Here is a 57,331-nt window from a genome sequence, read left to right as displayed (position 1 = left end):
CCAAACGCTGCGGCACCAATTCTGCCCAGTGATCAATTTGCTGTAAAAGCATATACTCACCTCTTCATTTAATTACAAAATATTTCTTAAGGGGGCCAGAATATTTTCTATTAAAAGCCATCATAAATAAATGGTGGAGGAGTATGCTGCTTCTGGACAAAATAGAGAATAAAAAGCCCCATCAGTATCATGTAGTAATAAATTATGCGGGCAAACCACACAGTTTTAGGATTCTTGATGAACGAACTTATCCAGAGCTTCATCGAATTCAAGCCATCCTTTCTCACTGGGATGTGACGGATCGTCCATGAAATAGTTGTCATCTTCATGAGAGGAAAAATCAGCTAAAGAGAATCCGAAATGATCCGCCATCTCACGAACATGGCTATAATACATTTGGCGTTGTTTTTTTGGAAAACCGGTAAAATCGTACCATAGGCCGTTCACAGGCTGAATTAAAAAGATAGGATCGGCTCCTTCATCCTTTAAAACATTCATTAAGAGGTTCAGGTCTGAATATTCCGGAGAAGGATAGAAATGTGCTTTGGCTGCGGAATTTTTGAATTTTTGGGCGTTCTTAATTGTTTGGTTAAAGAACTTGTTGCCAATACCAAAAGGATTATTTGTTTCATTTTTTTGAACGTCGACAGTGGCTTTTTGCTGCATTACAGACCAAGACGGCAACGCTTTTTGGGAGGAATTCCGCGAATTATTGGCAACTTCCTTAGCTGGGAGATGTTTAAGAACTTGGATTGTTTTTAAGGCATCCTGAATTTGCAAAGCGGACATTTCTACTTTTGCTGCCGGCCAATAAACCATTTCCATAATGTTCGATCCTAAATCGCTTTGTCCGTAATATTTAAGCAGCCCGGCTAAAATTGGATAAGTCTTTTTGACGTCACCAAATTGAATTAGTCGTTGTGCAAGGTCGCGTTTTGTCTGTAACGACAAAGAAGGGTTGAATAACATAGTATAAGCCTGCAACGCTGAGAAATTGGCTGCAAAGGTATTGGAGTCAATTCCATTCCCGCTGAACCATTGGGCTGAAAGTGATAAAACGATTTTTTTGCCTTTAAGATTTTGGGCGCCTGCATAGAGCGCCTGAATTAAATCTTTAGAACCTGCATGTCCTACGAGATAGGGAGTCCATCCTGTGGGCCGTCCGGCGAAAAGTTTTGCCGGATTATAGGGGCCTCCATGACTAAATTCCGATGAGCCATACATTGGGACTACATGGGGATCCTTTAAAGCCATGCTTTGTAAAAGAGTTCCTCCGAAAAGAGAGGGTATCTGGCCTTCGCTTGCGGTTTCTATCACTCCGGCTTTGATATAACTGCTTACGTACCATTGAGCGATTGGTCCAACTGCAAGTATGCTCAGAAAGAACAGAACAAAGGCCATCCCTATTGGAAATAAACGTTTGCGGATCATTAACGTTTCTCCTCTAAATACTGAATAATCTTATTTGGGGTAGACCACATTTCTCGGTCAACTTCTGTTGGTGCTATTTCCATATCCAGCTGTTCATGAATCGCCAACATTAATTCAACTAAACCGAAGGAATCTAAAAGGCCGGTAACAAAAAGATCGAGATCAGGGCTGCTCATGACTTTATCAGTTCCGCAGATTTCTGAAAGAGCACTCAAAATTGTAGTTCTGACGATGGAATCATCATTCATGGAAATCGCTCCTTTTTGTGACTTAAATCTTGGCTAAAACTCATAGGAAAACTATAAGTTCGAGCAATCAGATCATAGGTGATATTAATTTAGCAGCCAAAGGAAAATGTGTATCTTTTTATAGATAGCTTAACAAGTTAAACTGAGAATTTCCTGAGAATGAACAAAGAAATTTAGCGAAAGGTGAGAATCTACAAACATAAAAGGATCTCAGGAGCTGGGCCGGATAATAAGATCGATTCAAATAAATGATCTCACGACTTGCTTGCAATATGTCCTCTAAGGTATAATTATGGAAAGTTCTACTCTTGGAGGGTTCAATGTTTGACTATTTTCGACCAACACTTCAAGCTCCTTCCTTAGACCGCATTGTTGTTGAGCAGCTGGTTCGTGATGGAATTAAAGGGCTCATTATTGATTTAGACAATACCATGACGCCCTGGAATGATCTTGAAGTGGGGCCAAAGGTTAGAGAGTGGTTTATTAAAGTTAAGGCAGCAGGTATCGCTGCTTGCGTCGTGTCGAATAATAAGAAACGACAACGTGTAGCAGTCGTTGCAGAACGCTTAGGGATTCCTTTTGTTTTTGGGGCAACTAAGCCGCGCAGGAGGGCCTTTCGTGCAGGAATGGAACTCTTAGGAACAGGTCAGGAGGATACTGCGGTTATTGGAGATCAATTGTTTACTGATATTCTGGGTGGAAATCGACTTGGCCTTTATACGATACTCGTGACCCCCATCAATGATCGTGAATTTATTGGGACACGGATTATGCGGCGGATGGAAAAAGTGCTAGTTTGGTTGATGAAACATTGTGCTCCCGCGAAACCGTTCAGTCCTAAAATACATTAAACGCAGCAACAAGGAATGGTCAGCCATTCCTTTTTCTCTATCGTATTGAGCCTAGGGTTTTTATTCCAACGATAGTTTAGTTATGGATAAAGGATGTTGGCTATGGAAAAGCATTTCGCAGTCATTGGCAACCCTATAGAGCATTCCTTTTCGCCTGCAATGCATAATGCAGGGTATAAACATTTAGGTATTGACGCGATCTACCATCGTTTCCAAGTATATCCGAACAGCTTAGCAGAGGCAGTTTATGGACTTTGTGCTTTAGGGTTTGCCGGATGGAATGTTACGCTGCCTCACAAAGAGACGATAATCCCCTACCTCGACACTCTTACTCCCCAGGCGAGACGAGCAGGTGCCGTGAATACGGTTAAAATCCTTGACGGAAAAAAAATAGGCCATAATACCGATGGAGACGGCTTTATCTGTTCAATAGAGGGAGAGCTGAAAGAATTTAGGGATAAAAAGGCTGTACTTCTCGGTGCCGGAGGTGCTTCCAAAGGAATTGCCTTAGCCCTTGCCGAAAAGGGCATGCATGTACATATTCTCAACAGAACTCTCCAAAAAGCTGAGGAGTTAGTTCAAACAATCCATCAGAAAGGCGGCACAGGAAGCTTTGGAGAGTTCAGACCCGGGGATTGGCTGGAAGACGTTGATCTGTTAGTCCAAACGACACCCTTGGGTTTAAAAGGAGAACCATTTCCCTTACGTTTAAATGGGGTTGCGAAAAAGACTTTGGCCGTCGATATTATCGTAAATGTTCAGGAAACTGCTTTTTTGCGGGAAGCAAAAAAACAGGGATGTCGTGTTTTAGACGGAACAGGGATGCTTCTTTATCAAGGGGCTTTAGCCTGGGAATTCTGGCTTGGCGGTAAAGCACCTCTTGAAGCTATGCGTAAAGGTTTGCAAGACCAGATGCTGCAGCGAATGGCTGATAAGAATTAAAGGAAGATAACCATGTCACAAATAGAGTCTAAAGAGTATGGTTTTACCCTTCTGGAAATGATGTTGGTTTTGACACTTTTGGCAGGTGCAGGCTTTGTTCTTTTAGTTAAACTCCCAAATCACTGGGAGAGGGATCGACTTTCGTTTGTGACAACTCAATTATTAGAAGAGATTCGAGATACTCGTCAAGCCGCCTTAGCTGAAAATGATTGGTATCAAATTAAATTTTATACTCAAGGCGAGCCGCATTATCAGATTTTCAAAGAAGGAACAAGAATCAAGGATATATCGCTGCTGAAAGGGATTAAGTTTCTAGGCCAGCCCAAGGATCTTTTATTGAATGCTTCAGGAAGAAGCGCAGGAACAACGATCCTTTTAACCAATTCCTTAGGTGAGCAGCGGAGCGTTATTGTTGCACCGGTAGGAATGAGAATTAGAGAAAAGTGAACTCGTTCAGCTAAAGCTGAACAGTGGGGCTTTGATGCCGAAAGTGTCCTATGGACAGTTTCGGCGAAAGCACCTCGCCAATTACAAAAGCTATCGCGCTGAAGGACGGACTCTACCCCCACAGAAGCAGAGAACGGGGACCACTCCCACTTACAAGAAGTGGGAGTCTCACGATTGGATGAATTATTTGCAATTAGTTTCAGTAAAGATTAAGTTTATTAAATAAGAATTTTGCATTAGCTGGAGGGAAGGGATAAGGATGCGGTTTTTAACAGCGGGGGAATCTCATGGCCAAAAATTGGTAGGAATTATTGAAGGACTTCCCTCAGGAATGAAGGTTTCCAAAGAAATTGTCGATCACGCTCTGAAAAAACGACAGCAAGGTCCGGGACGTGGCGGCAGGATGGCTATTGAACAGGATCAAGTTAATATTATATCGGGAGTACGGGGCGGTTTGACCACCGGTGCGCCCCTTGCACTGGAAATTTTAAATCGAGACTGGGAAAACTGGGAAAGAATCATGACTTGGGAAGCAGATGCGGATTTAGAAAGCCGAAAAGTGATGACCCCACGACCTGGACATGCTGATTTAACCGGGGCGCTTAAATATCGTACAGAGGTTAGGAACATTCTGGAGAGGGCAAGTGCTCGTGAGACGGCCATGCGAGTGGCCATTGGAAATATCCTTCGACAAAGCTTAACTGATCTTGGGGTGGAAATTCGGGGACGAGTCACTGCTGTTGGCGGCGTTCATGCCAAATTAGCAGAGGACCATGAGTATTGGCAGCGGGTTCAGCAATCAGAATGGTCAGTGGGAGACCCTGATGCTGAAAGAAGAATGGGGGAGCTTTTACAGGAATCTCGTGAGCAAGGTGAGTCCTTGGGTGGATTACTGGAAGTACAAGTTCTTCATCTTCCCGCGGGGCTGGGCTCTCACGTACAATGGGATCGGAAACTCGATGGGAGATTGGCTCAAGCCATCCTTTCTGTTCAAGCAATAAAAGGAGTTTCCTTTGGAATAGGGTTTGATGCCGGAGAAAAAATGGGCTCTCTGGTTCATGACTCGATAGAATATAGCCCAGGGCAAGGTTTCTGCAGGAGCTCAAATCGTGCGGGGGGAATTGAAGGAGGCATGAGCAACGGGGAAACAATTGTCCTTCAAGCTGTCATGAAACCGATTCCCACTCTTTACAAACCCCTTAATACGGTTCATCTGGAAACAAAGGAAATCGTAAAAGCCAGTGTGGAACGTTCCGACGTTTGTGCAGTTCCCGCTGCTTTGGTTGTTTTAGAACATGTTGTTGCTTGGGTCATCGCTGAAGCAGTTCTGGAAAAGTTCCCTGCGGACAGCTTTTCAGAGTTAGAGACCGCTTGGCAAGCCTATAAAGAGTATTTGAAATTATAGATTATTGGGAGAGAGGAAGAAGCTCCATGCGAAACATAGTTCTCATTGGCTTTATGGGAACCGGCAAAAGTACGGTTGGCAGGCGTTTAGCTCAGGCCTTATCCTGGAATTTTGTCGATACGGATGCAGAAATCGGAGACGTTACAGAATTGAGTGTTAGTGAAATTTTTCGGCGGTATGGCGAGACTCGCTTCCGGTCTGAAGAAAGTATTGTTGTCACCAGACTGGCTCAGACCGAGGAAATTGTCATTGCCACCGGTGGAGGGACAGTTCTCAATCCTATAAACTGGGAAGTGTTGGCCCAAAATGGGATCATTGTCAGCCTTTATGCTCCTTTAGAAGTGATTCTCCAACGAATTGGTCATAAAAATGACCGGCCGCTTCTTAGAAGCTCTCCTGAAGAAATTAAAACGCTTTTTTTAGAACGGCAACCGTTCTATGGCAAGGCGGATTTTACCATTGACACGACAATCAGATCCATTGATGAAGTTGTGAGCGAAATTCTTGCTCAATTGGGAAGGATGGCTATTCATGAGTTTACCAGAAAAGATTGAGGTCTCAGCGGACCGGAAATATCCCGTTTATTTAGGGGCAGCTCTCGAGGATTTGGGAGGTTATATTCACTCCCTGCCTGATAAAGTTGAGCAAATTCTTGTCATCTCGCACAAGAAAGTTGCAGACCTCTATCTGGAACGACTCATGACAGGGTTAGGGGATTATACTGTTGATTTAATGATCGTTCCTGCCGGAGAAGAGGAGAAATCTTTAGATCGGTTGAGCAGGCTGACAACCGATGCTCTTGGTTTTGGGGCAGATCGCAAGACGCTGGTAATTGCTCTGGGCGGCGGGGTTATCGGAGATCTGGCCGGTTTCTTTGCAAGCGTTTATATGCGGGGTATTCGTTTGATTCAAGTTCCTACCACGCTGTTGGCCCAGGTTGATAGCAGCATAGGCGGTAAAGTTGCTGTGAATCACCCTGCGGGAAAGAATATTCTGGGAGCTTTTCATCCTCCGGTGGCTGTTTGGACAGATTTCAGGACTTTAGACAGTCTGCCTTGGATTGAAGTTGAGAACGGTTTGGCGGAAAGTATTAAACATGCTTTAATTACGGATTCCGATTTCTTCAGCTTTTTCGAAACTCAAGCAGACAGCATTAAGCGGAGAGACCCTGTAATCTGGCGTGAGATGGTGGCGCGGTCCGCTTCTATTAAAGTTCGTGTTGTATCTCAGGATGAGCGGGAACAAGGAATTCGCCGGTTATTGAATCTGGGACATAGTTTCGGGCATGCTTTGGAAACAGAGATGAACTATCGGGGAGTGACTCATGGGCAAGGAGTTAGTATTGGTATTGTTGCTGCTGCCTTCTTGGCCAATGCTAAGGGCTTGATCACTCTAAATGAGGTGGAAAGGATCAAACAAGTACTCCGATGTTATGATTTACCTACGTCGATTTCCCGGCAAGATCCTCACGCATTATTGCAGCGCATGGAGACAGATAAGAAAAATCAAGGAGGCCGCAAAATTCTTATTTTACCTCAAGGGATTGGGAATGCAGTAGTTTCTAAAGAATGCAAGGATGAAGAGATTCTGGACGCTTGGCAGAAGGTCATCCTTGAAGATAATTAAAACCACCTGGAAATAAGTATCTAAAGCTTTTACTAAAATTAATCCCCAAAAACGTCGTTGTTTGGAAGATCTGGCTTGAATATTAAATTCTTGCCGGATCTTTTGTTAGTTATTGACGTAGTATGATGCAAAAGCAACTATACCGTAGGAAAATGAGAAAGAACAGTTAATAAACATACATACAATAAGGATATGTCGATGACAAAAGGAGTTTTGTAATGGATAGAGAAGATTAAGAGAAAAGATTAAGAGAAGTTTAAAGGAAAATAGAGGTAATCATCGATCTGAGGAGACGAAATTACGATGAATAGGATTCTAGGGCTAAAAAGAGTGAACGGCTCAGAAATGGGGTGTACCCTTTGGGAACTTATGCTGGTTCTTGGCTTGATGGGAATTCTTTTATCGGTGGTTGTTCCGCATTTTTCCTCCTCAGCAACATATGTAAGATCACAAATTGATTTAGCGAATATAGAAAAGATTGAAGGTGCCGTTCAGCTCTACCGGATTGACGTGGGAACTTTCCCAGTTAGTATCTCGGATTTAGTTCAATGGCCAAGGAGCATTAAGGGATGGCGGGGGCCTTACTTACAAGCGATTCCCATAAGTCCCTATTCCGAGTCGGGTTATCAACTTAACAGTTTAGGACAGGTCATAAAATAATAAAGGCAAGCCCCGGTGTTCAGCTTAGCTGAACGAATTCACTGCAACACAAATTATTGTCAAAATAAGTCTTCATCAGGCAATGACTGAGAAAATTAAAAAAGGAAAAGGAGGTTTTTAAAAAGATAACAATACGACACTATCGATTTTCTCCAGGTTATATCTTATTGGATGTATTATTGGCAGTCTTCCTTTTTTCCTTAGGTTTTGCAGTGCTTTATGGGTTATACGAAGAAGCCCTGGCTGAAACCCATCAGTCAGCATATCTGCTGGGAGCAGCAAATCTTGCTCAAAAAAGGTTGGACCAGTTAGCTGCTCGAAGCTGGAAGGATAATATCAATCAACGGGTTTGTTTGCCGGGGGAAACTGTAGAGGGCGATGAAGGAACCTTTCATTGGCTGATTTATTCGAACTGGGATCATGTGCCACAACTGTTGAGAGTTAAGGTTGAGGTGCGCTGGGTTGATCGGGGAAGCCCGGAAAACTATCAAATTGAAAGCTTATTTCAGGTGGAGTAACCCTCATTTATAGAAGTGGGGGCCTAAGATGGGGATAACTTGAAAATTATGAGGAGAGAAGATGGCTTCACTCTTTTGGAGGTTCTCACTGCCTTACTGATTGCCGGAATTTTTTTGATCAGCGCCTTGAATCTTTTGACAGAACTATGGGGGGGGAACTCGAGCCTTAACGAGTCAATTAGAGGCTCAATATGCTCTTATGACTGCCGGTAAAACAGTAACTGATGAGATTCGGCGGGCAAAAACTGTGCTGTGGGTCCAAGAGACTTGCGAGCTAAAAATCTTGCCAATCATTGATGAGGACAATCCTGAGCCGACTTTGGATGCATACTTTATTGCTGATTTAGATTATGACGGCACCCAGGATCTTTATTGGCAGCATCGAGGAGTAGCCCAGCCCATAGCAAGTTACTTGACAAGTTGGGAATGTTTGGAGGTAGGGCCGGGATTGTGGGAAATTTCGCTAAAGGCAAGTGTCGGAGGGCGAAACGGAACTTGGCAATCGATTGTTCGCCAGCGTGTTTACTCGAAGTTCTCTTCCCTAAGCGTCGTACCAAAGGTTATGTAAGCCTTCTTGTCCTTTTGTTGCTGTCTGCTTTTTCGGCTTGGGGAATGGAAGTTTATTTAAAGGCAACGATCGAGAAGAGAATGGTCAGGAGAGAGGTTCAGAGCCTGCAAGCCCTCTATGTCGCTGAAGGAGGAATTGAATGGGCGAAGGTACATTTACAGTCTGATTATGGGCTGAGTCAAGGAGAGGTACTATTCGATACGGGGCAGGCCAGGATTTCGATTCATCGTCTTGATGGTGGGTACAGAGTGACTTCCGAAGGCCATTCTGGTCTAGCCGTTCGCAAAGTTGAGGAGATACTTCAAAAAGAAACAGGAAAATGGATTATTCAGAGTTATCAGGAGTTACATCAGTAATGATGAACAATTCTTATTTAAGCTTTCAAGAGCTTACTGATGAATTAAAAATGCTATTGGCTGAGGATAGCGGCGGAGACGATCTTAGACGGAGCGGATTCTTAGCTCAAGAAGAGACGTTGGATGAGGTGCTGCGAAAGTTCTTGGGTATTCCTGAGGTTTCGCTGACTCAAGTCACATTTGACCCGGAGGTTGTTCGTTTAATTCCTGAAGAAACGGCACGTCGTTATACCCTTATACCCTATCAATGTCACGATGGAATCTTAAACGTTGCTATGTCAGACCCTACAAATGAACAGGCACTACGAACGATTCGGATCATGACCGGAATGGAAATTGTTCCGTTTTATGCACGGAAAGAGGATATACAAACCGCCATCCGCCAGCATTTGACGGTAGAACAATCTGTGGCTCAATTAACCCATCTTACGGATCAGTTCCATCGAGAAATGAACGCTGGGAAAGAAACTTCGGAATCTATTAGCTGGGAAGAAGATGCTCCGACCCTCAGATTAGTGTACTCCCTGCTTCAAGAGGCAGTGATTGAGGCAGTCAGTGATATTCACTGGGAACCGCATCAGAATGATTTTGTAGTTCGTTATCGCATTGACGGTAAACTCATCAAAAAACATACTCTCTCGAGCCAAATGGCTCGAACGGTTATTTCTTCCCTGAAGGTAATGTCTAATATGGATGTTGCTGAACGGAGGATTCCCCAGGACGGGCGAATGTCTTTTAGTGCCGGGTCCCGGCGTGTTGATTTGCGTATGTCTTCCTTGCCGACGGTTCATGGAGAGAAAATTGTCGTCCGTATTCTTGATCCTGAGATGGCACAGCGTTCTTTAGAAGAACTGGGGATGCGTTCGGAGGTTAAAGCAGGAGTTCAAGGGTTATTGAAGCATCCGAATGGTTTGATTTTAGTGGTCGGCCCTACCGGTAGCGGTAAAACGACAACCCTTTATGCACTTCTGCGCGAATTAAATGCTGAGGAGCAGAACATTATCTCAATTGAGGAGCCTGTTGAATATCAACTTCCGGGGATTAACCAGGTCCAGGTCAATCTCCCGGCGGGACTTAGTTTTGCAGTTGGCTTGAGGCATATTTTGCGGCAGGATCCCGATGTTATTATGATTGGCGAGATACGCGATGAAGAAACGGCTCGGATTGCAATTACCGCTTCTCTGACGGGCCACTTAGTACTGTCTACGCTGCATACCAATACGGCTGCTGAAGCTTTAGTTCGTCTCTTGGATATGGGTATCGAACCGTATCTCCTGGCTTCCGCTGTAACAGGTGTCCTCTCACAACGCCTGGTACGTCGCTTATGTGACGTTTGCAAGAAGAGTTCCAACGTTTCAGACATAGAAAAGAAAGCCCTTCGGTTACCGGCTGCAATCAAGCAGTTGTATCATTCGCAGGGATGTCCTAAATGCTTGGGAATCGGGTTTAGAGGAAGAATCGGTATTCATGAGTTTTTGCCTTATAATCAGGAAATTAGGGAACTTATTCTTGCCCGGCACAATTCTCAGGATATAGAACGACAAGCAACTCTATCTGGTATGTTGACGATTTATGAAGATGGTCTTTTGAAGGTTGCCCAAGGTTTAACAACCATTGAAGAAGTGCTTTTTACGACTTCTGAAACAGAAGGTTAAGAGGAGAGAATACCGTGCTTTTGTTGGAAGAACTTTGTCAAGTCGCTGCAGAAAAGAGGGCGTCCGATATCCATTTAACAGCAGAAAGCCCTCCGGTTCTTCGGGTCGATGGTTCTTTGATGCCGTTAGGAACGGATAAACTGTCTTCACTTGATTTAGAAACCTTTACCTATTCCCTAATGAACGAGACCCAAAGAAAACGCTTCCTGGAATTAGGAGAGTTAGATTTTTCATATAGTTTGCCGAGAGTAGGGCGATATCGGGTCAATGCTTATCGGCAAAGAGGCTCTATCGGATTTGTTATTCGCTTGATTCCTTATGTCATTCCTACTCCGGAAAGTCTCGGTCTCCCGGAAGTGAGCCTTGACTTAGCCCGCTTGACTAAAGGCTTAGTTCTGGTAACAGGTCCCACCGGGAGTGGAAAATCCACAACTCTTGCCTCCTTGATTGACTATATTAACCGGACGAGATCTTGTCACATTATGACGATTGAAGATCCCATTGAGTATTTACATAAGCATCAATTAAGTTTAGTTAATCAACGGGAGATTGGCTGCGATACAAATTCTTTTTCTCTGGCTTTGCGCTCAGTTCTGCGGCAGGATCCCGATGTGATTTTAGTAGGAGAAATGAGGGATCTAGAAACGATTTCCACTGCAGTGACAGCAGCTGAAACCGGCCACTTAGTCTTTAGTACTCTGCATACCAATGACGCCACTCAATCAGTAGATCGAATGATTGACGTTTTTCCGCCTTATCAGCAGCAACAAATTCGCGTTCAGCTGGCTGCGGTGCTGCAAGGTATTATATCTCAGCAGCTATTTCCAAGAGCTGATCATCAGGGGCGGGTTGCAGCCATTGAGGTCATGCTGGCAACTCCGGCAATTCGCAGTCTTATTCGCGAGGGCAAAACTCATCAACTCCCCACAGTGATTCAGACAAACAGTAAACTTGGTATGCAAACTATGGACAAGGCCATTCTTGACCTTGTTCACAAAGGATTGGTAGAGTATGACGTTGTTCAGGAAAAACTGCAAAGTGCTGATGGTTTTCGGAGATGAGTAAGCACTGGTTTCTATGGCGGGCTGTTAATGCTCAAGGAGCTTTAAAAACCGGTCGTTGGCTCGGAAACAACACCTTTGAAGTTCAAAAGCTGCTTAAGAAAGAAGGATATTTTCCGGTTATAATCAAACCGCAGAAGATATGCCTTAGAGGTTTATTGCAGCGCTCCGGGATAAAGTGGAGTCGTTTCGCACGTCACCTGTATTCTTTATTGGAAGCGGGGATTCCCTTGCTCCAGGCTCTGGAAATAATGACCTCGCCGAGAGGAAACGTATCCTTTGAACAAAAACAATGGTTAAACGTTAAGGATTCCGTATTGGCGGGGTGTGATTTATCAGAAGCCCTTCAACAGCTTAAATCCCCTCCCAGCTCTTATGTATTGGCAATGATAAAAGCAGGAGAGCATTCGGGAAGCTTGGCAAAGATTTTAAACGAAGTCGCGGTAGAATTAGAACAAGACGATGCTTTCCGACAGAAAATAAGAACCGCACTCACCTATCCTAGCCTCTTATTACTGGCTGTTCTCCTTGTGCTCTGCGGTCTTTCCCTAGGTGTACTTCCAATGTATGAGAGGCTTTTTGCAAGTATGGATGTTGAATTGCCGGTATTGACCAAAGTCATTTTTGTAGTTGGTCGAAAATTACCTGTAATTTTGCAAGTGACAGCTGCTCTACTCATAGCAGTGTTGCTTAGCAGTAAGGTTTGGAAACTAAACCGTTGGCAGCAATATCTTAAAGGTAAGGTGAGGTATCTTCCGTATCTCGGAAAAGTATATCTTCTCAAAGATTTAGTACAATTCACAAATATCTTAGGTCGTTTGTTAATGACGGGAATTCCCTTGTTAGAAGGACTGCGTTTGACATCGGGAACGCTGCAAACTTCGGAAATGTTGACTTTGACAGAACTGCTAATGCAAAGTGTCAAGCAAGGTAATCCCATAGTCGATGTTTTATCCGCAAGTAAGATTTTTCCCAAGGAAAAAACAGAGATGATCGCCATTGCCGAAGAAGCCGGACAACTCGATAAAATGTTCTCCCATATTTCGCAATTATTGCGAACGGATCTTGAATATCAGCTTAAACAATTTACCCAATTGCTTGGACCTGCCCTGATTCTCATTTTGGCAGGACTTATTGGATTAGTGGCAGGGGGAGTTATGGTCCCTATTTTTAATCTTAGTTCATATCTGGAGTAATCCAGAATGAACGAGCGTTGTTTTCTAATGATGGTTTACGAATATCCTGGTAGGAGGATGGAGCAATGAGAACGATGAATGATATTCCCCGCGAGAATGGATTTACACTCATCGAAGTTATGGCCGTCATCATTATTATGGGTATTATTGCCGCAGTGATTATTCCGAAAATAACATTAAGTACGGCATTAGCCAGGAAAAAGGCCGATGTGGCCACTGCTCATCAGGTTAAAGCAGCACTGGATCGTTATCAAGTGGAAAACGGAGCGTATCCGAAAATTAGTGAATTATCCGTAGATTCCAGTGGTGAAGTGGTTTGTTCAAAACTAATACCAAAATATATTGGAAAACTGGATAAAAAAACGACTCAACAAGCCGTTGCAGATGGAAACAAGGGGTTTGGTGTTGCTGAATTAACGATCGATGCTACCGATAAAACCCTTTATCGGATTTCGGAGCCAAAAGATAATGAAACCATTAAAACGGTGATGATCTATTTGTCCTCTGACGGCTTGGCGGCTGAAGTTCGCGCTTATGATGAGGATTTAAAAAATATACTTTGGACTTCGGCCGATTAAGAAAGCAGCCGCTGGCCATGTTTTCTTTAATTCAGAGAGTGAGTGAGAAAAGGGGTAACGTTTTTGATTAGTATTGCTTTGATGTTCGGTCTGGGAGGCATCATCATCGGCAGTTTTTTAAATGTTGTCATCTATCGTGTTCCTAAAGGTGAATCGATCATTTCACCGGGTTCTCACTGCCCAAAATGCGGACATGCTCTTCGGGCCTGGGAACTCATCCCTATTGTTAGTTTTATAATCCAAGGGGGACGATGCTTGAACTGCCGGACAAAAGTTTCTTGGCGCTATCCCGGGGTAGAACTTCTTACGGGTTTACTCTTCTCTTTGACGGGTACATTGGGCTTTTTAATGGGTTTTCATCCGGCGAGAATAGGATTAAATCTCGTGTTTACTGCATCCTTAATTGCTTTAACGTTTATTGATTTTGACACCTATCGTTTACCGGATGTTTTGACGCTTCCGCTCTGGGGGCTGGGTTTGATTGGGGGCTTTATTATACCCGGGTATCCATCAGGATGGGAGAGTATTCTTAGTTCCCTGGGAGCCGGCGGCTTTTTTTGGCTTATTACCCGAATTCATCCTCAAGGCATGGGGCTTGGAGATGTTAAATTGGTGGCAGCTTTAGGTGCCTTTTTAGGATTTCCGGGAATCTTCCTTGCTGTTTTTCTGGGAAGCCTAGTGGGGGCAATCGTTGGGTTAGTGATTCTTTGGCTGGGTCATAGGGGATTTCGCCAACAGATCCCTTTTGGCCCGTATCTTTCCTTAGGTGCTGTTCTGACTTTATGGTGGGGAACGAGGATCTTCGACTGGTATTGGGCATGGTTTAAATAGCCTTTCGGAGGTGACCGGTGGGTATGAAATCAGTCATATTTGAAATCACGGAACACGAACTTCACGTTTTTAAAGTATCCCTCCCCCTGTTTGCAAGTCTTAAACGGAGTCATTGTTCTTCATGGGTCAAGTTTGACCGTATACAAATACCAGGCATCCTTGAACAAGGGATTGTTCGTGATGAAGCTGCACTTTTACAGTATTTAATCGATTATCGGGCAGAAAACTCTTGCAAGGGTTACCAGGCCTTTTTAGCGATACCTTTACAATCAGGATTTGTTCGTTCTTATAAAATCCCTTGGCTTGCCAAACATCATAGGGAATCGGCAATAGCTCTCTTAGTTGCTGAAGAAGTGCCGAGCAGCTCTGGACTTCTGTACTATGATTATCTTATCCTTGAAGAGGAAAGACACGATAGCCTGACCATTTTATTAGGAGCATTGCGTCAAGAAATTCTTGCCCAGTACCTTGCAGTTTTTAAACAAGCAGGGATAAGAGTAGGCGGGGTTAATTTCTCTTGGGCAGTTTTAGGTCAAGGGTTAGGCTTTATCAGCGGCGAGGATGTACTATACTTACAAGAGGACTTGGGAGGGCTGCAAGTTGCATTGTTTCATGGGCAGGTTCCTGAAAGTGTACGATTTCTGTCTTCAGCAAAACCGGCAGTTGAGATTGATAACAATGAGGAAAATAATCCGGATATCTATAACTATTCAGAGGAGCAGGTCAAAGAGATTCGCCGCTTTCTCTTGTATTTTAATGCTCAGCCTCCTGGATTAAATTTGCGGCGGATTGTTTGGAGCGGCAATCCGGCTCTGGAGAGCTTGGCCAAAAGTATTTTGCAGGCAGATAACGCTGCATTGGTGGAACAGGCCAAGCTAACCTCTGTTCCTGAAGTCTGGTTAAGGATACTTGGAGAAAATAATGGTTTTGCAGAACCGGCCATAGCCTATGCAATTCGGATTTTCCAAAAATCTATGTTACTTAACCTAGGGAGACAACCCGAGAAGAGTTTAAAGGTACAACTTAGGTATCAACGCTTGGTAGTTATCCTCATGGCTTTTCTAATTATCGGGAACAGTTTTTGGCTGTCGTTTCATCAGAAGACCTCCGTCTTGCAACAAGAAAATCGTAGACTTTCCCAAAAGGGTTATAAAATTGAAGCTCAACTTAGACAACAGCAAGAATTGACCAGATCCTGGGGAATTGCCCGAAGCCATTCCGGAAGAATTGGCGGCTCTCTGCGGCAAATACAAGCGTTGTTAGAGCCGCGGCTGACAATCCAAACATTAGACTACCGACAAGGCAATCTTTCCTTAACCGGCAGAGCATCAGATATCGAGTGTATTCAATCCTTAATTCAGGGACTTCGAAAGTTAGATTGGAATCGGCCTGTTTTGAGAGGCTATACGTCAACGTCGCCTGAGCATATTGAATTTTCTTTGAGTGCAAGTCGAAAAAGTGCTGATAGCTGACCGGAGTGAGTTCAAGCAGGGAGGGGTATTCCTTGTCTTTTTTCTCAAATAGAAAACCTGCTGGGCATCTGATGACAACGTTTTTTCTTATGTTTAAGCAATCATTCCTGAAAACTATTAAGCCTTGCGTTGCTGTTCTATCTGCCATAATTCTTTTAGAGTTTAGTCTGTTTTGGCGCCCAGCCTATCAAAACTTCCAAAATCTGCAAGAGGAGAAGAAATACTGGGAGTCATTGCTTCAGATCAAGCCAAAAGATACCGCTCCGGTGATCCCATCCAGAGATCATTGTTTAGATATTGCAGAAGAATGTCGGAGCCGTTTGCTGAAGGCAGGAGTTGAAGTGAGTGCCCTTAATATAGAACGATTTGGATCGGACAATCGTGAAGTTTCTAAAGGAACCGCTCTGGATTATGCCCTCCTGCGCTTGCATCTGCAGGGAAATAGGGAAGTAATTATTTCTCAGCTCAAATATATTGAAGATACCTGTGAAGAGATTACTATTCAAGAAGTTAACTTAGAGCCGGATGGGGGAGTGGTGCTGCTGCAAATTTATTTTTTGCCCACGGAATGAACTTGTTTCGACTAAATCCGGACCTCAGGGCTGCGGTGACGAAAGTGTTCTGTGGACAGTTTCGGCGAAAGCGCCTAGCCAATAACAAATGCTATCGCGCTGAAGGCTGGAATCTACCCACACCAGAGCATGGTAGGGGAACTACTCCCACTTGTAGAAGAGGGAGTCTTATGAGTGGATAAATTATCAATTATGAATTATGTATCTCTGCAAAAATGGGATAATATGGAACTTGACATTCCCTCTCTAACATATGTTAGCAAGAGGAGGGATTTCTGTGGTTAAAGAATACATTCTTCGACCTGGAGATAATTTTTATGGTTTGTCACAGCGTATGGGGTGCACCTGTGACGATTTTATGCGGGCCAATCCGAACCTTGATCCCTTGAAACTTCAGATTGGGGAAAAAATTGTTCTTCCTGAGCTCAAAGGAAATATCAAAGGCAAAGAACAATATGCAGATATACGAGTTGGACATGGGCAGGAATTTGCAGGAGATTATCTTGATGATGTGGAAATGGAAGTTGAGGGAGTGCGTTTTCGTCTGAGACGAATCGGAGAACCGAATGTTCCCCATGAACTTCATTTCATTCTTCCCCGCACCGAGATTCGCAAAGTCCAACCTGCCGGTGAAGGAGGCCCGACTGAATTACAGATTATGATCAGCAATTTAGATATTGTACTATCACCGCGTTTAGTCAGCGGCGACAGCGCCGAACAGATTAAAGCTTCACCGCAAGCTACGGTGCAGACAAAGGTACAGCAGCAGGCTTCTCAGCCCTCTCAACCTTTTCAAACGCCCCCCCAGATTCCAACGCGCTAGAGTGAATCTCATAGTTTCAGAGCAACTTGTTAAAACAATATCGCAATGAGACCCTTGCCTCCGTATAGCGGAGGTTTTGGTTTGGAATAGTAACCTACAAGGAATAAATTAGTTTAACAACGGCTAGCGATTTAAATACTTTGCTATAGTCCTAAATTATGATAATATTTTGGTTGGGGAATGAGGAAGTGATGAAAATTGGCAAATATTTATGTTTTTCATGGACCTAACTTAAACTTGTTGGGAGTACGTGAGCCGCAGCATTACGGTATGCAAACTTTAGCAGAAATCAACCAGGAGCTGCTTGAAATGGCAAAGCAGGCAGGACTCAGGGCCGAATGCCGGCAAACAAATCATGAAGGAGATTTGCTTGATTGGATTCAAGCTTTAACTTCAGAAGATTTTCTAATTCTTAATCCTGGGGCTTGGACCCATACCAGTTATGCAATTCGAGATGCTATCAGCGGTGTAAAGGTTCCCGCTGTGGAGGTTCATCTTTCGAATATTCACGCTCGCGAATCCTTTCGAGAGACGTCTCTGATTGCACCGGTTTGTCTGGGTCAAATATCAGGATTGGGAGCAGCCAGTTATACCCTGGCTATGCGATATGCAATTAACTATCAAATTGGACGGTCACAATGATAAAGGAGGTTGCATCATTGACCAGACTAGAACGGATGCGCCAACGAATGCGGGAGGAAAGCATTGATACGTTTGTTGTCCTTCGTCCCGAAAACGGAAGATATTTAAGCGGTTTTTCCGGGGGCGAAGCATCATTGATCATTACGCTTGATAGGTCTTATTTGTTAACAGATTTCAGGTACATAGAACAAGCTAAAGAACAATCACCTGATTTTGAAATTGTCAAAACCGGTCATGATCACTTTATGATGATGGCGGAAATGGGACTTCAATCCCGGCGAGTGGGGTTTGAGGGAGACTTCATTACCTTTGCAGATTATGAAAAACTAAAACAGTCATTTACACAGGCTCAACTCATCTCCATGCCAGGCCTTGTCACCGATCTACGCTCCGTCAAGGATGATCAGGAGATTCCCTTAATTAGACAAGCTGTTCAAATTGCCGATAAGGCTTTTTCTGAAGTCTTAAAGAGCCTCGAAATCGGACAGACCGAAGAGGAAGTCGGCCTAAATTTAGAGTTTTCGATGCGCCGTTTGGGTGCTAGCGGAGGTTCCTTCGAGTTTATCGTGGCTTCAGGTATCCGAGGTGCCATGCCCCACGGCACAGCAAGTCCGAAGAAGATAAAAGACGGAGAGTTCCTTACCATGGACTTTGGAGCAATTTATCGAGGATACTGTTCAGATATCACGCGGACTATTTTTCTGGGTGACCCTTCGGAGAAGCAGCGGGAACTCTATGCGTTGGTATTGAACGCTCAGCGAGCCGGGATTGCTGCTGTGGCACCGGGACGGACCGGAAAAGAAGTCGACGCCGCAGCACGAAAAATCATTGAGGAAGCGGGCTACGGAGAAAACTTTGGGCATGGTTTGGGACATTCCGTGGGTTTGGCTATTCATGAAGGTCCAAATTTTAATCAGCGGGAAGAGCGCGTTTTAGAACCCGGGATGGTTCTTACCGTAGAGCCGGGAATTTATATTCCTGATTGGGGCGGTATTCGCATTGAAGATATGGTGTTAGTGACCGAAGATGGTTGTGAAGTCTTGACCCAGGCTCCAAAAGAATTAATTCTCTTAAATTGATTAAAGTATCCTTTTCGAGGTTTAATTTGCAAGAACCAGTTGCACTTGGGTTATCCGGAAGTTATACTTTCGTTTGTACAAAAGAATATTTAGGGGGAACGATTGATTTATGATTTCTTCGAACGATTTTAAGACAGGCATGACCATTGAAATTGATGGAGACGTTTTTTCGGTGGTTGAGTTCCAACATGTTAAGCCGGGTAAGGGAGCGGCATTTGTCCGGACAAAATTAAAAAATGTTAAAACCGGCGGGGTTGTTGAACGTAAGTTTAATGCCGGTGAAAAAGTCAATACGGCTCATGTGGAGCGACGTGACATGCAGTACCTTTATAAAGACTCGGACCATTATATCGCTATGGATAACGAGACTTATGAGCAAGTTTCCTTAACGGAAAGCCAAATTGGTGATGGTGTAAAATGGCTTAAGGAAAATATGAACTTGGGGGTTCTTTTCTTTGATACACAGGTTATCGGAGTTGATGTACCCAACACGGTTCAACTCCTTGTGACATTTACGGAACCGGGAGTTAAAGGAGACACGGCTACCGGGGGAACGAAACCTGCAACCTTGGAAACCGGCGCTGTTGTGCAAGTGCCTTTCTTTGTCAATGAAGGAGATGTACTCATCATTGACACAAGGACAGGAAACTACGTTCAACGGGCATAATTAAACATGTTATCACCTCCTGCGGGACAAACTAAATGTACTTAGTTGTCTTACAGGAGGTGTTTTTGTTTGTCTCTCAAAACTTCAAAACTTAGTGTAATTCCGCTGGGAGGAACCGGAGAAATCGGGAAAAACCTGCTTGTTTTTGAGTATGACGAATCAATCGTTGTGATTGACGGAGGAGTGAAATTTCCGGGAGAAGAGTTGTTAGGGATTGATCTTGTGATCCCTGATATATCCTATTTAGAAAAAAATCGCGAGCGTATTAAAGGATTGTTTATCACCCATGGTCATGAAGACCATATTGGCGGGCTTCCCTTCATTTTGCCGAAACTGAATATTCCTATCTACGGAACAAAATTAACCATTGGTTTAGTCATGGCGAAATTTCAAGAACGTGCTCCCTATCCGGAATCCTTAATTCATATTATTGAACCTGGAGAACTTGTCCAAGCCGGGGCTTTTCAGGTGGAAGCTTTTCGAGTGACGCACAGTATTCCCGATGCCGTAGGTTATTCTCTGCTGACCCCAGTGGGCAGAGTGGTTTACACGGGTGACTTTAAGGTTGATTATACCCCTATTGATGGTCAGAATATGGATCTTGGCAAACTTGCTGCTTGGGGGGAAGAAGGAATTCTGGCCCTAATCTGTGATTCCACCAATGCGGAGCGACCTGGAGTTACAATGTCCGAGCGGGTTGTGGGGAAAACTTTATGTGATTGGTTTGAACGTGCGGAAGGAAAAATTATTTTGGCTTCCTTTGCCTCTAATGTCCATCGGATTCAGCAGGCCATTAATGCTGCAGCGGATATTGGCCGAAAGGTTTGCGTTGTCGGCAGGAGCATGGAAAGCGTTGTTCGGACATCCATTGAGATGGGATATCTAAGACTACCCTATCCGGAGATTCTAGTTGAAAGTTCGGACGTTGAGAATATTTCCCCTTCGGGTTTATTGGTTCTTACTACGGGAAGTCAGGGAGAACCTCTGGCGGCTTTGACGCGAATGGCCACCGGAAGTCACCGGCAAATTAAGGTTGAGGTTGGTGATATGGTGATCATCGCCGCAACGCCTATACCCGGAAACGAAAAACTTGTTGGTAAAACGATTAATCATCTCTATCAAATTGGAGCGGAAGTTGTAACTAAAGAGATGGGGCAAGTTCATGTATCAGGTCACGCTAACCAGGAAGAGCTGAAACTGATTATCCGGCTCGCTCGCCCTCGTTATCTGATCCCTCATCACGGAGAAATACGGCATCAGGTGGCCCTGCGCAGAATAGGACATACCTTAGGCTATGAAGACAAGGATATAGCGATAACTCAGCTTGGCTCCCGAGTCGAACTTTCGGCAGACGGGATGGGGTTTGGCCTGAATGCCGAAGCAGGTAGTGTGAATATTGACGGTTTGGGCATCGGAGATGTGGGTCAAATTGTCCTCCGAGATCGCCAGCAGTTGGCTCAAGACGGGGTTGTTGTATTAATAGCAGCGATCTCTAAAGGCAAGCCCTACACTTTATTATCCGGTCTCGATATTATCTCGCGAGGGTTCACTTTTATGAAAGAAGCCGGGGAATTAGTTGAAGGAGCTCAAAAAGTAGGAATTCAAACATTGACGGCTCAGCTTGAAAGAGATCAAATAGAGTGGATGAACTTAAAATCAACCCTTCGGGATAGTCTGGGGAATTATTTTTGGGAGAAGACTCACCGGCGGCCCATGATTTTGCCGGTTTTGCTTTCAATATAAGGATTGCATCTGTTTCTCGGGTCGGGTAGCTTCGCCCACATCGTTCACTCAGCATTCCGAGGCTCGCTCACTTGCTTGCGTGGGAGCTACGTATTTTTCGAGTGCATGAAATCATGCACTCGTTTTTTTCTGGAGAAATACTTTTTCCCCTTCAGGTATGTCTAAAATTGCCAAGTGAGACATACCTTCAATTAAGGGGGGCAAAGACGTGTCGCTGCATTATCAATTATCTGTCAGCCAAGCCCAAAAAGCGCTGCCTGCAAGGTCTGGGCAGAAGTCTCCGGGATGGGAGACTATGGATAGGTGGTTTGGAGAAACAATTAGGGCAATATTGAAGCAAATTCAGGATTTTGAGCTGCTGGAAGTAGAAGAAATACGTTTGCGTGTTGGTCAGCCGTTCATGCTTAGAACGTCTGGGAAAGATCTGTTTTTTAACAGTGAAGGAAAAATCACATCGCCCAGCAACGCCTATTGCATTACCCAGGAGGACTTGACAGCGACGTTAGACAAGATGACTCAAAGTTCAGTTTATGCAGTTGAAGAAGATTTAAAACAAGGCTTTTTGACCCTTCCCGGAGGAAATCGTGTCGGGGTTACTGGAGAGGCAATCCTGCAAAAAGGGGAAGTACAAAAATTAAAGCATATTTCTTCTTTGAATGTTCGCTTGGCCCGCGATTATCAAGGACATAGTCTAAGAGTTTTGCCAAAGATATGCAGAAAGGATGGTACACTTTATCACACTCTGGTAATTTCCGCCCCTCGAGCCGGAAAAACGACCCTTCTGCGTGACTTAATCCGTTTAATAAGTAACGGTGTTCCCCAGATGGGACTTGAAGGACAGAGCGTGGGAGTAATTGATGAACGCGGAGAACTGGCCGGCATGAATAAGGGGCTGCCTTCTTATAATCTTGGCTGCCGAACAGATGTGCTGGACGGATGCCCCAAGGTATATGGCATGACCATGCTCATTCGTTCTATGGCGCCTCAAGTGGTGGTCATGGATGAGCTGGGGCATCACGATGAGATTGAAGCTTTAAAAGATGCCTTGCGCACAGGTGTGCGAATTTTATGTACAGCTCACGCTAGTTCCTTAGAAGAAGCTAAAACCAGACCCACCTTATCTTATTTGCTTGAGGATGGAGTGTTCGAACGTCTGGTGGTGCTGAGCAGACAAACAGGTCCGGGAACCATCGAAGGGGTTTATGACCTGAAAACGGGGAGGAGCCTGTAATGATGCTATTCGGATGTATAGCTCTGATTGCCGGCTGCGGTTCAATGGGGCTATGGCTTGCCCAGCGAATTCGCCGCAGGCCGGAGGAATTGCGGGAATTTCTGGTTGCTCTCACTCTTTTAGATACGGAAATAGTTTGGGGGTCAACCCCTTTGCCGGAAGCATTTTCAGTCTTAAAAGAACGAACCGGTGCTCCCTGGCAAAGTTTCTTTTCCGAACTTCAGAAACGTTTGGAACGAGGGGAACCGGCAAGCACTGCATGGAATGAAGAAATTGTTCTTCAAAGTTCCCGCTTTTGCCTAAAGCAGGAGGATTGGAGGGTGATTCGCGACATAGGCAAAGGTTTAGGACGATCAGACAGTCATGAGCAGCACAAACAACTCCAACTAGTCTCGCGTCAGCTCTCTATGTTAAAAGATCAAGTGGGAATATGGGCTGAAAAACAGGCAAAAATGTGGTCTTATTTGGGATTTCTCTGTGGAGTTGCAGGAGTGCTGATTTTAATATAACCAAGAGAGGAGTCGAAAGAATGAGCTTTAACCTAATCATTACAGTGGCGGGAATTGGAATTTTAGTCGGCGTGTTAGCTTCTGTCTTAAATCAATCCGGCCGGAGTGAGATGGCTCAAGGCGTAACGATTATTGGGGTTATCGTGGTACTCTACATCGTAGTCCAATCCATCGGGGAATTATTCACCTTAGTTAAAAGCGTTTTTAACCTATATTAGGGGGCCAAAATGTGGAAATATGGCAAATCGTGGGACTAGCTCTTATTGTGACTGTAATAAGTGTAGTCTTAAAACAGTTTCGCCCTGAAATAGCTTTACAACTCTCAATTCTAGCCGGTGCCACAATATTTATAATGATTCTCAGCAAAATCAAAGTAATTATTAATCTGCTTCAAACGTTGGCTGATCAAGCTAACATTAGTTCCTATTATTTGCTGATCGTCCTGAAAATCGTCGGTGTAGCCTATCTTGCAGAATTCGGAGCACAAATTTGCCGAGATGCAGGGGAGGGAGCCTTAGCAACAAAAATTGAAATAGCGGCCAAAGTTGGGGTTGTTGTATTAGCGATTCCCATCATTGTAGCCATAACAGAGTCCTTAGTCAGACTCGTTCCGTGAGGTGATGCAGTTGAGGGTATCTATTGTCAAAGTGATTCTCTTTTTTATTGTCTTACTAGGTGGGACAACTTCTCCTGTTTTGGCGGCTGATAATCCCTCACAGCTGCCCAAGCCGGACCTCTCCCAACAGATTGATTTGAGTCAGCTGCGGGGATTTTTAGATCAATTGGATCAAGATACCCAAAGGGGGGTGTCCGGTTTTTCCTTGGGTCAAATGTTTGAAGACTTAAAGAGCGGAAAATTAAATTTGTCGCCGGAAAAATTCGGCCAGATGCTCCTTGGAGTTTTAGTACGGGAGATCTCTAAAAATGTCCCCCTTATCGGAAAACTGCTGGTGCTCGCGGCGTTAGGCGGAATTTTAGGACAGCTGCAAACAGCTTTCAGCGGCAATGTCGGCAAAACGGGTCAAGTTATGACCTATCTTGTTCTACTCACCATTGCCCTTACGTCTTTTCGCGAGGCATTGACCATTGCCGGCGGGGTTATTGACCAAATGGTTGGCTTGATGCAAACACTCTTTCCGGTCATGATGACCTTATTAATTACGATGGGGAATATTACCAGTGCAGCGCTGTTTAAACCGCTCATCTTGGGCAGTTTAACCGTCTTGGCCACGATCATTAAAACGGTTATCCTCCCACTTTTTTTTCTGGCGGCAGTATTAAAGCTCTTTAATCAAATTTCCAAGGAATTTAAACTCAGTAAGTTAGCAGGGCTCTTTGAATTCGTAGGCAAAGTATCTCTGGGAGTGGTTCTGACCATTTTCATTGGAGTTATGAGTGTCCAGGGAGTTACGGGCGGGGTAGCCGACAGCGTTGCCTTTAGGACTGCCAAATATTCTGCAGATCTTGTTCCGGTTGTGGGGAAGTTTTTTAAAGATGCTGTGGAATTGGTCGTAACATCTGGCCTGTTATTAAAAAATGCAGTGGGCATCATTGCTTTGTTAGCGATCATCATCATTTGTCTAGGCCCGCTGATTAAACTTCTAACCATGATCCTTGTGTTTCGGATTTCTGCCGCTTTGATTGAACCGCTTGGCGAAAAAGGTCTGGCAGACAGCCTCCAGGATATGTCGAAAAGTTTAATCTTTATCTTAGTAACCGTTGCCTCGGTGGGAATTATGTTTTTTATGACCATAGCAGTGGTCATTGGAACGGGAACCTTATCTGTGATGTTGCATTGAGGAGGTGCATGATGCAGACGTTACAAAACTTAGTGCGCAATCTAGCCTTTATCTTACTAGTGGCTACCTTTCTGGAAATGCTTCTGCCCAATAAATCCATGAGGAGTTTTGTCCAGATGGTTATGGGACTATTTGTGATTTCAGCAGTACTTGCTCCGATAACTTCTTTTTTACACGTTCCGTTGACCATGGAGGTCCCTGCGTGGTCAACTGTAGTCCCCCAAGATCTTCCAACCATTGCTGAAGGACAAGGAATAAATGTTGGACGTGATGCTGTACAAGGGCAATATCGCCAGATACTTGAAAACCAGGTCCAGGCATTAGCCCTAGGAACTAAAGGCGTTAAATCTGCTGTAGTGGACATTGATTTTGTTGATGGGGGAGGAGGTATTACCGACCAGCCCAAAATTTCCAACATTAAGGTGACGTTGACGCCGGATAACGCTGAAATACAATCTGTTCAGCCCATAAAAATCGGTTCTGAGTCCGTTGCTGAATCACAATCGACACGATGTGAGGAAGTACGAGATAAGATTTCTACTTTGATGAGCTTGTCCAAAGAATTAATCCATGTTCAAGAACATTGAAAGCTCGGGAAAATTAAAGCAGGGTTATTTTGAGAGGAGGCTGTTATTTGTGAAATTAACAAATTTCATTTCTTCGGAAAAAACTTTGATAGGATTAGTAGCCTTAGTGGCTGTGGGGATGTCTTTTATCTATTTAGGCCGAGGACCGGGAAATCAAATTCAAAGTACGCAAACCGCGCCAGCAAGCTCCTTGGTTGCCACCTCGGGTACGAAAATTTCTGCCTTAGAAAAAGAGTTGGAGAGTAAACTACGGGCCAATCTGTCATTAATGGATGGAGTGGGGAAGGTTCAAGTATCCGTAAGTCTCTCAACCGGGCTGAAGACAGAATATGCCCGCAACCAAAGTGTCACCAAAAACACCTCTAAAGAGACGGATAAAACTGGGGGAACCCGAGAAACAACCCAGGAAACTGAGAACAATCAGGTGGTTATGCCGAACGGTTCCTCTATGCCTGTCATGGTGATGGAAGACCGTCCTGAGGTAGCCGGAGTTCTGGTGATTGCCGAAGGAGCAAGGGATCCCAAGGTAAGGGAAGCGATCCACACCGCAGTTCAAACTCTCCTTAGTATTCCCAGCGCCAAAATCACTGTGGTCCCAATGGGGGGAGAGCAATGAACAGAGGGTTAAGAAAGCCCGTAATTTTAATTAATAATAATTTCAAATTGTGGAAATTACTGAGATTAATCGCAGGTTTGGTACTGATCATAGGAGCCTTATGGGTATGGGCAAAATCCCCCTCTCAGTCTGCAGCAAATTTTGAAGAATATCCTGGCAATTCCGTTATTGATTCTTCTGTCAAAATTCAATATGAGCCCATCCAACCGGATGGCACTGGAGAAAATTACTTCGTAAATTATCGCCTAAAGCGCGATCAGTTTCGTCAGGAAACGAAATCAATGCTCTCTGAGTTGCTAAATTCAAGCGTGGAAAAAACTAAGATTAAGGCTCAGGAACAATGGCTCGAATTGAGCAGGAAAATCCAAAAAGAGGATGAAATCGAAAATCTCCTAAAAATCAAGGGGTTTAAAGATCTTGTAACCGACGTCTGTCCGGACAATGTCACAGTGATTGTTTATTCTTCAGGTTTAACGCCCGATGAGATAAGCATTATCCAAGATGTTGTTGTCCGCGTCACCAAAGTAAGGTTGGATAAGATTATGATATCAGCGAAGAAGTAAGTTGGCTGAAAATTTAAAGTTCTGTCTTTGAGCAGGAAAATTATCATTAAGCTCGAATTAGTAGAATTGGACTAAACTCTATGTTAAGTTAAGGAGCACAAAGTTCCATCTGGAATTTTTCGAGACAGACAATGCAAGCATCAATTTAAGGATCAGTACCTAAGGTCAGTACAGCTAGGCCGGCGCAAAATACAATATACTTAACATCTGTGCGTTGAAAATGGAAACGTTGCCCCATATAATAAGACATATGTTTTACTTAGGTAAAGTATTGTCTTAAGATTAAGAAAAATCTTACCCTATTGAGAAATGTTAATGGGTAAAGAGAGAGGGGTAACGGCAGTGAAACCGATTAAGATTACTGATACGACACTTAGGGATGCTCATCAAAGCCTTTGGGCTACTCGTATGCGTACAGAGGATATGCTGCCGATTTTAGAAGAGATCGACGAGGCAGGGTATTTTTCTCTCGAAGTATGGGGAGGAGCAACCTTTGATGTCTGTTTGCGTTTTTTAGGCGAAGATCCCTGGGAACGTTTGCGTGAGATTAAACGTCGTGTGCATAAAACTCCCTTGCAAATGCTTCTTAGGGCCCAGTCGTTAGTAGGCTATCAGCATTACCCGGATGATGTGGTACGAGAGTTTGTTTCCCTCAGTGTGAAGAATGGAATTGATATTATCCGGATTTTTGATGCTCTTAATGATGTGAGAAATATGGTTGTTCCCATGGAAGCTGCCAAAAAGGCCGGAGCTCATGTTCAAGCATCCGTCGTTTATACCATGAGTCCGGTTCACACGATAGATCATTATCTGGAAACAGCGACGGCTCTTGCTGAACTGGGAGCGGATTCCATTTGTATAAAAGATATGGCTGGACTGCTTACGCCGTTTAGAGCCTATGAGTTAGTTTCCCTCTTAAAAAAGAAATTGGGGATTATGATTCATTTGCACAGTCACTACATTGGAGGAATGGCAGTAGGAGCTTATCTGAAGGCGGCGGAAGCGGGAGTTGATGTCATCGATACGGCCAGTGTTCCTTTAGCTTTTGGAGCAAGTCAACCTCCTGTTGAAACAGTGGTCAGGGCTTTTCAAGATTCGGACTATGACAGTGGTCTAAATCTTAGAAATCTATTCCACATAGCCAATTACTTTGAAGCCTTGCGCAAAAGCCGTGGCTTTGAGCGTGGGATTACCCGGATATCCGATATGAGAGTTTTTGAACATCAAGTTCCTGGCGGAATGATCTCGAATTTGGTGTCTCAATTGGAGGAACAAAGGGCCCTTGACCGCATTCATGATGTTTTAAATGAAATTCCCAAGGTTCGGGCAGAGTTAGGCTATCCGCCTTTAGTTACACCGACAAGTCAAATTGTTGGGACCCAAGCTGTATTAAATGTTTTGAGCGGGGCAAGATATAAATTAGTGCCTGGCGAAGTAAAGGCTTATGTGCGTGGTCTCTATGGACGTCCGCCGGCTTCCATCAATCATGATATTCAGAAAAAGATTATTGGCAATGAGAAGCCATTATTCGAGCGTCCGGCTGACAATTTAGAACCGGGGATGGAGAAGGCCAAACGTGATAGCTTAGGATTAGCCCGTTCTCCGGAAGATATTATGAGTTTTGCTATTTTTCCTCAAATCGCTAAGAAGTTTTTTGAAGAGAGGAAAAATGGAATCATACCCAACAGCGAAATTAAAACCGCAGCTAGCGCAGTAAAGGAAACGAAAGCAGCGAAGGAAATCTGGACCACGGGATTAGCTAAGGAGGATTCAAAAATGAATTTAAAGGAAATCAAAGAATTAATTAAAATAATTGATGAAACAGAAATAAGTGAGTTAAACCTGGAAAGTGATGGTGTAAAAATTGCCATCCGCAAGGGGATGAATTTTCCTCCAAGCGTTCCGGCAGCGGCTCCTGTCCGTCAGGAATCTAAGACTATTGCCGCAGCCTCAAATGTTCAGGCTGAACTAATTGCGGAAGCTCCCGTTGCATCTTCAGATCCTGTCGGCCAGCAAAATACGGAAACTATAACTGCTCCGATGGTCGGAACATTTTATCATGCTTCCTCGCCGGATGCAGCACCGTATGTGGAAGTGGGGCAGCAAATTAGTATCGGACAGCCTGTTTGCATTATAGAAGCTATGAAGTTAATGAACGAAATTGAGTCCGATGTTGAAGGAAAGTTAATTAAAATCTTAGTAGAGAATGGGCAACCCGTTGAGTATGGTCAGCCGCTGTTCATCATTGAAAAATAAGGAGAAAAGGCATGTTTAAAAAAATCCTGGTTGCAAACCGCGGAGAAATTGCCCTTCGTGTCATTCGTGCGTGTCATGAACTAGATATTGAGACGGTTGCTGTATTTTCCGAAGGAGATCGAGAATCTTTACACGTAAAGGCCGCCGATGAGGCAGTTTGCGTAGGCCCAGCGGCAAGCGTCAAAAGCTATTTGAATATTCCTAACATCATTAGTGCTGCTGAATTGACGGGTGTTGACGCTATTCACCCCGGATATGGGTTTTTATCAGAAAATGCTCGGTTTGCCGAGATTTGTGAGTCTTGTGGGATAACGTTTATTGGACCGTCTTCCCATGCCATTGAGACGATGGGAGATAAAGCCATCGCCAGAAAAACTATGATTGATGCCGGAGTGCCGGTGGTTCCCGGATCTAAAGACATCATTAAAGATGATCAGATGGCGGAAACTGTTGCTGATAGTATAGGTTATCCCGTTTTGATTAAAGCCTCAGCTGGAGGCGGTGGTAAGGGAATGCGGGTTGCTCAGAATGCTAAGGAACTGAGTAAAGCAATTCAGGCGGCTCAAACAGAGGCTCAGGCCGCTTTTGGCAATTCCGATGTCTACCTGGAAAAATACGTTGAAGAACCCAGGCATATTGAAATTCAAATATTAGCTGACAAATACGGTGAGGTTGTACATCTCGGTGAAAGGGATTGTTCTTTACAGCGCCGTCACCAGAAACTTTTGGAAGAAGCACCGTCTAGCGCCCTAACGCCTGAGTTAAGAGCTAAAATGGGCTCAGTAGCAGTAAAAGCTGCTAAATCAGCAAACTATTCCAATGCTGGGACCATTGAATTTCTGTTAGACCGGCACGGAAACTTTTATTTCATTGAAATGAATACAAGAATCCAAGTAGAGCACCCGGTAACAGAACTTGTAACGGGACTTGATCTGGTTAAAGAACAAATTCGTTTAGCAGCCGGTGAGCCGTTAGGATATACCCAGGAGGACATTGAAATTCGCGGCTGGGCTATAGAATGCAGAATTAATGCTGAAAATCCGGATAAGAACTTCATGCCCTCACCGGGTACTCTAAAAATATATCATGCACCGGGTGGCCCGGGAGTACGGGTTGACAGTGCTGCCTATCAGGGCTATACAGTTTCTCCTTACTACGATTCCATGGTCGGAAAACTGATTGTTTGGGGTGCTACTCGGGAAGAAGCTATACAAAGAATGAAACGTGCCCTGGAGGAATTCGTGATTGAAGGAATTCACACGACAATTCCGTTTCATTTGAAAGTTTTAGAAAATGCTTTCTACCGCCGAGGGGAAGTCTATACGAATTTTATTCAACGGCGGATTCTCGGAGAGTAGGTTGAGAATTAAAGATTAGGCAGAAACAATGATGAATGACGAAGGGGTATTCTTAAAGATTATTACAATAATCTTTGCCAGAATGCCCTTGATTTGTTATAATAGCAACGATTAGCGAACCATGGGAATTGGATGATTTTTTGCCATATCATTCTATTTTATCTTGTCTTGTATTATATTATATTGGACTAATCTAACTCGGATTGGAACTATATTAGATTCAGTTTATCTGGAGGTGAAGAAATGGAAAGTCTGGAAACGGAAAACTCTCTCGGTTCTATCCGAATTGCCGACGAAGTTGTAGAGGTCATTGCCGGATTAGCAGCTTCAGAGGTTGAGGGTGTCGTTGGCATGAGCGGAGGTTTTGTGGGAGACCTTGCTCAGATGTTAGGCAGAAATAAGAACTTATCCAAAGGGGTCAAGGTTGAGGTTGGCGAACATGAGGTTGCCGTAGATCTCTTTATTGTTGTGGAGTATGGCGTATCAATTCCAGAAGTTGCTTATAAGGTACAAGAAGCAGTAAAGGAAGCCATTGAGAGTATGACAGGTCTTGCTGTTGTTGAGGCCAATGTACATGTGCAAGGAGTTAATTTTAAACCGGTATTGGAAAGCAAAGAAGAAGACTTTCGTCTGAAGTAAAGAAAATGCCCCCTCTGGAAATTCCAGGGGGGGCTTCTGAAAGGAGGACGACACTTGTTAGCCTTTATTTTGGGAGTTCTCATGGTTCTGGGGGCACTTTGGATATTTGCCATGGCCACAGGGTGGGGGCTCCCTTATGATTTACTGCTTCAGGGGCTCCACTGGTTAAAATGGAATCCCTTGGAGAGCTTAGTTGTGGCCGTTTTTTTGCTTTTAGGAGGATTACTCCTACTCGTTAGACCGCAAGATAATAATGATCGTACCTTTCGCACTTCTTCCGGCAGCGATGGGGAGGTGCGCATTTCTCAGGAAGCACTCGAAGAGATTATTGCCCGCAGTGCGACAGCCATTTCAGGAGTTATGCAAGTTCAATCAAAGCTTAGAGAACGAGAATCAGGCCTCCAAATAATAGTATCATGTCAATATGAGCAGGGCATCCTAATACCCCAGACTTCAAAGAAACTGAAAGAAAAGGTCAAGCAAGATGTAGAATTATATACCGGTATAAGTGTAATTGAGGTGAAAGTGTTCGTGCGGCGATTAGAAAGAGTACGCACGGCACGCGTTCGATGAGTGACTTTTGGCACAACTTGGGAGAGAAACTCACTGGATTTATCGTTTGGGCTTTAAATAACCATCCCGGCAAGCTGATTGGAACTTCAATCGGATTTGTTACGGGGTTATTGGCGGTAACCCTTGGCTTTTGGCGGACAATGGTACTCACTTTATTTGTACTTCTGGGATTTATCATTGGAAAACGCCAAGATGACCATCAGGATATCATGGCCTGGCTGAAAAAAACTATCAACAAATAATAGGAGGAATATCCTTGAGCCGAAGATTAGCCCGTGAAACAGCATTGCAGGTTCTTTTCCAAAGAGACTTAACGAAAGAACCTTTATCTCCTTCAGCAGAAGTTCAACGTTGGGCGGAAGAATTTGAAGTCCCTGAGAGTAGTAAGGTTTTTGCTCGGGAGCTTGTTGATGAAACCATTGCCCACTTAGAACAGATTGATGAAACCATTGCTTCGTTCGCCCAAGGCTGGGGAATTAAGCGAATGGCTAATGTTGACCGCAATGTGATGCGTATAGCTACTTGCGAAATCCTCTTTCGTCCCGATATCCCTGGCAGAGTCAGTCTCAATGAAGCGATTGAATTGGCAAAACGTTTTGGCGGGGAAGAGTCAGCCAAGTTCGTTAATGGAATCCTTGACAGAATTGTAGACAGTGTGGCGAAAGGAAATACTAAAGGGCTTGATGAAGGATCTAATAGCCAATAAAATAAATGTTCTAAACTGATTATGTAAATAATAGATATGAGTTTTAATACTTTAATCAATGATTTTTTTATATACCTTTAACTAACATATTTCGGAAGGATATTGCCTAGAACATATCGAATAAATAAATAAAATGCTAGTTAAATATTCTGGACATTGAGGAGGAGTCAAATGTACCGCATTGTTAAAAAAAGACTTTTGGCTCAAGGCATTGCCTTGCTGGAAGTCGAAGCTGCGGCTGTGGCTGCTAAGGTTGAACCCGGACAGTTCGTAATTGTCCGGGTTGATGAAGTTGGCGAGCGAATTCCGCTGACCGTCATGGATTTTAATCGTGAAAAAGGTACGATTACGATTGTTGTCCAAGATGTGGGATACTCGTCGGCGATCATCACCCAGATGAATGAAGGGGATGAGTTTCAAGATTTTGTCGGCCCGCTGGGGGTTGCTTCTGAAATTGAAAAATATGGTACGGTTGTCTGTATTGGAGGCGGCCTTGGGATTGCCCCAATTCACCCAATTGCTCGGGGTCTGAAAGATGCCGGAAATCATGTGATTTCAGTTTTGGGTTCCAGAAGTGCCGATCTTTTGATTTTGGAAGACGAAATGCGTGCTGTGAGCAATGAAGTAGTCATAGCTACCAATGATGGAAGTGCCGGCGTTAAAGGATTTGTCACTGATGGTTTAGCTAAAGTCTTAAGTGACGGACATAAAGTTGATGCCATCTGGGCAATAGGTCCCATGATTATGATGAAAGCAGTTGTGGAGTATACTCGGCCTTTGGGGTTAAAGACCATTGTCAGTATGAACCCGATCATGGTTGATGGAACCGGCATGTGTGGTGCTTGCCGCGTCAGTGTCGGCAATGAAACGAAATTTGCTTGTGTAGATGGCCCTGAGTTTGATGGCCATTTAGTAGATTTTGATTTAGCAATGAAACGTCTCGCTTTTTACAAGGATGAAGAGAATCGGGCTAAGGCTCGCTTAGAATGTCATCATGAAGGGGGGCATCACTAATGGCTGCGAATAAAATACCCCGTCACGAAATGCCCTGCCAAGATTCTAAGGTCAGAGCACACAACTTTGAAGAAGTCGCTTTGGGCTATACTCAAGAAATGGCGGTAGAAGAAGCAAAACGATGCTTGCAGTGCAAAAAACCTTTATGTCGCACTGGATGCCCTGTCGAAGTGCTTATTCCGGATTTTGTTAAACAAATTGCTGAGGAAAATTTTGAGGAAGCCGCTAGAATTTTAAAAGTTAAAAATTCATTGCCAGCCGTTTGCGGACGTGTTTGCCCTCAAGAAAGCCAGTGCGAGAGTAAGTGTATTCTGGGCATTAAAGGAGAATCTGTGGCCATTGGACGTCTGGAGCGTTTTGCCGCAGATTTCGGCATGAAATCGAAAGCTGCTCAAATAGAAAAAGTTGAACCCAGCGGTAAACGAGTTGCGATTATCGGTGCCGGACCGGCGGGTTTAGCATGTGCCGGTGATTTAGCCAAAGCAGGGCATGCAGTGACTGTTTTTGAGGCATTGCATGTTGCCGGGGGAGTTCTGATGTATGGAATTCCTCAGTTCCGTCTGCCAAAGGACATTGTGCAAACGGAAATCGATACCTTAAAAAAGATGGGGGTTGAAATCCTCACTAATCAAGTTGTAGGAAAAGTAACCTCCGTCGATGAACTCATGGAAAACGGCTATGATGCGGTATTTATTGGGACCGGCGCTGGGCTTCCCTATTTCATGAATATACCCGGAGAAAATCTCAACGGGGTTTACTCTGCCAATGAGTTTTTGACAAGAACTAATTTAATGAAGGGCTATAAATTCCCCGACTATGCTACCCCCGTTAAAGTTGGCAAGAATGTGGCTGTGCTTGGCGCAGGAAATGTAGCTATGGATTCAGCTCGCACTGCTTTACGTTTAGGGGCTGAAAATGTCTACATTATTTATCGCCGTTCCCGTGATGAAATGCCGGCTCGGAAAGAAGAACTCGAGCATGCTGAAGAAGAAGGGATTCAATTCCGTCTTCTGACGAATCCGGTTTCTATTGAGGGAGATGAACGCAGTTGGGTTAAGAGTTTAACCTGCTTGCGTTATGAATTGGGAGAACCGGATGCCTCTGGACGACGATCCCCAGTGCCGATTCCCGGTTCGGAATTTGAGATCGAGATGGATACAGTGGTGGTGGCAATCGGCCAAGGTCCCAATCCTTTAGTAACCACCTCTACTCCGGGGTTGGAATTAAACAAACGTGGCAATATTGTTGCAGATCCTGAAACGCTTATGACTTCGAAACCCGGTGTTTTTGCCGGCGGGGACATTGTTACGGGTGCAGCGACAGTTATTCTGGCCATGGGAGCCGGTAAAAAGGCAGCAGCCGGTATTGATGCTTATCTCAAAACAAAATAATTGTAATGTTAGGCTGAATTTAGTTCCTGCTAATTCAGCCTATCTTTAGGAAGAAAGATTTCAGTTTTTTTATAATATTTAAATTAAAGCATAAATTTGAACGTACTTATGACTTCCAAACTTAATCACAAAAGGCGTTGGTCAAAGCTATAGAAAGAAATGCAAAAAGCTTGAACCGGCTGCTAATTTGAGCAGAGATTTGAAAGGAGTGTTTCAATTGGCTCAACTATTAGATGGAAAAGCTGTCGCTAAAATTCTCAAGGAAGAGATTCGCGAGGAAATTGTTCAGTGGAAAGAAAAAGGTATTCAACCTAAACTTGCTGTAATTTTGGTTGGAGATGATCCGGCTTCTGTGGTCTATGCTCGTTCAAAGCAAAAAGTCAGTGAAAGTTTGGGTATGGCCTTTGAGTTGTTTGCCCTGCCAGGCAGTACACCGGAAGCCGATGTTCTGGCTCAGATTGAAAAACTCAATGAAGATCAGAGTGTTCATGGGATCATGATAGAACTTCCTTTACCAAAAGGTATTTCCAAAGAAAAGATCATGGCGGCAGTACGACCGGATAAGGATGTTGATGGAGTACATCCTATTAATCGCGGATATATTTTGAGCGGAGAGGAAGGACTGTTTCCGGCAACTCCGCAAAGCTGCATCGAGTTACTTTTACGCTCAGGCGTGCAAATTGCAGGGAAACATACGGTGATTGTCGGGCGGGGAGAGACTGTTGGTAAGCCGCTGGTCTTTCTAATTCTGAAGCACAATGCTACGGTAACGATTTGCCACTCTAAAACTCCTGATCTTGGAGCCTTTACTCGTCAGGCCGATATCTTAATTGCTGCTGTTGGACGCGCTAAATTGATTAAAAAGGATATGGTTAAGCCAGGAGCTATTGTCGTTGATGCAGGAATTAATGAGACGCCGGAAGGAATATGCGGCGATGTGGATTTCGAAGCCGTTCAAGAGGCAGCTGATTTGATTTCTCCTGTACCTGGCGGCGTTGGCTCATTGACAACTGCTTTAATTATGCGCAACGTTCTCAAAGGGATTGTCTTACAAGGGGGTAAACTTTAATGGACTCCAAGCAAATTTGGCAATGGACTACTGAGGAATTTTTAACGGTGTCGGCCAGCTCTTCGCCAACACCGGGCGGTGGGAGCGTTTCTGCCTATGTAGGTGCTCTTGCAGCCTCAATGACCTGTATGGTTGCTAATCTGACCATTGGCAAGGAAAAATACAAAGACGTTGAGCCAAGAGTTAAAGAGATCCTGTCGCAGGCCGAGATGGTTTTAGAATTACTAAAAAAAGGACTGAGTCAAGATATAGCGGAGTTTTCCAACTTCATGGGCGTTTTGAAGTTACCGAAAGGTACTGAAGAAGAGAAAGCTTTACGGACCGGTAAATTACAAGAAGTTCTTGTCTCGGCAACTGATACACCTTTGGGGATTGCCCAAAATTGTTTCAAAGTACTGCAATTGGCTCAGGAACTAGCTCCCATTGGTAATAAAGGAGCTATCAGTGATGTCGGGGTAGCAGCCTATTTAGCGGAAAATGCCTTAAAATCAGCAATGCTTAGTGTAGATATTAACCTTCCACAGATTAAGGATCAGGATTATCAAGAACGCGTGAAGGCCGAACGGACTCGATTGTTTGAACAAGCTGCTGCTATTTGCGCTGACACTGTCGCAGTGGTGCAAAGCAGGCTATAATGAAGCGGTTCATCAAAGCTGAACTGAACCTAATCCTAAATTCTCGGGGCTTTGGTGGGGGACTATGGGTCAATTCATTTTAAAGTTTTGATAGTTACTCTGGGGGTAAGGCAAGTCCTTATCCCTTTTTCATACTAGAAGAAAGTATAACTTTTGGCTGTAGACTGCAAGAAGCGTTAATTTGTGCGATGACAGTGTCTGCAAGTATGCTTATTCGTGCGAAGGCAGTGTCTTCGTGTGAGCGCCAGCTAAGTTTTCTTTGCTATTAAACCACTCAGCCGCTCTGCGGTTTTGCTGCCTAGTGGGAAACGTGTTTTAGTGCGAGTAACGGCTTCTGCCCTAACGAACTTGACTCAGGCCAGTTTTCTAATGGTATAATAATCTCGAGGTGAAAGATGTGCCCAAAATATGGTCAGTTTCAGAACTTGTCGGTCAAATAGGCCAGGTTCTCCAAGAACGAAAGGATTTTCAAAATTGTTGGATTAGCGGTGAACTTTCCAACTTCAAGAATCATCGTGCCTCCGGACACTGGTATTTCACCTTGAAAGATGAGTTTTCCAGTCTTAAAGGAGTTATGTTTAAAAGCCGTGCCGAAAGAGTCCGTTTCGTGCCTTCAGATGGAATGAAAGTGATAGTGCGAGGTAATCTTCGCATCTACGATCGTGAGGGTACAATTCAATTTTATGCTGAAGAAATGGAACCGAGTGGACTCGGACAGCTCTATTTAGCCTTTGAACAACTGAAGAAAAAGCTTGCTGAAGAGGGACTGTTTGAACAGGAACGTAAAAAAAAGATTCCTGCTTATCCTCGCCGTATTGGAATTGTAACAAGTCCCACCGGAGCAGTTATTCGAGATATTATTAATGTCATGGGGCGTCGTCATCCGAAGATGCCATGGCTATTGGCACCGGCGGCAGTACAAGGTGAAGCAGCCCCTCAAGAGATTGCCCAAGCTATAGCCCGCCTGAATCGCTCGGAGGCAGTGGATGTAATTATCATTGGCAGAGGCGGAGGGTCTTTGGAAGAGTTGTGGGCCTTTAATACAGAAATTGTTGCCAGATCCATTGCTGCTTCCAGAATCCCTATTATTTCAGCAGTTGGACATGAGACCGACGTGACTATTTCTGACTATGTGGCTGACTTAAGAGCTCCAACACCTTCGGCGGCCGCCGAACTTGCGGTTCCCATACTGATTGATTTGGAGTTTCAGATAGAGCAATTTCGTGCTCGATTGCGGAGCGGATTGGAGGCGCAAATTGAACGTAAACGGCAACATCTGGCGGGGATCGCCAATAAAGGTCCCCTAAGAGATCCGTTTTGGAGAATAGACCAGAATCGCCAGCGCCTGGATACCCTTCATATGCGCCTCCAAGAGGGTATGACTAGATTTGTCAATGAGAAAAATGGTATACTAAAACTATTGGCGGCAAAATTGGATTTATTGAGCCCGTTAACAATTTTAGGCCGAGGCTATTCTTTAGCCTATGACGAAGAAGGGAAACTTCTTCGTTCAGCTGCGCATGTTGAGCTGCAGGACCAGATTTATGTTCAGCTCAGCGAGGGACGTTTAAGTTGTAAGGTAACAGAGAAGGAGATAAAATGATGGCATTTGAAGAAGGAAAAGGGGACTTCTCTGAAGGATTGGCCGATACGATCAATATGAATATTCTGGAAGGAAACGAAACGATCTCTTTAGAATCAGGGTTTGAACGATTAGAATCTATCGTTAAAGCTCTGGAACAAAAAGATCTTCCTCTGGAAAAGGCCTTGGAATATTTTAAAGTCGGTGTGGCTCTTGTCCAGCATTGTTCAACGGTACTGAATCAGGCAGAAAAGCAAATGCAAGTTCTGCTTGAAGACCCCGACGGGCAATTACAATATCAACCTGTCAGCTATGATGTGAAAGGATGAGAGCGGTGTTTAATGAAACCTTCCAACGCTATTTGTCCATGATTGAGGAGCATCTGGCCCAAATACCTTGGGGGAAGGATACCTTAAGTGAGAGTATGTCTTATTCTTTAGTCGGAGGAGGAAAACGTATTCGGCCGGTTTTAGCCTTAGCTGCAGCAGAAGCAGTGGGCGGTAACCCGGAGAAGATTCTGCCTGCCGCCATCGCCTTGGAATTAATACATACCTATTCTTTGATTCATGACGATTTACCGGCCATGGATAATGACGACTATAGAAGGGGAAGATTATCCAATCATAAGGTGTTTGGAGAAGCAAATGCAATTTTAGCCGGAGACGGTTTGCTAACGTATGCTTTTGAATTTTTGGCCGACCCTATTCTCGGTCAGCCCGAAAAGCAGCTTCGAGTGATCCGGGAAGTTGCTGCGGCTGCAGGGAAAAACGGGATGGTGGGAGGACAAGTCCTAGACATTGCCGGGGAAGAGAAAAAGTTATCCTTGACGGAGATTGAAGAAATACATAAAGCTAAGACGGGTGCTTTATTAATAGCTTCCGCCCGTCTCGGCGGAATTTTAGCAGGCGGGAGTGAAGAGCAGATTGAGGCTTTAACTAATTATGCTCAAGCTCTAGGTTTGGCTTTTCAAATTAAAGATGATATTTTAGATGTTATCGGAGATAGTGAGACCCTCGGTAAGCCTGCCGGAAGCGATCTGCGCCAAGGGAAATCCACTTATGTCTCTTTATTGGGGCTTGAAGAAGCAAAACACCAGTTACACGCTCAAACTCAAAGAGCTCAATCTGCGCTAAAACTGTTTGAGAGAAACTTTTCTTTTCTCAGTGAACTTGCGGTCTATATCGAGCAACGCCAGCATTAAAGAGGGTGCTACTATGCCAATTTTCCCGGGAATATTTTATAATACGATACTTATTTCAGCTGTCACGGCTTGGCTGGCCGCCCAACTTTTGAAAGTCGTCATTAGCCTGATAGCAGCCGGCAAACTTGATTTCCAACTTATATGGAGTTCCGGAGGGTTTCCCAGTTCTCATTCAGCTACAGTCAGCGCTTTGGCTTTAGGGATCGGGAAATATTACGGCTGGAATTCTCCAATATTTGCAGTTTCCGCTGTTTATGGCATGGTTGTATTATATGATGCGGCAGGAGTCAGGCGAGAAGCAGGCAAACAAGCAGAAGTTCTTAATCAATTGGTTGAGAGATTGTCACAAGGATCGGATCTGGCCCAAGATCGCTTAAAAGAACTTATAGGGCATACTCCCCTAGAGGTCTTCGGAGGTGTTCTCGTAGGGATAATTGTGGGGCTGTTGATCTGAGTTGGTTTAAGGAGGTCTATAGATCGTTGGCAGTTCGCAAACGTAAAAGCTGGAAACACCTTGGCCTTGTCTTTGTTGGAAGTTTTTTAATCGCGGCCGCCGTAGGGGTGAGTTCTGAGCTCTTGATACGCAAGACCTCTTCATTGTGGGTTGCAGCTTTATTGCTTTTAACGGTAATAGGAGTCCATATTGTTTTTGATATTATTGGGATTGCTGCTACAGCGGCTCAGGAAGCCCCTCACCATGCCAGAGCTGCCAACCGGGTAAAGGGTGCGCGGCAAGCAGTTTTTCTTGTACGGCATGCCGACCTGGTGGCAAATATGGCGAATGATGTAGTGGGGGACATTACGGGAACATTAAGCGGAGTTTTGGCAGCAGCGATTGTTATAGATATTGTCCGGTTGTATCCGCACTTTGGAACGAAAGAAATTTGGCTAACGACGATTATACTGGCCTTGGTGGCTTCGATCACCGTTACCGGTAAAGCAATAGGTAAATCTCTGGCTATGCAAGAAGCCAATACAATTATTGCCTGGGTTGGGAGTATTATCGCAGCTTTCGAACAAATTACGGGTTGGAATCTGACTGGACCGAAAAAACGAGGGGGCAAAAAGGATGGGACTACTCGAAAAAATTCATGAGCCAAAAGATTTGCGCTCGTTGGATTTTACCGAGCTTAACACTCTAGCTCAAGAGATTCGAAAGCAAATGATTGATGTGATCTCGAAAAATGGCGGGCATTTAGCTCCTAATCTAGGTGTTGTTGAACTGACAATAGCCTTACATAGGATATTTGACAGCCCAAATGACAAGCTCATCTGGGATGTCGGCCATCAAACCTATGTTCATAAATTATTGACAGGTCGTTTTGATAGATTTTCTACGATAAGACAATATCAAGGAATCTCAGGTTTTCCCAAACGGTCTGAGAGCGTCCACGATTGCTTTGAAACAGGTCATTCCAGTACATCAATTTCAGCAGCCGTTGGCTTTGCCAAAGCTCGGGATGTTTTAAGAGAACATCACCACGTCGTTGCAGTCATCGGAGATGGAGCTATGACCGGCGGAATGGCCTTTGAGGCCTTAAATCATGCAGGTCATACCGAAACAAATATCATCGTAATTCTTAATGATAATGAAATGTCCATTTCTCCAAATGTTGGGGCGATGTCTTCCTATCTCAATCGGTTAAGGACAGATCCGCTTTATGATAAACGTAAAGAAGAAATTGAGGAGCTGTTAAAACGTATTCCCGGAATTGGTTCCAAAGTTGCTAAGATGGTTGCTAAAGCTAAAGATAGCTTGAAATATTTGTTGGTCCCGGGGCTGATCTTTGAAGAACTAGGGTTTACCTATCTGGGTCCGATTGATGGCCACGATCAGGCCTTATTAGAAGAAGTTTTAGATCAAGCAAAACATAAAAAGGGTCCAGTGCTTGTTCATGTAGTGACCTGCAAGGGAAAAGGGTTTAAACCTGCCGAAGACAATCCTGATGTCTTCCACGGAGTGGGTCCTTTCAATCCGGAAAACGGCAAGATTATTAAAAAGCCGGCTCCCCCAACCTATACGGCAATTTTTGGGGATACGCTTTGTACTTTAGGTAAGGAAAATCCTAAAATTGTTGCCATAAGTGCTGCTATGCCAAGCGGGACAGGCCTCAAGGATTTCGCGGCAAAGTTCCCGGATCGTTTTTTTGATGTGGGCATTGCCGAACAACATGCCGTGACGTTTGCTGCCGGATTAGCCTTCGGAGGCCTTAAACCAGTCGTTGCTATTTATTCTACGTTTTATCAACGAGCCTATGATCAGGTTCTCCATGATGTTTGCCTGCAAAACGCTAATGTTGTCTTAGCCATTGATCGCGCTGGGGTTGTAGGAGATGACGGACCAACCCATCACGGTGTTTTTGATATTGCATTTTTTAGAATCATTCCAAATTTAGTCTTTATGGCTCCCAAGGATGAGAATGAATTGCGCCATATGCTCTATACAGCAATCAACTATGACGGGCCGATCGCTCTCCGTTACCCGAGATCTGCGGGACAGGGCGTTCCCTTGGAGGAACCGCTGAGGGAGATTCCTATCGGCAAGGGTGAAGTACTGCGCGAGGGCAGTGATGTGACGTTGATCGGTATTGGTCCTACAGTTCATACTTGTCTATCGGCTGCGCAGGAACTAAGGCACCGGGGTATTGACGCGGCAGTGATTAACTTGCGTTTTATTACGCCTCTTGATCGTGAATTAATCCTCTATTACGCTCGTCAAACCAAAAATCTTATCACAATTGAAGATCATGTATTAAAGGGCGGTATGGGCAGCGCTATTCTTGAGCTATTAGAAGAAGAGGGAATACAAGGGGTTAACGTTGAACGTCTTGGTTATACCGGCTTTGTTGAACAGGGCTCGATTCCGCAGCTGCAGATGTCTCAGGGATTGTCAGTTAAAGGAATCATCCAGGCGGCAGAACGGTTAAACATAGTTCACAGCATCCCAAAATCCGCGGATAAAGTGTCAGTCGGTAAGTGAACTCAACGAGTGGGGACTACTCCCACTTATAGAAGTGGTAGTCTCACGATTGGATGAAGGGACGAGAAAATACTATTGTCAAAAGGAAAAGAACGAATTGACGTTCTAATGGTGAAAAACAACTTAGCAGCGAGCCGCGAGAAAGCAAAGGCCATGATTATGGCTGGGAGCGTGTTTGTAGGCGGGCAGCGTGTCGATAAACCCGGAGTAGAATTATCGGATAATTCCCTGATTGAAATAAAAGGGGTACTCTTGCCTTTTGTTTCAAGAGGAGGACTCAAATTAGCCAAAGCTGTTGAAACATTTTCGCTTCAATTTAATGATCAGATCGTTGTTGATATTGGGGCGTCCACTGGTGGATTTACTGATTGTGCTTTGCAAAATGGGGCTAAACGCGTTTATGCAGTAGACGTAGGGTATGGACAGTTAGACTGGAAGCTGCGTACTGATCCGCGGGTAGTCTCCATGGAACGAGTGAATGCTCGCTATTTAACGAAGGATTCTTTACCTGAACAAGCGGATTGGGTTGTTTCTGATGTGGCTTTTATTTCAATAACTAAAATTTTTCCAGCCATGAAAGAAATTTTGAAAGATAATGGACAGGTGCTCACCCTAATCAAGCCGCAATTTGAAGCAGGCAGAGAGCATGTGGGTAAAAAGGGCGTTGTAAAAGACCTCCTGGTACATAGACAAGTCCTCACGAATGTTCTGAATCAAGCGGAAAGTTCGGGCTTTCAAGTCTTTGGTTTGGACTTTTCACCAATTCGTGGTCCCGAGGGTAATATTGAATATCTTGCTTGGTTAAAACAAATGGCGTTGCCCGGAATTAATTGGAAGAATGAGCTGGAGCGTCTTGTTGAAGAGGCTCAGAAAGAGACGGAATGATAAATGGAGAGAGTCGTAGGTTTATGGCTCAATAAAAGCAAACCGGAAGCAATTCAATTGGCTCAGGAGATAAAAGACTGGTTTCAGCGCCGTGACTGGAACGTTCTGTCGCGCTGGCCTGAAATTATTAAACACAAAACTAGTTTTCTTATTTCCTTGGGCGGGGATGGAACTCTTCTAGAGGCGGCCCGTGAAAGCGCACCCCATGGAATTCCTGTGATGGGTGTAAATTTCGGTCGTTTAGGTTTTTTGTGTGAGATTGAAAAAGTTGATGTTTTTCAGGCTCTAGAGAAAATACTCAATCTGGATTATGAAATCCAAGAACGTTTAATGTTAAAAGCAGTGATTCAACGGAACAGCAACGAAGTTAATATGCAATTGGCTTTAAATGACGTGGTTTTCTCACGAGAGAGTCAGGAGGGAATCATCACTCTCCAAGCAAATCTTTCCGGTGAACCGTCAGTTAGTTACCCGGCAGACGGCTTGATTGTTTCGACGCCCACAGGTTCTACTGCATATTCCTTATCTGCCGGCGGCCCGATTCTCAGTCCTAATGTTCAGGCAATTCTTCTGACGCCTTTAGCAGCGCATTCTCTGTCTGCTCGCCCGATGCTTGTTTCTGATCAAGAAGAAATCCAAATCTCATTATCGAGCGGGGAACAATGTCTCGTTAGTTTTGATGGGCGGAATAGTATCAAACTGCGTTCGGGTGAATCGGTAATTATCCAAAAAGCTGCAATTCGGGCCCAACTGATCCGTTTAGGAAATCGAAGTTTTCCCCAAGTTGTTCGAGAGAAGTTAAGGGATCGTTGGCATGAGTAAACCTGGAATTATGGGATATGGTGTGTTAATGGGATGATTTGGCTAATATTCTTGAATTATGCAAGGAAACAGGAGGCAAATAGATGAAAGCTCGTCGCCAGATGAAAATTCAAGAAATTATCACTAAGGAGATTATTCGAACCCAGGAAGATTTAGCGTATAAATTACATAGTGCAGGCTTTGAGGTGACACAGGCAACGGTTTCCAGAGATATTAAGGAAATGGGTTTAATTAAAATTCCTACCGCAGATGACGACTATCGTTATGCAATTCCCACCGAGGTACATCCGACAAATCTCCAGGACCGTCTTAAACGCTTATTGCGGGAAACTGTAATCTCCATGAATGATACTGAAAGTCTGATCGTAATTCGAACCATACCGGGAAATGCCCATGCTTTAGCGGCTGTGATGGATAATACGAACTGGGATGAAGTGATTGGAACCGTAGCAGGCGATGATACAATACTTCTCGTCATCAAGCCCAAGGAAGCTGTAGCGGTGGTTTTAGAACGGTTGACAACCTTGCTCGGATAGGGGGGGAGATTATGCTTGAAGAGTTGCATGTTGAAAACTTCGGATTGATGGAAGACGTACGCTTAACCCTTGAACAGGGTTTGACGGTATTTACCGGGGAAACCGGAGCCGGGAAATCGATGCTGATTGACGCCTTAGGAGTCCTCTTGGGCGGACGTGCAAATTCTGAACTTTTACGTCATGGAGAAAACCAGGCTAAAATTGAAGGAGTGTTTGGAGACTTAGGTCAGGATTGTCTGCAAAGGCTTGAGGATGCCGGCTATCCGGCGGAAGACGGTCAATTGTTTCTCTATCGTGAAATCAATTCCTCCGGCAAAAATGTCTGCCGTGTCCAAGGTCGGACAATTCCCCTTACCCTGTATCGTTCCCTCTGTGAAGGACTCGTGGATATCCATGGTCAAATTGAAAATTTGTCGCTCTTCAATTCGGATAATCACCGTAAACTTTTAGATGCTTTAGGCGGACTTCAGGATGATCTTTCTCTAGTGAAAAATGCTGCAAAGGCTTATCAAACGATCCTGCGACAAGAAAGGGAATTGTCGATTTCGGAAGCAGACCGCAGCAAAAGGGAAGAAATCTTACGTTATCAAATCGAAGAAATCAATAATGTTAATCCGCAATATGGGGAAGAAGAGGACTTGATTCAAGAGAAAAAACGCTTAAATAACGCTGAACGTATTACAAGCTTGATAACCGAAGCTTATACATCTCTGTATGAAGGTTCGGCTGGTAAACCGGCGGCGATTGATTCATTGGCAAATACATTGAAGGCTCTTCAGGAATTAGGGCGTTGGGATGAGGATCTGAAACTTTCGGAAGCTATAGAATCGATATATTACGCGGCAGAAGACCTGGCGGATCAAGTTCGCAGGTACAAAGACAACCTGGAATTTGAACCCGGCAGACTTGATCAAATTGAGGAACGTCTCATTCAACTCGCAAAGCTTCGCAAGTACGGTACAACTCTCGATGAAGTTCTAGTTAAACGATCAGAATTGCTTAATGAACTGGAGCAAATCACTCATTATCAAGAACAGTTTGAAGTAATTCAGGAAGATAAGAAAAAAGCCCGCCAGACTTATGAGACTTTAGCCCGGAAACTCAGCCAAAAGAGACAGGAAGAAGCAGAACGGATTGAGAAAGGTTTAATAAGCGAGTTAGCCGATTTGGGTTTAGAAAGAAGTGTTTTCGAAGTGCGCTTCACCCCCTTTATGGAGCCCACGTTGGAGGGAGCAGAATCGCTGGAATTTTATTTCTCAGCCAATCCGGGAGAACCTCCCAAACCATTGAGCAAGGTTGCCTCGGGAGGGGAAATGTCTCGACTAATGCTGGCTTTGAAAAGTTTGTTGGCTAAAGTGGAATCAGTAGGTACTTTTATTTTCGATGAAGTTGACAGCGGCGTTGGCGGAAGAACTATCCATAAAGTTGGAGAAAAACTTGCCAAAATAGCTCAGGATAAACAGGTCTTTTGCATTACACACGCTGCTCAAGTAGCTGCTTTTGCGGAAGTCCATTATGGGATAGTGAAGGATGTAGAGACTGAAAGAACTCGTACTAGGGTAAATGTTTTATCAGAGGCAGAAAGGCTTAAAGAGCTGGCGCGAATGCTCGGGGGTGAGGAAGAGATCACCCGGCAGCACGCCCAAGAACTGTATGAACGTTGCCGAAAGAATCATTAATTTTTTTGTACTATCAGAAAGTACAACCTTTGGTTGTATACTGCAAGAAGAGCTAATTCGTGCAAAGACAGTGTCTTCGTCTTCTAGCATTAGTGCAACTTAGCTGCCGCTCTCGCCGGAAGCTTGACGCCAGCTAAGTTTTCTTTAATAACTTTCGAGGAGGTGTCGCAAAACTACTTTTCTAAAGTAGCAAGCGATGCTCCCTTTTTCTTTTTCCCTTGAAAGATATTTATTGGTTTGATTGAAATGCTTAATCTCTACTTTCTTCTTAAATTTGAGTATAACAAAATAAGCCTTCAGGATTAGGCCGTTTTTCTCTCCTTTTTATGCGGTTTTTAGTGGATGAAGGGGTTTCCCAATTCGTTCATTTTGTATTTTAGAGTGAAGTTTATTCACGTTATACCCAAAACACAGCAGCATAAATTCAGTTTTCACACTGTTTTTGCCTCGTGTTAGAAAGCGGTTGAAGTTATAGTCATTTTTGAGGACCCCAAAGGCTCCTTCAACCTGTATGGACCGATTTACTCTTAGCAGTATTCCTTCTTTGGTTGTGATGTTTCTATACGAGATCTGGCGTTTGGCCACAAACGTTTTGGATACTTGCATTCGTCGATTGCCTTTAGCTTTTGTACAGCGACTTTTACACGGACAGTCACTGCAGTCTTCACATTCATAGACTGTTATTTCGGACTGGTAACCGGTTGCTGATGTTCGATGAGTGATTCCAACGGGTTTGAGTTGTTTTCCATTATGACACGTGTATTCATCGATTTCCGCATTGTAAGCCATGTTTTCTCGCTTACTAATATCTTTTTTGAAGCTCTTCTTTTTCCATTGTTCATAGGTCTGTGGCTTTATGTAGCAGGTCTGATGTTTTCCTTCGAGATAAAGATAGTTCTCTTCGCTCTCATAACCAGAGTCTGCGGTAACATTCTCATAATGCGCCTGTAGTTTTGATTCAAGCATATTTAAAAAGGAATTAATGTGGCTATGTCGTTACGATCCTGGAAGATCCCAACCCCTGTTACATATTCGCTTTCCACGCCAATCTGGACATTGTAAGCCGGCTTTAACTGAGCATTGCGCATATGATCATCTTTCATATGCATGAACGTTGCATCAGGATCGGTCTTAGAGTAGCTATTTCTTCCTTCGAAGAATTGGTGATGTGCATTGTACTTTTCTTGCCGGGTATAGAATTCCTTCAGGCTTTCTATAAATTTCTGCAGCTTTGATTTCCGTTTTCCAATACCGTGAACAAATTCAATCTGCTCTTGCTGACATTTTTCTTCTAGGTAAGAGATAGCAGTCTTAAGATCCTTAAGTAACGTCTCTTTGGTTACGTTGAAGTCCTTTAAATAGGTCAAATTGATCTCCTCAAGACAAGACTGAATTTTCAAGAACATCTTTGCCTCATTTTTGTTAACGACTTTTTTCCAGACAAAGGTATAACGGTTAGCACTGGCTTCAATTTTTGTTCCATCGACAAAGAGGTTCTTAAACTCTACTTCACCAAGCTCATGTAAATGCTTTACCATTTGGAAAAAGAGGTCTTCTATGGCTTCCTTCAGATAGTCTTTTCGGAATCGAGCAATGGTGCTGTGGTCAGGTGCTTTGCATCCTGCCAATAACCACATGAAGTTAATGTCTCTTTTACAGGCGACTTCAATTTTTCGGCTGGAGTAAATGTTATTCATATAGGCATAGGTCAATACTTTAAACAGGATTTTGGGTTCGACTACCGGTTTTCTTCCAGTGGAAGAGTAGGCCTTATACAACGCTTCGTAATTTAATCCCTCCAAAATGTGGCTTAGTAGTCGAACGGAGTCATCCTCTGGTATTAACACGTTAAAATTAAATGGCAAAGCTAATTGATAGTGTCCACCTAATTCGTTATAATTCTTAGTGTGTAATTTGGTTTTTAGCATAACTTAAATTATACGCTAACTGCGAGTTCTTTGGGACCCGCAGTTTTCTATTTTTAGTAAGAAAAAGGGCCGTTGCTTGCGAACTATTTTAGTTCGTTTTGCAACGGCCCCTTTTATTTTGTTGTCATTGTTGCCAAGGATTAAAAATATGGTACGAAATTTACAGGATGAAATGCGAGAAATTTGGATAGTTTAAGATTAGAATTCACTTAAACTTAATAAAACACTCTAAAATGAGGAAAATGGAAGAAAAATGGGGAGACTAGAGTGGAGGGTGATAAGAGAGTGAGAAAATCAAGAATCCTTGTATTGTTCGGCCTCTTGTTCTGCACCTTCCTATGTCTGAATCCTGGGTTCCAACAGTTCGTGGAGTTTCCTGAGCAAAATCTTACTCAAAATCAGCAACTGGAACCACAGTTTCACGGATTATGGGCTCGAATTATTAAGGAAGAAAGAGTCGTTTCCAATCCGACCATCTCAGTTTCTTCCAGAGGATTAGATTCCGGGATTTCAGAAAAAATTGACGTGGTTTATAAACTCTTTGGGATTTTCCCTATTCGCTCCGGTGAAATTGAAGTTATGCCCCCGATGAAACTCATTCCCGGCGGCCAATCTATTGGAGTTTCTTTACAGACTAAAGGAGTTTTGGTAGTAGGCCAAGCAGCAATTGAGGATAAAGCGGGACATAAAGTATTTCCTGCTAAAGAGGCCGGCATCGAAGTGGGAGACACTCTCTTGAAAATTAATAATCAAGAGGTTCGCACAGATCAAGATGTTTCTAATGCCGTTAATTTGGCGGGCCAAGAAAACGGAGTGGCACATGTAATTTATAAACACCAAGGCCAAATTTTAGAGAAGTTTATCAAACCTTTATTTTGTGTGGAAACAGGGCGCTATAGAGTAGGATTATTCGTTCGGGACGAAGCAGCAGGAGTTGGAACACTTTCTTTTATTGATCCGGTGACAAAACAATATGGAGCTTTAGGACACGTTATTACAGATGCCGACACAAATCAGAAACTAGAAGTTTATAATGGTAAAATTATGGCTTCAACCATTTATGCAATTCAAAAAGGAAAGCGTGGGCATCCTGGAGAAAAAATCGGTTCATTTGTCACGAACTCCTCATTTTCCGGTACTATTGAAAAAAACACCATCACAGGCATTTTTGGCAAACTCAGAGGGCAACTTGCTAATCCCTATTATAAAGAAGCAATCCCAGTGGGTTGGGAATCAGAGGTAAAAGAAGGACCTGCCAAAATCTATACCGTAATCCAAGGGGAAAAAATTGAGGAATTTGATATCAATATTGATCGTGTTATGTATAATCGGACAGATAGTAAAAATATGATCGTCAGAGTAACGGACCCAAGACTGTTGGAAGCTACAGGCGGTATCATTCAAGGCATGAGCGGCAGCCCAATTGTTCAGAATGGTAAACTAATCGGCGCCGTTACTCATGTTTTTGTTAATGACTCCACTCGCGGATACGGAGTGTTTATTCAAAACATGATTAATGAAGGTATAAATAATAAAGAGGCTGCCTGAGACACTCAGCAGTGTTTGGTTGATGCAGAAAGATATAATTGATGGTAGGTTAAACTTTCTGTTAATAGAAAAATGATAAGAAGTGACTAAAGAGTCGCTTCTTTTTTTATATAATATCAGATTTATCTTTGATAAAAGAAGGAGTATGGAAAACAATTGTCGAAATTATAGCTACATAATTTTTGAGAATGAGGAGGATCCTGGGATGCAAAGGCCTATTCGAGTCTTACTAGCAGATGACAACCGGGAATTTGTAGAAATTGTTAAAGATTTTATTGAACGGCAAGAGGATATGAGCCTTGTAGGAGTAGCTTATCACGGGAACGAGGCTCTTGAATTAATTGCACGTGAGGAACCCCATGTAGTACTCCTAGATATTATAATGCCTCATTTGGATGGTTTAGGAGTTTTGGAAAAGCTTCAAGTGATAACTCCAAGACCCAAAATTATTATCTTAACTGCCTTTGGGCAAGAATCTATGACTCAACGAGCCGTAAATTTAGGCGCTAATTATTACATACTTAAACCATTTGATTTAGAAACGTTAGGAAAGCGCATACGTCAACTGCAAGATGATTTCCCGGATAGTTCTGCGCAACTTTCAAATTCAGCGGCAAACAATAAAACTATAAGTGCCCAACCAATCTCTGCAAGTATTCTTCCTCCGACTTCCAAAAATCTCGAAGTGGAAGTAACTCGTATGATTCATCAAATGGGGGTTCCGGCTCATGTTAAAGGTTATCAATATCTGAGAGATGCGATTGTCAGCGTTGTTCAGGAAGTATCCTTACTTGGTGCTGTTACCAAAGAACTGTACCCGATGATCGCGGAAAAATACCAGACGACCCCCAGTCGTGTAGAAAGAGCAATTCGCCATGCCATTGAATTAGCATGGGATCGGGGAAATGTAGACTTTATGAACCGCTTTTTCGGATATACTATCAACATTGATCGGGGAAAACCGACGAATTCGGAATTTGTGGCGATGGTTGCCGATAAGCTTCGTATGTCGATGATGTATTAATTCGAAACGGAATTCAATAGATAATCAAGGAATCGGACTCGATTAAGTTCTCATTTTAACAAATAATTCTTCCCAAACATCTCTATGTTGAAGTACTTGGAGATGTTTTTTATTAATTACCCATAATTGTATTTTTTGTACCGTGATAGTATTGTTTCATATGGAGACTATATTGGTATGTTTAATAAAAATAAAATATTAATCCAGAGGTTCGTATGGATATAAAAGAGATAGATTTTAATTCAAGAGATGAAGCCAATAACTGTCTAAAAGAATTATTATCGGAAGATGCCTTTAACTATCAATTATAGCGCTAGTCTTTAAGCGCAAGAAATGGTTCTAGAATCTTACTACCTTAGTGCAAGAAATTGCCCGGCAGGATTCTGCAAACCAACAACGAATATAAAAGTGACTATTCAGAAACCGCTCAGTGGTCACTATTGATTAGGATTGACTGTGGAAAAGTTTCACATAAGGAGGCAGGTATGTTCAAACGGCATGAACTAGAGAAAATAGCAACTGAGACGAATCAAGCAATTATCGGAATTAATCTCCTAAATGAAATCGTTATCTGCAATTCCCAAGCTGCAGAATTCATGGGGTTTCCTTCTGAGGAGATTCTTGGCAAAGATTTGTGGCAGATTGTGCCGGATGACCCTTTGCCTTCTATTCGAGACTCCCGCAGGATGGAGTTTAATAGATTCAGCAGAATGGGAAGCAAAATGTTCATAGCCAGTAGATTGCCGTTTCAAGATGACCTCGGAAGAATTATCGGAGCTGTCGCATTTTTGCAGGATTTAACCGAATATCAAACGCTGAAAGCCAAGATACATTCCCTGCAGGAAATTAGAACCTTGTTGACTGCCATTATTGATTCTACGCAAGATGCAATTTCCGTAGTAGACGAGAATGGATTTGGATTTTTAATTAATCAGGCCTATACCAGACTGACAGGATTTACATCAGAAGAGATTGTGGGCAAACCTCCGACGGTTGATATCGCGGAAGGAGAAAGCATGCATCTAAAAGTGGCCAAAACTCGTCAGCCTGTCAAAGGGGTATTTATGAAAGTTGGCCCAAAGAGGAAAGAAGTCATTGTTAACGTTGCTCCGATCATGATATCCGGACAATTTCGCGGTAGTGTCGGAGTACTGCACGATATCTCCGAAATTCATAAACTCTCGGAAGAATTGGAAAGGGCAAAACGTATCATTCGCCATTTAGAGGCTAAATACACCTTCAGTGATATTGTCGGGGAAAGTGATGCCATCAAGGCTGCGATAGCTCAAGCGGAACGTGCTGCCGGGACGCCGGCAACAGTGTTGCTGCGAGGGGAAAGCGGTACTGGCAAAGAATTGTTTGCCCACGCCATTCATCGTTCCAGTGATCGTCAAAAAGGCCAATTTATTCGAGTCAATTGTGCAGCCCTAGCAGACAATTTGCTGGAAAGTGAATTATTTGGTTACGTTGAAGGGGCTTTTACCGGTGCAAAACGCGGGGGGAAAATCGGCCTTTTCGAGGAAGCGAATGGGGGAACTATTTTTCTTGATGAGATTGGAGAGATCAGCCTAAATCTCCAAGCGAAGTTATTGCGGGTGCTTCAGGAACGAGAGATCGTCAGGGTAGGAGACAATAGGGCCTTTCATGTTGATGTACGTGTCATCGCCGCAACCAATGCCAATCTGGAAGCTGAACTTAGGGCGGGGAGATTCCGTGAAGATTTGTATTATCGACTGAATGTTGTTCCGGTTATTATTCCTCCTTTGCGACAGCGGAAGGAAGATATCCCCTTACTGGTCCATCATTTGATTGCCGGTTTTAATCAGGAATATGGCAGATGCGTAGAAAAAATAAGTCAGGAGGCCTTACAGATTTTAACAGGCTATCACTGGCCGGGAAATGTGCGGGAATTAGAGAATATTTTAGGCAGAGCGATCATTAATATGAAAATTAATGAAACTGTTGTTGAGATGCAGCATTTGCCTGTATTGCCGCTTCCCAACTTGAACCCCGTAGAATCGCGGATGCATGAGTTGCAAGATATTTCATCTCAGGAAGAAACTATGGGATTTGAAGCCCTGCAAAGGCAATGGGAGCGAAATTTGCTGCTTACTGCTTTGCAAAGAACCGGAGGCAACAAAACAAAAGCTGCTCAACAGTTAAAGATGTCAATTCGCAACTTTTATTATAAGCTGGAACGACATGCTTTAATTTGAGTCCTGCTCGTTTTAAGGAGCCTTGACTTAGTACGCCTCGAGTTTGCAAAATATTGCAAATATATGTCTGAACAATCATGCTTGCACACAATTGCAAGCATGATTGTTTTTGCAGACATATTACATAATCTTCATGATCAAGCGCCTTCTCTTGAAAATCATAATGCCCGTAATATCAGGCATTTCTCGGGATATGCTTGAAGACAAAAAATTTTTTAAATTGACATATTTCTGGCACCTCAATTGCAACTGAACATTAGCAACGATTCGATAAAAAATCACCTAAGGGGGAACAACAGTGAAGATTTTTGAATACTTGGAAAAATACGATTATGAACAATTGGTGATTTGTCAAGATGAGACTTCAGGTTTAAAAGCAATTATATGTATTCATGACACAACCTTGGGACCCGCACTTGGGGGAACACGGATGTGGAATTATGAATGCGAAGAGGATGCGATTCTTGATGCTTTGAGACTTGCGCGAGGGATGACCTATAAAAATGCTGCTGCCGGTTTAAATCTTGGTGGAGGTAAAACAGTTATCATTGGGGATTCTCGAACTCAAAAAAGCGAAGAGTTATTCCGTGCATTCGGGCGGTATGTACAGTCTCTGAATGGCCGTTATATTACGGCTGAAGATGTGGGTACAACCGTTCGAGATATGGATTGGGTGCATCTGGAATCTAATTTCGTAACCGGTGTGTCTTCTTCCGGTGCTTCAGGAGACCCTTCTCCCATGACTGCGCGAGGTGTTTGGAAAGGGATGAAAGCTGCAGCCAAAGAGATGTTTGGTGACGATTCTTTGGAAGGAAAAACTATTGCCATTCAGGGGTTAGGGCATGTCGGCTATTATTTGGCCAAGCATCTGCGGGAAGAAGGGGCTAAACTTATCGTAACAGACATTCATGAGGATGCAATTAAGCGTGTGCTCAATGAAATGGATGCCACCGTTGTAGAACCGGAAGAGATTTTTGGCGTCGATGCCGATATATATGCTCCTTGCGCCATGGGTGCAGTTATCAATGACAAGACAATACCTCAATTTAAATTTAAAGTTATTGCCGGTGCGGCTAATAATGTGCTTCTCGAAGATCGTCACGGGGACAAACTCCACGAGTTAGGGATTCTTTATGCACCGGATTATGTTATTAATGCCGGCGGAGTTATTAATGTTGCCGACGAGTTAGAAGGGTACGACTATCAAAGGGCTTTGCAAAAGGTTGATACGGTGTATGACAATGTGGCAAAGGTTCTGCAAATTGCTAAACAAATGAATATTCCAACCTACAAAGCAGCTGATCGAATGGCTGAAGAGAGGATTCAACGCTTGGGACGAATCCGTTCAAATTATCTTAGAAAATAGCCCATTACAATTCGTCAGCCTCCCTGGGGATTAGCGAAGGAGGGGAAAAATGCTTAAAGTTGAGTTTGAGGAAGATCGTTGTAAGGGTTGTGAGCTTTGTGCAGATGCTTGTCCGAAACATATCATTATTATGGCCGAACATCTGAATTCAATGGGCTTTCATCCTGCTGTTGTACTGGAACAGGAAAAATGTATTTCTTGCGGGTTCTGTGCCAGAATGTGCCCGGACGTTGTTATTACGGTGCGAAAGGAGGAGAAGGCAAATGGGCAAAGTGCTCTTGAAGGGAAATGAAGCACTGGCAGAGGCGGCGGTACGCGCCGGCTGCCGCTTTTTCTTCGGATATCCGATTACTCCACAAAATGAAATTCCCCATTATCTCGCTAAGCGGCTTCCTGAAGTAGGCGGAGTGTTTGTGCAAGCCGAATCAGAAATTGCGGCAATTAATATGGTTTATGGAGCTGCAGGGAGCGGGGCGCGGGTCATGACTTCTTCCTCGGGACCCGGAATAAGCCTTAAACAGGAAGGAATATCCTATATCGCCGGGGCAGAACTTCCCTGTGTTATTGTTAACATGCAGCGCGGTGGTCCAGGACTCGGGGGTATTCAGCCGGCTCAATCTGATTACTTTCAAGCCGTCAAAGGCGGAGGACATGGGGACTATCGCATGCTCGTCCTGGCTCCGGCTACCATTCAAGAAATGGTGGATTTAATGGGAAAAGCTTTTGCTCTTGCTGATGAATACCGCAATCCGGTGATGATCTTAGGAGATGGGATTCTCGGACAGATGATGGAGGCGGTTGAGCTGCCGCCGGAGGATCAACAATTGGAAATTCCGTCCAAGCCTTGGGCAACCACCGGGGCAGAAGGAAGAAGTCCGAATTTAATTAATTCACTGTTCCTGGATCCGCTCGAACTCGAGAAACATAATCTGCATCTACAGGATAAATATGAACGGATGAACAAAGAAGTTATGTGGGAAAATTATAAAACGGACGATGCAGAATTGCTGCTTGTTGGCTACGGATCTGCAGCACGGGTGGCCAAAGCGGTTGTAGATCAAGGGAGAGAGCGAGGAATAAAAGTCGGGTTGTTCCGGCCCATCACTTTATTTCCTTTCCCCAAAGATGCTCTCCAAAAGGCCAGCAGCCATGCAAATAACGTTTTAACGGTAGAAATGAGCTCGGGCCAACTGGTTGAGGATGTGCGCTACAATTTGGAGTTTAAAGTGCCGGTGCATTATTATGGACGAGTTGGCGGCATGGTTCCGGCAGCCCGTGATGTTCTGGCTGAGGTTGAACGCTTGGTGAATCTGAAACGGGAGGGGAAAGAATCATGATGACCGTTTTTGAACGACCGAAGTCGCTAACCTCTGCGAAGACACACTATTGCCCGGGATGCACTCATGGGATCATTCACCGCCTTGTGGCGGAAGTCATTGATGAACTAGGGGTTCGGGAAAAAACTATCGGAGTTTCTCCGGTGGGATGTTCGGTTTTAGCCTATAACTATTTTAATTTGGATATGCAGCAAGCAGCTCATGGTCGTGCTCCTGCAGTGGCCACTGGAATTAAGCGGGTTCACCCGGATAAGGTTGTTTTCACTTACCAGGGTGATGGAGATCTGGCTTCCATAGGAACTGCAGAAATAATCCATGCTGCAACCAGAGGGGAAAAATTCACGACGATTTTTGTCAATAACGCAATTTATGGTATGACGGGAGGACAGATGGCCCCCACTACACTCTTGGAACAGGTAAGTCAGACCTCTCCGCAAGGCCGAGACCCATTGACTCAAGGATATCCAATTAGAATGTCGGAAATGCTTGCTACCATTGATGGCGCTGCTTTTATTGCCCGTGTTTCGGTGCATAATCCTCAAGAGGTCGCTAAAGCCAAAAAAGCAATCAAAAAAGCCTTTGAACTTCAACTGGCAGGCAAAGGGTTTACCATGGTGGAAGTTCTGTCAACCTGTCCGACGAACTGGGGTTTTACTCCTAAGGAAGCCTTAAAATGGTTAAGTGAAAAGATGATTCCTGTTTATCCCCTCGGTGTGAAAAAATTACTTGAGGAGGGGGGATTCTAATGCTGCAGGAAATTATACTGGCAGGTTTCGGCGGGCAAGGGGTTATGTCAATGGGGCAATTGCTGGCCTATGCGGGACTTGAGGAAAATAAGTTTGTGAGCTGGATTCCTTCTTATGGTCCGGAAATGAGGGGGGGAACGGCAAATTGTTCGGTAACCATATCCGATGCAGAAGTCAGTTCTCCGATCATTACGGAACCAAATACCCTCATAGTCCTTAACCGTCCGTCTTTAGAGAAGTTTGAAAAGGACGTTCGACCCGGAGGATGGGTGCTCCTCAATTCTTCCCTTATCGATATAGAACCTAGTCGGCAAGATCTTAAGGTCTTAAAGATCCCTGCCGATGAAATTGCCAATGAAAGATTTAACAACTCTCGAGTAGCCAATATGATAATTCTTGGAGCATATATTCACTTGACAGGTGCCGTGAGTTTGGAATCGGTGGTAGGTGCTCTTAAAAAAGTCCTGCCGGAGTACCGTTATCATCTTATTCCTCTCAACCGCCAGGCCTTGGAACTGGGGATTGAATTAGCTCAAAATGCTGTATAGAGAACGATGGTTTTTGCCAAGGGTTGTGGCAAAATGAATTTGCTGAACATCGGGGCTTCGGCGACGAAGGTGTCCTGTGGACAGTTTCGCCGAAAGCGCCTAGTAAAAACAAATGCTATCGCGCTGAAGGATGGACTCTACCCCCAGCAAAGCAGGGGACGGGGACCGCTCCGCCGATAGAAGTGGGAGTCTTATGATTTGATGAAAAAGGCCTGAAAGGCGTTAATTATTTTTAACGTCCTTTTAGGCTCATTTTTTTACGAACTATTTTCTGAAGTTGTTTTGCTACGACCCGACCACTTGAAAAAGGAAAAAGATTTTTGTTGTTTTGTATTCCTTACCGAGATGGAATAAAATAGTGACAGACCATCTGAAAGAAGGATAGATCATGAACGAAAAGAAAAAACTAGCAGAAACACGTCTTGAGGGGGAAGTGCTTTTTGAAGGGCGCTTACTCCGTTTGGAACGTGATAGAGTTAGGCTTCCCAATGGAACGGAAGCGTTACGGGAAATTGTCAGGCATCCCGGAGCTGTAGCTGTTATTGCCTTGTATGAACAAGAACTTCTTATGGTTCGCCAGTTTCGTTATCCTGTTGGCCGTGAAACTTTGGAAATT

At 43.9% G+C, this 57,331-nt stretch carries 64 protein-coding genes and 1 pseudogene (2 of these 65 cut by a window edge); 61 read left to right on the top strand and 4 right to left on the bottom strand.

All coding sequences use genetic code 11. The features are described 5' to 3' along the window. The 3 genes from dltA to dltC form a co-directional block, all read right to left on the bottom strand. Positions 1-52, bottom strand: the beginning of a protein-coding gene (gene dltA / locus DESACI_RS16120; protein WP_014828264.1) for a D-alanine--poly(phosphoribitol) ligase subunit DltA. The gene continues 1,547 nt to the left of window position 1, outside the view; the window shows 52 of its 1,599 coding nt (coding positions 1-52); it begins with the start codon at positions 50-52; its stop codon lies off the left edge, out of view. A gap of 173 nt (positions 53-225) precedes the next feature. Then, positions 226-1,431, bottom strand: a complete 1,206-nt coding sequence (gene dltD / locus DESACI_RS16115) for a D-alanyl-lipoteichoic acid biosynthesis protein DltD (protein WP_014828262.1) — start codon at positions 1,429-1,431, stop codon at positions 226-228. Next, a complete protein-coding gene (gene dltC, locus DESACI_RS16110; RefSeq protein ID WP_014828261.1) occupies positions 1,431-1,679 on the bottom strand; it encodes a D-alanine--poly(phosphoribitol) ligase subunit DltC in 249 nt (82 codons plus the stop codon). Before dltC ends, dltD begins: the two co-directional genes overlap by 1 nt. Before the next feature lie 320 nt (positions 1,680-1,999). Here dltC and DESACI_RS16105 point away from each other — a divergent pair, with 320 nt between their 5' ends. The 51 genes from DESACI_RS16105 (at position 2,000) to recN (ending at position 46,002) form a co-directional block, all read left to right on the top strand. Then, positions 2,000-2,530 carry a YqeG family HAD IIIA-type phosphatase gene (locus DESACI_RS16105; RefSeq protein WP_014828260.1) on the top strand — a complete coding sequence of 177 codons (531 nt, stop codon included), beginning with the start codon at positions 2,000-2,002 and terminating at the stop codon, positions 2,528-2,530. 102 nt (positions 2,531-2,632) lie between these two features. Then, positions 2,633-3,472, top strand: a complete 840-nt coding sequence (gene aroE / locus DESACI_RS16100; protein WP_014828259.1) for a shikimate dehydrogenase — start codon at positions 2,633-2,635, stop codon at positions 3,470-3,472. A gap of 12 nt (positions 3,473-3,484) precedes the next feature. Next, entirely contained in the window at positions 3,485-3,919 is a 435-nt protein-coding gene (locus DESACI_RS16095) for a prepilin-type N-terminal cleavage/methylation domain-containing protein (RefSeq protein WP_014828258.1), read from the top strand. A gap of 259 nt (positions 3,920-4,178) precedes the next feature. Further along, the gene (aroC, locus tag DESACI_RS16090) at positions 4,179-5,324 is read left to right on the top strand and encodes a chorismate synthase (protein ID WP_014828257.1); all 1,146 of its coding nucleotides are present in this window, start codon (positions 4,179-4,181) and stop codon (positions 5,322-5,324) included. 26 nt (positions 5,325-5,350) lie between these two features. Next, positions 5,351-5,878, top strand: coding sequence for a shikimate kinase (locus tag DESACI_RS16085; RefSeq protein WP_014828256.1), 528 nt, complete (start codon positions 5,351-5,353; stop codon positions 5,876-5,878). Further along, positions 5,856-6,950, top strand: a complete 1,095-nt coding sequence (gene aroB, locus DESACI_RS16080; protein ID WP_014828255.1) for a 3-dehydroquinate synthase — start codon at positions 5,856-5,858, stop codon at positions 6,948-6,950. Before DESACI_RS16085 ends, aroB begins: the two co-directional genes overlap by 23 nt. A gap of 303 nt (positions 6,951-7,253) precedes the next feature. Beyond that, a complete protein-coding gene (locus DESACI_RS16075; RefSeq protein ID WP_014828254.1) occupies positions 7,254-7,610 on the top strand; it encodes a type II secretion system protein GspG in 357 nt (118 codons plus the stop codon). A 179-nt stretch (positions 7,611-7,789) separates the two neighbouring features. Beyond that, positions 7,790-8,128, top strand: coding sequence for a hypothetical protein (locus DESACI_RS16070; protein WP_242833072.1), 339 nt, complete (start codon positions 7,790-7,792; stop codon positions 8,126-8,128). Positions 8,129-8,176: 48 nt separating this feature from the next. Continuing rightward, positions 8,177-8,341: a prepilin-type N-terminal cleavage/methylation domain-containing protein gene (locus DESACI_RS25820; protein WP_427846751.1), complete on the top strand. Its 165-nt coding sequence runs from the start codon at positions 8,177-8,179 to the stop codon at positions 8,339-8,341. Further along, positions 8,328-8,696 carry a hypothetical protein gene (locus DESACI_RS16065; protein WP_242833071.1) on the top strand — a complete coding sequence of 123 codons (369 nt, stop codon included), beginning with the start codon at positions 8,328-8,330 and terminating at the stop codon, positions 8,694-8,696. Before DESACI_RS25820 ends, DESACI_RS16065 begins: the two co-directional genes overlap by 14 nt. Before the next feature lie 17 nt (positions 8,697-8,713). After that, on the top strand, positions 8,714-9,052 hold the full coding sequence (locus DESACI_RS16060) for a general secretion pathway protein GspK (protein WP_242833070.1): 339 nt from the start codon (positions 8,714-8,716) through the stop codon (positions 9,050-9,052). Further along, complete coding sequence (locus DESACI_RS16055) at positions 9,016-10,707, top strand: GspE/PulE family protein (RefSeq protein WP_083845607.1); 1,692 nt, start codon at positions 9,016-9,018, stop codon at positions 10,705-10,707. The genes DESACI_RS16060 and DESACI_RS16055 overlap by 37 nt, the downstream gene beginning before the upstream one ends. A 14-nt stretch (positions 10,708-10,721) precedes the next feature. Next, positions 10,722-11,768 carry a type IV pilus twitching motility protein PilT gene (locus tag DESACI_RS16050; RefSeq protein WP_014828250.1) on the top strand — a complete coding sequence of 349 codons (1,047 nt, stop codon included), beginning with the start codon at positions 10,722-10,724 and terminating at the stop codon, positions 11,766-11,768. After that, complete coding sequence (locus tag DESACI_RS16045; protein ID WP_014828249.1) at positions 11,765-12,964, top strand: type II secretion system F family protein; 1,200 nt, start codon at positions 11,765-11,767, stop codon at positions 12,962-12,964. Before DESACI_RS16050 ends, DESACI_RS16045 begins: the two co-directional genes overlap by 4 nt. Before the next feature lie 65 nt (positions 12,965-13,029). After that, positions 13,030-13,542: a type II secretion system protein gene (locus DESACI_RS16040; protein ID WP_014828248.1), complete on the top strand. Its 513-nt coding sequence runs from the start codon at positions 13,030-13,032 to the stop codon at positions 13,540-13,542. An 81-nt stretch (positions 13,543-13,623) separates the two neighbouring features. Continuing rightward, positions 13,624-14,373: a prepilin peptidase gene (locus tag DESACI_RS16035; RefSeq protein ID WP_041276569.1), complete on the top strand. Its 750-nt coding sequence runs from the start codon at positions 13,624-13,626 to the stop codon at positions 14,371-14,373. Positions 14,374-14,396: 23 nt separating this feature from the next. Next, positions 14,397-15,845 carry a Competence protein A gene (locus tag DESACI_RS16030; protein ID WP_014828246.1) on the top strand — a complete coding sequence of 483 codons (1,449 nt, stop codon included), beginning with the start codon at positions 14,397-14,399 and terminating at the stop codon, positions 15,843-15,845. A gap of 32 nt (positions 15,846-15,877) precedes the next feature. Beyond that, a complete protein-coding gene (locus DESACI_RS16025) occupies positions 15,878-16,417 on the top strand; it encodes a hypothetical protein (protein ID WP_014828245.1) in 540 nt (179 codons plus the stop codon). Positions 16,418-16,694: 277 nt separating this feature from the next. Next, entirely contained in the window at positions 16,695-17,240 is a 546-nt protein-coding gene (locus DESACI_RS16020; RefSeq protein WP_014828244.1) for a LysM peptidoglycan-binding domain-containing protein, read from the top strand. 198 nt (positions 17,241-17,438) lie between these two features. Then, entirely contained in the window at positions 17,439-17,882 is a 444-nt protein-coding gene (aroQ, locus tag DESACI_RS16015) for a type II 3-dehydroquinate dehydratase (RefSeq protein WP_014828243.1), read from the top strand. A 17-nt stretch (positions 17,883-17,899) separates the two neighbouring features. Then, positions 17,900-18,961: a M24 family metallopeptidase gene (locus DESACI_RS16010; RefSeq protein ID WP_014828242.1), complete on the top strand. Its 1,062-nt coding sequence runs from the start codon at positions 17,900-17,902 to the stop codon at positions 18,959-18,961. Between the two features lie 109 nt (positions 18,962-19,070). Further along, positions 19,071-19,628 (top strand): elongation factor P, encoded by a 558-nt coding sequence (efp, locus tag DESACI_RS16005; RefSeq protein WP_014828241.1) that lies wholly within the window; start codon positions 19,071-19,073, stop codon positions 19,626-19,628. Positions 19,629-19,697: 69 nt separating this feature from the next. Next, complete coding sequence (locus DESACI_RS16000) at positions 19,698-21,371, top strand: ribonuclease J (protein WP_014828240.1); 1,674 nt, start codon at positions 19,698-19,700, stop codon at positions 21,369-21,371. Between the two features lie 208 nt (positions 21,372-21,579). Continuing rightward, entirely contained in the window at positions 21,580-22,602 is a 1,023-nt protein-coding gene (spoIIIAA, locus tag DESACI_RS15995) for a stage III sporulation protein AA (RefSeq protein WP_014828239.1), read from the top strand. After that, a complete protein-coding gene (locus DESACI_RS15990) occupies positions 22,602-23,111 on the top strand; it encodes a stage III sporulation protein AB (RefSeq protein ID WP_014828238.1) in 510 nt (169 codons plus the stop codon). The genes spoIIIAA and DESACI_RS15990 overlap by 1 nt, the downstream gene beginning before the upstream one ends. A 20-nt stretch (positions 23,112-23,131) precedes the next feature. Then, positions 23,132-23,329, top strand: coding sequence for a stage III sporulation protein AC (gene spoIIIAC, locus DESACI_RS15985; RefSeq protein ID WP_014828237.1), 198 nt, complete (start codon positions 23,132-23,134; stop codon positions 23,327-23,329). Between the two features lie 11 nt (positions 23,330-23,340). After that, entirely contained in the window at positions 23,341-23,727 is a 387-nt protein-coding gene (spoIIIAD, locus tag DESACI_RS15980; RefSeq protein WP_014828236.1) for a stage III sporulation protein AD, read from the top strand. Between the two features lie 10 nt (positions 23,728-23,737). After that, a complete protein-coding gene (gene spoIIIAE / locus DESACI_RS15975) occupies positions 23,738-24,910 on the top strand; it encodes a stage III sporulation protein AE (RefSeq protein ID WP_014828235.1) in 1,173 nt (390 codons plus the stop codon). A gap of 8 nt (positions 24,911-24,918) precedes the next feature. Beyond that, the gene (locus tag DESACI_RS15970; protein WP_242833069.1) at positions 24,919-25,497 is read left to right on the top strand and encodes a stage III sporulation protein AF; all 579 of its coding nucleotides are present in this window, start codon (positions 24,919-24,921) and stop codon (positions 25,495-25,497) included. A gap of 49 nt (positions 25,498-25,546) precedes the next feature. Further along, positions 25,547-26,113, top strand: coding sequence for a stage III sporulation protein AH (locus DESACI_RS15965; RefSeq protein WP_014828233.1), 567 nt, complete (start codon positions 25,547-25,549; stop codon positions 26,111-26,113). Beyond that, a complete protein-coding gene (locus DESACI_RS15960; protein ID WP_014828232.1) occupies positions 26,110-26,676 on the top strand; it encodes a SpoIIIAH-like family protein in 567 nt (188 codons plus the stop codon). Before DESACI_RS15965 ends, DESACI_RS15960 begins: the two co-directional genes overlap by 4 nt. A gap of 315 nt (positions 26,677-26,991) precedes the next feature. After that, a complete protein-coding gene (gene accB, locus DESACI_RS15955; RefSeq protein ID WP_014828231.1) occupies positions 26,992-28,932 on the top strand; it encodes an acetyl-CoA carboxylase biotin carboxyl carrier protein in 1,941 nt (646 codons plus the stop codon). Positions 28,933-28,943: 11 nt separating this feature from the next. Next, positions 28,944-30,290, top strand: a complete 1,347-nt coding sequence (gene accC, locus DESACI_RS15950) for an acetyl-CoA carboxylase biotin carboxylase subunit (RefSeq protein WP_014828230.1) — start codon at positions 28,944-28,946, stop codon at positions 30,288-30,290. A gap of 243 nt (positions 30,291-30,533) precedes the next feature. Beyond that, positions 30,534-30,929 carry an Asp23/Gls24 family envelope stress response protein gene (locus DESACI_RS15945; protein ID WP_014828229.1) on the top strand — a complete coding sequence of 132 codons (396 nt, stop codon included), beginning with the start codon at positions 30,534-30,536 and terminating at the stop codon, positions 30,927-30,929. Positions 30,930-30,983: 54 nt separating this feature from the next. Next, the gene (amaP, locus tag DESACI_RS15940; protein WP_014828228.1) at positions 30,984-31,502 is read left to right on the top strand and encodes an alkaline shock response membrane anchor protein AmaP; all 519 of its coding nucleotides are present in this window, start codon (positions 30,984-30,986) and stop codon (positions 31,500-31,502) included. Beyond that, complete coding sequence (locus DESACI_RS15935) at positions 31,499-31,744, top strand: DUF2273 domain-containing protein (protein WP_014828227.1); 246 nt, start codon at positions 31,499-31,501, stop codon at positions 31,742-31,744. The genes amaP and DESACI_RS15935 overlap by 4 nt, the downstream gene beginning before the upstream one ends. Positions 31,745-31,758: 14 nt before the next feature. Next, positions 31,759-32,208, top strand: coding sequence for a transcription antitermination factor NusB (nusB, locus tag DESACI_RS15930; protein WP_014828226.1), 450 nt, complete (start codon positions 31,759-31,761; stop codon positions 32,206-32,208). Positions 32,209-32,379: 171 nt separating this feature from the next. Beyond that, on the top strand, positions 32,380-33,222 hold the full coding sequence (locus tag DESACI_RS15925) for a sulfide/dihydroorotate dehydrogenase-like FAD/NAD-binding protein (RefSeq protein ID WP_014828225.1): 843 nt from the start codon (positions 32,380-32,382) through the stop codon (positions 33,220-33,222). Further along, positions 33,222-34,613, top strand: coding sequence for an NADPH-dependent glutamate synthase (gltA, locus tag DESACI_RS15920; protein WP_014828224.1), 1,392 nt, complete (start codon positions 33,222-33,224; stop codon positions 34,611-34,613). Before DESACI_RS15925 ends, gltA begins: the two co-directional genes overlap by 1 nt. A gap of 217 nt (positions 34,614-34,830) precedes the next feature. Further along, entirely contained in the window at positions 34,831-35,682 is an 852-nt protein-coding gene (locus DESACI_RS15915) for a bifunctional 5,10-methylenetetrahydrofolate dehydrogenase/5,10-methenyltetrahydrofolate cyclohydrolase (RefSeq protein ID WP_014828223.1), read from the top strand. After that, a complete protein-coding gene (locus tag DESACI_RS15910) occupies positions 35,682-36,317 on the top strand; it encodes a cyclodeaminase/cyclohydrolase family protein (protein ID WP_014828222.1) in 636 nt (211 codons plus the stop codon). The genes DESACI_RS15915 and DESACI_RS15910 overlap by 1 nt, the downstream gene beginning before the upstream one ends. A 397-nt stretch (positions 36,318-36,714) precedes the next feature. Continuing rightward, positions 36,715-37,920: an exodeoxyribonuclease VII large subunit gene (gene xseA / locus DESACI_RS15905; protein ID WP_014828221.1), complete on the top strand. Its 1,206-nt coding sequence runs from the start codon at positions 36,715-36,717 to the stop codon at positions 37,918-37,920. Further along, entirely contained in the window at positions 37,917-38,228 is a 312-nt protein-coding gene (gene xseB / locus DESACI_RS15900; protein WP_345788476.1) for an exodeoxyribonuclease VII small subunit, read from the top strand. Before xseA ends, xseB begins: the two co-directional genes overlap by 4 nt. Positions 38,229-38,233: 5 nt before the next feature. Further along, on the top strand, positions 38,234-39,100 hold the full coding sequence (locus DESACI_RS15895) for a polyprenyl synthetase family protein (RefSeq protein WP_041276564.1): 867 nt from the start codon (positions 38,234-38,236) through the stop codon (positions 39,098-39,100). 13 nt (positions 39,101-39,113) lie between these two features. Next, complete coding sequence (locus tag DESACI_RS15890) at positions 39,114-39,554, top strand: divergent PAP2 family protein (protein ID WP_014828218.1); 441 nt, start codon at positions 39,114-39,116, stop codon at positions 39,552-39,554. A gap of 26 nt (positions 39,555-39,580) precedes the next feature. Continuing rightward, entirely contained in the window at positions 39,581-40,195 is a 615-nt protein-coding gene (locus DESACI_RS15885) for a CNNM metal transporter family protein (RefSeq protein WP_014828217.1), read from the top strand. Next, complete coding sequence (dxs, locus tag DESACI_RS15880; RefSeq protein ID WP_014828216.1) at positions 40,170-42,080, top strand: 1-deoxy-D-xylulose-5-phosphate synthase; 1,911 nt, start codon at positions 40,170-40,172, stop codon at positions 42,078-42,080. Before DESACI_RS15885 ends, dxs begins: the two co-directional genes overlap by 26 nt. A 75-nt stretch (positions 42,081-42,155) precedes the next feature. Beyond that, positions 42,156-42,965 carry a TlyA family RNA methyltransferase gene (locus DESACI_RS15875; RefSeq protein WP_014828215.1) on the top strand — a complete coding sequence of 270 codons (810 nt, stop codon included), beginning with the start codon at positions 42,156-42,158 and terminating at the stop codon, positions 42,963-42,965. Between the two features lie 3 nt (positions 42,966-42,968). Next, positions 42,969-43,787 (top strand): NAD(+)/NADH kinase, encoded by an 819-nt coding sequence (locus tag DESACI_RS15870; RefSeq protein ID WP_014828214.1) that lies wholly within the window; start codon positions 42,969-42,971, stop codon positions 43,785-43,787. An 83-nt stretch (positions 43,788-43,870) separates the two neighbouring features. Continuing rightward, on the top strand, positions 43,871-44,323 hold the full coding sequence (gene argR, locus DESACI_RS15865) for an arginine repressor (protein WP_014828213.1): 453 nt from the start codon (positions 43,871-43,873) through the stop codon (positions 44,321-44,323). 11 nt (positions 44,324-44,334) lie between these two features. After that, the gene (gene recN / locus DESACI_RS15860) at positions 44,335-46,002 is read left to right on the top strand and encodes a DNA repair protein RecN (RefSeq protein WP_014828212.1); all 1,668 of its coding nucleotides are present in this window, start codon (positions 44,335-44,337) and stop codon (positions 46,000-46,002) included. A 324-nt stretch (positions 46,003-46,326) separates the two neighbouring features. On the opposite strand, the pseudogene DESACI_RS15855 reads toward recN, so the two are convergent. Continuing rightward, positions 46,327-47,930: pseudogene (locus tag DESACI_RS15855) on the bottom strand (IS1182 family transposase). 285 nt (positions 47,931-48,215) lie between these two features. Here DESACI_RS15855 and spoIVB point away from each other — a divergent pair. From spoIVB to DESACI_RS15810, 10 genes are all read left to right on the top strand, one after another. Beyond that, a complete protein-coding gene (gene spoIVB, locus DESACI_RS15850; protein WP_041276107.1) occupies positions 48,216-49,478 on the top strand; it encodes a SpoIVB peptidase in 1,263 nt (420 codons plus the stop codon). Positions 49,479-49,683: 205 nt separating this feature from the next. Further along, positions 49,684-50,502, top strand: a complete 819-nt coding sequence (gene spo0A / locus DESACI_RS15845; RefSeq protein ID WP_014828210.1) for a sporulation transcription factor Spo0A — start codon at positions 49,684-49,686, stop codon at positions 50,500-50,502. A 485-nt stretch (positions 50,503-50,987) separates the two neighbouring features. Then, positions 50,988-52,718, top strand: coding sequence for a sigma-54 interaction domain-containing protein (locus tag DESACI_RS15840; RefSeq protein ID WP_014828208.1), 1,731 nt, complete (start codon positions 50,988-50,990; stop codon positions 52,716-52,718). Between the two features lie 298 nt (positions 52,719-53,016). Continuing rightward, positions 53,017-54,084 (top strand): Glu/Leu/Phe/Val family dehydrogenase, encoded by a 1,068-nt coding sequence (locus tag DESACI_RS15835; RefSeq protein WP_014828207.1) that lies wholly within the window; start codon positions 53,017-53,019, stop codon positions 54,082-54,084. A 49-nt stretch (positions 54,085-54,133) separates the two neighbouring features. Then, the gene (locus DESACI_RS15830; RefSeq protein WP_014828206.1) at positions 54,134-54,376 is read left to right on the top strand and encodes a 4Fe-4S dicluster domain-containing protein; all 243 of its coding nucleotides are present in this window, start codon (positions 54,134-54,136) and stop codon (positions 54,374-54,376) included. Beyond that, entirely contained in the window at positions 54,348-55,421 is a 1,074-nt protein-coding gene (locus DESACI_RS15825) for a 3-methyl-2-oxobutanoate dehydrogenase subunit VorB (RefSeq protein WP_014828205.1), read from the top strand. Before DESACI_RS15830 ends, DESACI_RS15825 begins: the two co-directional genes overlap by 29 nt. Continuing rightward, a complete protein-coding gene (locus DESACI_RS15820) occupies positions 55,418-56,167 on the top strand; it encodes a thiamine pyrophosphate-dependent enzyme (protein ID WP_014828204.1) in 750 nt (249 codons plus the stop codon). The genes DESACI_RS15825 and DESACI_RS15820 overlap by 4 nt, the downstream gene beginning before the upstream one ends. Continuing rightward, positions 56,167-56,715 carry a 2-oxoacid:ferredoxin oxidoreductase subunit gamma family protein gene (locus tag DESACI_RS15815; RefSeq protein ID WP_014828203.1) on the top strand — a complete coding sequence of 183 codons (549 nt, stop codon included), beginning with the start codon at positions 56,167-56,169 and terminating at the stop codon, positions 56,713-56,715. The genes DESACI_RS15820 and DESACI_RS15815 overlap by 1 nt, the downstream gene beginning before the upstream one ends. Positions 56,716-56,721: 6 nt before the next feature. Further along, entirely contained in the window at positions 56,722-56,895 is a 174-nt protein-coding gene (locus DESACI_RS24600; protein WP_158310191.1) for a hypothetical protein, read from the top strand. A 208-nt stretch (positions 56,896-57,103) separates the two neighbouring features. After that, on the top strand, positions 57,104-57,331 hold the beginning of the coding sequence (locus DESACI_RS15810) for an NUDIX domain-containing protein (protein WP_014828202.1). Its footprint extends 309 nt past the window's final position; only the first 228 of its 537 coding nucleotides appear in the window; its start codon is at positions 57,104-57,106; its stop codon lies beyond the right edge, outside the window.

The sequence above is a fragment of the Desulfosporosinus acidiphilus SJ4 genome, from assembly GCF_000255115.2.
GTDB classification, from domain to species: Bacteria; Bacillota; Desulfitobacteriia; order Desulfitobacteriales; family Desulfitobacteriaceae; genus Desulfosporosinus; species Desulfosporosinus acidiphilus.
The sequence above is the reverse complement of the archived record's forward strand: the minus strand, read 5'-3'. Positions and strand labels throughout refer to the sequence as shown.

Bases quoted from the DNA above. Each gene is read 5' to 3' on its own strand.
- DESACI_RS15935 (WP_014828227.1), top strand. From the start codon at position 31,499: ATGAGTGACTTTTGGCACAACTTGGGAGAGAAACTCACTGGATTTATC.
- recN (WP_014828212.1), top strand. From the start codon at position 44,335: ATGCTTGAAGAGTTGCATGTTGAAAACTTCGGATTGATGGAAGACGTA.
- DESACI_RS16035 (WP_041276569.1), top strand. From the start codon at position 13,624: ATGTTCGGTCTGGGAGGCATCATCATCGGCAGTTTTTTAAATGTTGTC.
- spo0A (WP_014828210.1), top strand. From the start codon at position 49,684: ATGCAAAGGCCTATTCGAGTCTTACTAGCAGATGACAACCGGGAATTT.
- DESACI_RS16055 (WP_083845607.1), top strand. From the start codon at position 9,016: ATGGATTATTCAGAGTTATCAGGAGTTACATCAGTAATGATGAACAAT.
- DESACI_RS16040 (WP_014828248.1), top strand. From the start codon at position 13,030: ATGAGAACGATGAATGATATTCCCCGCGAGAATGGATTTACACTCATC.
- DESACI_RS15990 (WP_014828238.1), top strand. From the start codon at position 22,602: ATGATGCTATTCGGATGTATAGCTCTGATTGCCGGCTGCGGTTCAATG.
- argR (WP_014828213.1), top strand. From the start codon at position 43,871: ATGAAAGCTCGTCGCCAGATGAAAATTCAAGAAATTATCACTAAGGAG.
- DESACI_RS15815 (WP_014828203.1), top strand. From the start codon at position 56,167: ATGCTGCAGGAAATTATACTGGCAGGTTTCGGCGGGCAAGGGGTTATG.
- efp (WP_014828241.1), top strand. From the start codon at position 19,071: ATGATTTCTTCGAACGATTTTAAGACAGGCATGACCATTGAAATTGAT.
- DESACI_RS16075 (WP_014828254.1), top strand. From the start codon at position 7,254: ATGAATAGGATTCTAGGGCTAAAAAGAGTGAACGGCTCAGAAATGGGG.
- accC (WP_014828230.1), top strand. From the start codon at position 28,944: ATGTTTAAAAAAATCCTGGTTGCAAACCGCGGAGAAATTGCCCTTCGT.
- aroC (WP_014828257.1), top strand. From the start codon at position 4,179: ATGCGGTTTTTAACAGCGGGGGAATCTCATGGCCAAAAATTGGTAGGA.
- accB (WP_014828231.1), top strand. From the start codon at position 26,992: ATGGGTAAAGAGAGAGGGGTAACGGCAGTGAAACCGATTAAGATTACT.
- DESACI_RS25820 (WP_427846751.1), top strand. From the start codon at position 8,177: ATGAGGAGAGAAGATGGCTTCACTCTTTTGGAGGTTCTCACTGCCTTA.
- dltD (WP_014828262.1), bottom strand. From the start codon at position 1,431: ATGATCCGCAAACGTTTATTTCCAATAGGGATGGCCTTTGTTCTGTTC.
- aroB (WP_014828255.1), top strand. From the start codon at position 5,856: ATGAGTTTACCAGAAAAGATTGAGGTCTCAGCGGACCGGAAATATCCC.
- spoIIIAC (WP_014828237.1), top strand. From the start codon at position 23,132: ATGAGCTTTAACCTAATCATTACAGTGGCGGGAATTGGAATTTTAGTC.
- DESACI_RS16095 (WP_014828258.1), top strand. From the start codon at position 3,485: ATGTCACAAATAGAGTCTAAAGAGTATGGTTTTACCCTTCTGGAAATG.
- xseB (WP_345788476.1), top strand. From the start codon at position 37,917: ATGATGGCATTTGAAGAAGGAAAAGGGGACTTCTCTGAAGGATTGGCC.
- gltA (WP_014828224.1), top strand. From the start codon at position 33,222: ATGGCTGCGAATAAAATACCCCGTCACGAAATGCCCTGCCAAGATTCT.
- DESACI_RS16030 (WP_014828246.1), top strand. From the start codon at position 14,397: ATGAAATCAGTCATATTTGAAATCACGGAACACGAACTTCACGTTTTT.
- dxs (WP_014828216.1), top strand. From the start codon at position 40,170: ATGGGACTACTCGAAAAAATTCATGAGCCAAAAGATTTGCGCTCGTTG.
- DESACI_RS15925 (WP_014828225.1), top strand. From the start codon at position 32,380: ATGTACCGCATTGTTAAAAAAAGACTTTTGGCTCAAGGCATTGCCTTG.
- DESACI_RS16065 (WP_242833071.1), top strand. From the start codon at position 8,328: ATGACTGCCGGTAAAACAGTAACTGATGAGATTCGGCGGGCAAAAACT.
- DESACI_RS15910 (WP_014828222.1), top strand. From the start codon at position 35,682: ATGGACTCCAAGCAAATTTGGCAATGGACTACTGAGGAATTTTTAACG.
- DESACI_RS15825 (WP_014828205.1), top strand. From the start codon at position 54,348: ATGGGCAAAGTGCTCTTGAAGGGAAATGAAGCACTGGCAGAGGCGGCG.
- DESACI_RS15890 (WP_014828218.1), top strand. From the start codon at position 39,114: ATGCCAATTTTCCCGGGAATATTTTATAATACGATACTTATTTCAGCT.
- DESACI_RS16045 (WP_014828249.1), top strand. From the start codon at position 11,765: ATGAGTAAGCACTGGTTTCTATGGCGGGCTGTTAATGCTCAAGGAGCT.
- DESACI_RS15970 (WP_242833069.1), top strand. From the start codon at position 24,919: ATGATGCAGACGTTACAAAACTTAGTGCGCAATCTAGCCTTTATCTTA.
- DESACI_RS15830 (WP_014828206.1), top strand. From the start codon at position 54,134: ATGCTTAAAGTTGAGTTTGAGGAAGATCGTTGTAAGGGTTGTGAGCTT.
- DESACI_RS15820 (WP_014828204.1), top strand. From the start codon at position 55,418: ATGATGACCGTTTTTGAACGACCGAAGTCGCTAACCTCTGCGAAGACA.
- DESACI_RS15840 (WP_014828208.1), top strand. From the start codon at position 50,988: ATGTTCAAACGGCATGAACTAGAGAAAATAGCAACTGAGACGAATCAA.
- DESACI_RS24600 (WP_158310191.1), top strand. From the start codon at position 56,722: ATGGTTTTTGCCAAGGGTTGTGGCAAAATGAATTTGCTGAACATCGGG.
- DESACI_RS16085 (WP_014828256.1), top strand. From the start codon at position 5,351: ATGCGAAACATAGTTCTCATTGGCTTTATGGGAACCGGCAAAAGTACG.
- dltC (WP_014828261.1), bottom strand. From the start codon at position 1,679: ATGAATGATGATTCCATCGTCAGAACTACAATTTTGAGTGCTCTTTCA.
- DESACI_RS15960 (WP_014828232.1), top strand. From the start codon at position 26,110: ATGAACAGAGGGTTAAGAAAGCCCGTAATTTTAATTAATAATAATTTC.
- aroE (WP_014828259.1), top strand. From the start codon at position 2,633: ATGGAAAAGCATTTCGCAGTCATTGGCAACCCTATAGAGCATTCCTTT.
- DESACI_RS15945 (WP_014828229.1), top strand. From the start codon at position 30,534: ATGGAAAGTCTGGAAACGGAAAACTCTCTCGGTTCTATCCGAATTGCC.
- DESACI_RS15870 (WP_014828214.1), top strand. From the start codon at position 42,969: ATGGAGAGAGTCGTAGGTTTATGGCTCAATAAAAGCAAACCGGAAGCA.
- DESACI_RS16105 (WP_014828260.1), top strand. From the start codon at position 2,000: ATGTTTGACTATTTTCGACCAACACTTCAAGCTCCTTCCTTAGACCGC.